53 protein-coding genes and 1 tRNA gene (1 of these 54 running past the window's edge) are annotated in these 56,054 nt (G+C 64.9%); 15 read left to right on the top strand and 39 right to left on the bottom strand.

The features are described 5' to 3' along the window. Positions 1-11: 11 nt before the first annotated feature. Together Q0082_RS09565 and Q0082_RS09570 are read right to left on the bottom strand one after the other, a co-directional pair. Positions 12-88, bottom strand: a tRNA-Arg gene (locus Q0082_RS09565). 43 nt (positions 89-131) lie between these two features. After that, positions 132-560 (bottom strand): (deoxy)nucleoside triphosphate pyrophosphohydrolase, encoded by a 429-nt coding sequence (locus Q0082_RS09570; RefSeq protein ID WP_298191909.1) that lies wholly within the window; start codon positions 558-560, stop codon positions 132-134. A 78-nt stretch (positions 561-638) separates the two neighbouring features. On the opposite strand from Q0082_RS09570, the gene Q0082_RS09575 reads away from it, so the two are divergent. The 3 genes from Q0082_RS09575 to Q0082_RS09585 all read left to right on the top strand — a co-directional run bounded on the left by Q0082_RS09575 (position 639) and on the right by Q0082_RS09585 (position 1,694). Then, positions 639-815, top strand: a complete 177-nt coding sequence (locus Q0082_RS09575; RefSeq protein WP_298191911.1) for a Flp family type IVb pilin — start codon at positions 639-641, stop codon at positions 813-815. A 211-nt stretch (positions 816-1,026) separates the two neighbouring features. Continuing rightward, a complete protein-coding gene (locus tag Q0082_RS09580) occupies positions 1,027-1,215 on the top strand; it encodes a Flp family type IVb pilin (protein ID WP_298191913.1) in 189 nt (62 codons plus the stop codon). Between the two features lie 290 nt (positions 1,216-1,505). Further along, positions 1,506-1,694, top strand: coding sequence for a Flp family type IVb pilin (locus Q0082_RS09585; RefSeq protein WP_298191915.1), 189 nt, complete (start codon positions 1,506-1,508; stop codon positions 1,692-1,694). Positions 1,695-1,775: 81 nt separating this feature from the next. Here Q0082_RS09585 and Q0082_RS09590 read toward each other — a convergent pair whose 3' ends face one another. From Q0082_RS09590 to Q0082_RS09605, 4 genes are all read right to left on the bottom strand, one after another. After that, a complete protein-coding gene (locus Q0082_RS09590; protein ID WP_298191916.1) occupies positions 1,776-3,251 on the bottom strand; it encodes a M48 family metalloprotease in 1,476 nt (491 codons plus the stop codon). A 127-nt stretch (positions 3,252-3,378) separates the two neighbouring features. Further along, positions 3,379-4,335, bottom strand: coding sequence for an acetyl-CoA carboxylase carboxyltransferase subunit alpha (locus tag Q0082_RS09595; protein ID WP_298191919.1), 957 nt, complete (start codon positions 4,333-4,335; stop codon positions 3,379-3,381). A 10-nt stretch (positions 4,336-4,345) separates the two neighbouring features. Next, on the bottom strand, positions 4,346-5,272 hold the full coding sequence (locus Q0082_RS09600; protein ID WP_298191921.1) for a tyrosine recombinase: 927 nt from the start codon (positions 5,270-5,272) through the stop codon (positions 4,346-4,348). Positions 5,273-5,277: 5 nt separating this feature from the next. Next, the gene (locus tag Q0082_RS09605) at positions 5,278-7,182 is read right to left on the bottom strand and encodes a hypothetical protein (protein ID WP_298191922.1); all 1,905 of its coding nucleotides are present in this window, start codon (positions 7,180-7,182) and stop codon (positions 5,278-5,280) included. Positions 7,183-7,445: 263 nt separating this feature from the next. Between Q0082_RS09605 and Q0082_RS09610 the strand changes: the two genes are divergently transcribed. Both Q0082_RS09610 and aroB read left to right on the top strand, forming a co-directional pair. Further along, positions 7,446-8,027 carry a shikimate kinase gene (locus Q0082_RS09610; RefSeq protein ID WP_298191924.1) on the top strand — a complete coding sequence of 194 codons (582 nt, stop codon included), beginning with the start codon at positions 7,446-7,448 and terminating at the stop codon, positions 8,025-8,027. Further along, positions 8,018-9,127 (top strand): 3-dehydroquinate synthase, encoded by a 1,110-nt coding sequence (gene aroB / locus Q0082_RS09615; RefSeq protein ID WP_298191926.1) that lies wholly within the window; start codon positions 8,018-8,020, stop codon positions 9,125-9,127. The genes Q0082_RS09610 and aroB overlap by 10 nt, the downstream gene beginning before the upstream one ends. Here aroB and Q0082_RS09620 read toward each other — a convergent pair. From Q0082_RS09620 to Q0082_RS09680, 13 genes are all read right to left on the bottom strand, one after another. After that, entirely contained in the window at positions 9,124-9,576 is a 453-nt protein-coding gene (locus Q0082_RS09620; RefSeq protein ID WP_298191927.1) for a DUF488 domain-containing protein, read from the bottom strand. The two genes, aroB and Q0082_RS09620, sit on opposite strands and share 4 nt — an antisense overlap. A 5-nt stretch (positions 9,577-9,581) precedes the next feature. After that, positions 9,582-9,953 (bottom strand): tRNA-binding protein, encoded by a 372-nt coding sequence (locus Q0082_RS09625; protein ID WP_298191930.1) that lies wholly within the window; start codon positions 9,951-9,953, stop codon positions 9,582-9,584. Next, complete coding sequence (locus Q0082_RS09630; protein WP_298191932.1) at positions 9,953-10,735, bottom strand: enoyl-CoA hydratase-related protein; 783 nt, start codon at positions 10,733-10,735, stop codon at positions 9,953-9,955. The genes Q0082_RS09625 and Q0082_RS09630 overlap by 1 nt, the downstream gene beginning before the upstream one ends. 108 nt (positions 10,736-10,843) lie before the next feature. Continuing rightward, positions 10,844-11,809 carry a glucokinase gene (locus Q0082_RS09635; RefSeq protein WP_298191934.1) on the bottom strand — a complete coding sequence of 322 codons (966 nt, stop codon included), beginning with the start codon at positions 11,807-11,809 and terminating at the stop codon, positions 10,844-10,846. Positions 11,810-11,858: 49 nt separating this feature from the next. Then, a complete protein-coding gene (gene edd / locus Q0082_RS09640) occupies positions 11,859-13,679 on the bottom strand; it encodes a phosphogluconate dehydratase (protein WP_298191936.1) in 1,821 nt (606 codons plus the stop codon). Then, positions 13,679-14,290, bottom strand: a complete 612-nt coding sequence (locus tag Q0082_RS09645; protein WP_298191939.1) for a 6-phosphogluconolactonase — start codon at positions 14,288-14,290, stop codon at positions 13,679-13,681. Before Q0082_RS09645 ends, edd begins: the two co-directional genes overlap by 1 nt. Next, positions 14,283-15,731: a glucose-6-phosphate dehydrogenase gene (gene zwf / locus Q0082_RS09650; protein WP_298191941.1), complete on the bottom strand. Its 1,449-nt coding sequence runs from the start codon at positions 15,729-15,731 to the stop codon at positions 14,283-14,285. Before zwf ends, Q0082_RS09645 begins: the two co-directional genes overlap by 8 nt. 111 nt (positions 15,732-15,842) lie before the next feature. Further along, positions 15,843-16,745 carry an alpha/beta hydrolase-fold protein gene (locus Q0082_RS09655; protein ID WP_298191943.1) on the bottom strand — a complete coding sequence of 301 codons (903 nt, stop codon included), beginning with the start codon at positions 16,743-16,745 and terminating at the stop codon, positions 15,843-15,845. A gap of 2 nt (positions 16,746-16,747) precedes the next feature. Continuing rightward, positions 16,748-18,811: a glycoside hydrolase family 97 protein gene (locus tag Q0082_RS09660; protein WP_298191945.1), complete on the bottom strand. Its 2,064-nt coding sequence runs from the start codon at positions 18,809-18,811 to the stop codon at positions 16,748-16,750. A gap of 8 nt (positions 18,812-18,819) precedes the next feature. Then, positions 18,820-20,448, bottom strand: a complete 1,629-nt coding sequence (locus Q0082_RS09665) for an alpha-glucosidase (RefSeq protein ID WP_298191947.1) — start codon at positions 20,446-20,448, stop codon at positions 18,820-18,822. Then, complete coding sequence (locus tag Q0082_RS09670) at positions 20,445-22,217, bottom strand: alpha-amylase family glycosyl hydrolase (protein WP_298192010.1); 1,773 nt, start codon at positions 22,215-22,217, stop codon at positions 20,445-20,447. Before Q0082_RS09670 ends, Q0082_RS09665 begins: the two co-directional genes overlap by 4 nt. Positions 22,218-22,288: 71 nt before the next feature. Beyond that, positions 22,289-23,854, bottom strand: coding sequence for a tryptophan halogenase family protein (locus tag Q0082_RS09675; protein WP_298191949.1), 1,566 nt, complete (start codon positions 23,852-23,854; stop codon positions 22,289-22,291). A 205-nt stretch (positions 23,855-24,059) separates the two neighbouring features. Beyond that, a complete protein-coding gene (locus Q0082_RS09680) occupies positions 24,060-26,891 on the bottom strand; it encodes a TonB-dependent receptor (protein ID WP_298191951.1) in 2,832 nt (943 codons plus the stop codon). A 312-nt stretch (positions 26,892-27,203) separates the two neighbouring features. Between Q0082_RS09680 and Q0082_RS09685 the strand changes: the two genes are divergently transcribed. Further along, entirely contained in the window at positions 27,204-28,238 is a 1,035-nt protein-coding gene (locus Q0082_RS09685) for a LacI family DNA-binding transcriptional regulator (RefSeq protein WP_298191954.1), read from the top strand. 141 nt (positions 28,239-28,379) lie between these two features. After that, positions 28,380-29,855 (top strand): MFS transporter, encoded by a 1,476-nt coding sequence (locus Q0082_RS09690; RefSeq protein ID WP_298191957.1) that lies wholly within the window; start codon positions 28,380-28,382, stop codon positions 29,853-29,855. Here the strand turns inward: Q0082_RS09690 and Q0082_RS09695 are convergent. The 18 genes from Q0082_RS09695 to Q0082_RS09780 all read right to left on the bottom strand — a co-directional run bounded on the left by Q0082_RS09695 (position 29,852) and on the right by Q0082_RS09780 (position 47,077). Then, a complete protein-coding gene (locus Q0082_RS09695; protein ID WP_298191959.1) occupies positions 29,852-30,688 on the bottom strand; it encodes an SDR family NAD(P)-dependent oxidoreductase in 837 nt (278 codons plus the stop codon). The two genes, Q0082_RS09690 and Q0082_RS09695, sit on opposite strands and share 4 nt — an antisense overlap. Positions 30,689-30,699: 11 nt before the next feature. Beyond that, positions 30,700-31,335, bottom strand: a complete 636-nt coding sequence (locus Q0082_RS09700) for a hypothetical protein (protein ID WP_298191961.1) — start codon at positions 31,333-31,335, stop codon at positions 30,700-30,702. A gap of 23 nt (positions 31,336-31,358) precedes the next feature. Next, positions 31,359-32,366 carry an alcohol dehydrogenase catalytic domain-containing protein gene (locus tag Q0082_RS09705; RefSeq protein ID WP_298191963.1) on the bottom strand — a complete coding sequence of 336 codons (1,008 nt, stop codon included), beginning with the start codon at positions 32,364-32,366 and terminating at the stop codon, positions 31,359-31,361. A 25-nt stretch (positions 32,367-32,391) separates the two neighbouring features. Next, entirely contained in the window at positions 32,392-33,150 is a 759-nt protein-coding gene (locus Q0082_RS09710; RefSeq protein WP_298191965.1) for a glucose 1-dehydrogenase, read from the bottom strand. After that, on the bottom strand, positions 33,138-34,025 hold the full coding sequence (locus tag Q0082_RS09715) for an MBL fold metallo-hydrolase (protein WP_298191966.1): 888 nt from the start codon (positions 34,023-34,025) through the stop codon (positions 33,138-33,140). The genes Q0082_RS09710 and Q0082_RS09715 overlap by 13 nt, the downstream gene beginning before the upstream one ends. Then, positions 34,022-35,641, bottom strand: coding sequence for an FAD-binding oxidoreductase (locus Q0082_RS09720; protein ID WP_298191967.1), 1,620 nt, complete (start codon positions 35,639-35,641; stop codon positions 34,022-34,024). The genes Q0082_RS09715 and Q0082_RS09720 overlap by 4 nt, the downstream gene beginning before the upstream one ends. Next, positions 35,638-35,955 (bottom strand): cytochrome c, encoded by a 318-nt coding sequence (locus Q0082_RS09725; RefSeq protein WP_298191969.1) that lies wholly within the window; start codon positions 35,953-35,955, stop codon positions 35,638-35,640. The genes Q0082_RS09720 and Q0082_RS09725 overlap by 4 nt, the downstream gene beginning before the upstream one ends. Beyond that, positions 35,952-36,791, bottom strand: coding sequence for an SDR family oxidoreductase (locus Q0082_RS09730; protein ID WP_298191971.1), 840 nt, complete (start codon positions 36,789-36,791; stop codon positions 35,952-35,954). Before Q0082_RS09730 ends, Q0082_RS09725 begins: the two co-directional genes overlap by 4 nt. Positions 36,792-36,823: 32 nt before the next feature. Further along, positions 36,824-37,894 carry an aromatic ring-hydroxylating dioxygenase subunit alpha gene (locus tag Q0082_RS09735; protein ID WP_298191974.1) on the bottom strand — a complete coding sequence of 357 codons (1,071 nt, stop codon included), beginning with the start codon at positions 37,892-37,894 and terminating at the stop codon, positions 36,824-36,826. A gap of 12 nt (positions 37,895-37,906) precedes the next feature. Continuing rightward, the gene (locus Q0082_RS09740) at positions 37,907-38,440 is read right to left on the bottom strand and encodes a 2,4'-dihydroxyacetophenone dioxygenase family protein (RefSeq protein ID WP_292941926.1); all 534 of its coding nucleotides are present in this window, start codon (positions 38,438-38,440) and stop codon (positions 37,907-37,909) included. Between the two features lie 12 nt (positions 38,441-38,452). After that, positions 38,453-38,989 carry a 2,4'-dihydroxyacetophenone dioxygenase family protein gene (locus Q0082_RS09745; RefSeq protein ID WP_292941928.1) on the bottom strand — a complete coding sequence of 179 codons (537 nt, stop codon included), beginning with the start codon at positions 38,987-38,989 and terminating at the stop codon, positions 38,453-38,455. Positions 38,990-39,003: 14 nt separating this feature from the next. Continuing rightward, positions 39,004-39,537: a 2,4'-dihydroxyacetophenone dioxygenase family protein gene (locus Q0082_RS09750; protein WP_298191978.1), complete on the bottom strand. Its 534-nt coding sequence runs from the start codon at positions 39,535-39,537 to the stop codon at positions 39,004-39,006. A 62-nt stretch (positions 39,538-39,599) separates the two neighbouring features. Next, on the bottom strand, positions 39,600-42,125 hold the full coding sequence (locus Q0082_RS09755; RefSeq protein ID WP_298191980.1) for a TonB-dependent receptor: 2,526 nt from the start codon (positions 42,123-42,125) through the stop codon (positions 39,600-39,602). Between the two features lie 153 nt (positions 42,126-42,278). Then, a complete protein-coding gene (locus Q0082_RS09760) occupies positions 42,279-43,211 on the bottom strand; it encodes a helix-turn-helix domain-containing protein (protein WP_298191981.1) in 933 nt (310 codons plus the stop codon). Positions 43,212-43,237: 26 nt separating this feature from the next. Next, positions 43,238-44,494, bottom strand: coding sequence for an MFS transporter (locus Q0082_RS09765; RefSeq protein ID WP_298191983.1), 1,257 nt, complete (start codon positions 44,492-44,494; stop codon positions 43,238-43,240). Beyond that, positions 44,491-45,039, bottom strand: a complete 549-nt coding sequence (locus Q0082_RS09770; protein WP_298191985.1) for a VOC family protein — start codon at positions 45,037-45,039, stop codon at positions 44,491-44,493. The genes Q0082_RS09765 and Q0082_RS09770 overlap by 4 nt, the downstream gene beginning before the upstream one ends. A gap of 76 nt (positions 45,040-45,115) precedes the next feature. Further along, a complete protein-coding gene (locus Q0082_RS09775; RefSeq protein ID WP_298191986.1) occupies positions 45,116-46,129 on the bottom strand; it encodes an NAD(P)-dependent alcohol dehydrogenase in 1,014 nt (337 codons plus the stop codon). Between the two features lie 120 nt (positions 46,130-46,249). Continuing rightward, positions 46,250-47,077 (bottom strand): IclR family transcriptional regulator C-terminal domain-containing protein, encoded by an 828-nt coding sequence (locus tag Q0082_RS09780; protein ID WP_298191988.1) that lies wholly within the window; start codon positions 47,075-47,077, stop codon positions 46,250-46,252. A gap of 143 nt (positions 47,078-47,220) precedes the next feature. Here Q0082_RS09780 and Q0082_RS09785 point away from each other — a divergent pair, with 143 nt between their 5' ends. The 5 genes from Q0082_RS09785 to Q0082_RS09805 are packed head-to-tail and all read left to right on the top strand — an operon-like array spanning position 47,221 to position 52,563. Further along, the gene (locus Q0082_RS09785) at positions 47,221-48,459 is read left to right on the top strand and encodes a Tm-1-like ATP-binding domain-containing protein (RefSeq protein ID WP_298191990.1); all 1,239 of its coding nucleotides are present in this window, start codon (positions 47,221-47,223) and stop codon (positions 48,457-48,459) included. Further along, entirely contained in the window at positions 48,456-48,902 is a 447-nt protein-coding gene (locus Q0082_RS09790; protein ID WP_298191992.1) for a biotin/lipoyl-containing protein, read from the top strand. Before Q0082_RS09785 ends, Q0082_RS09790 begins: the two co-directional genes overlap by 4 nt. Before the next feature lie 18 nt (positions 48,903-48,920). Then, positions 48,921-50,255, top strand: coding sequence for a biotin carboxylase N-terminal domain-containing protein (locus Q0082_RS09795; protein ID WP_298191993.1), 1,335 nt, complete (start codon positions 48,921-48,923; stop codon positions 50,253-50,255). Beyond that, positions 50,252-51,724 (top strand): biotin carboxyl carrier protein, encoded by a 1,473-nt coding sequence (locus Q0082_RS09800; RefSeq protein ID WP_298191995.1) that lies wholly within the window; start codon positions 50,252-50,254, stop codon positions 51,722-51,724. Before Q0082_RS09795 ends, Q0082_RS09800 begins: the two co-directional genes overlap by 4 nt. Continuing rightward, positions 51,721-52,563 (top strand): HAD hydrolase-like protein, encoded by an 843-nt coding sequence (locus tag Q0082_RS09805; RefSeq protein WP_298191997.1) that lies wholly within the window; start codon positions 51,721-51,723, stop codon positions 52,561-52,563. Before Q0082_RS09800 ends, Q0082_RS09805 begins: the two co-directional genes overlap by 4 nt. On the opposite strand, the gene Q0082_RS09810 is transcribed toward Q0082_RS09805, so the two are convergent. Next, positions 52,560-52,829, bottom strand: a complete 270-nt coding sequence (locus Q0082_RS09810) for an HNH endonuclease (RefSeq protein WP_298191999.1) — start codon at positions 52,827-52,829, stop codon at positions 52,560-52,562. The two genes, Q0082_RS09805 and Q0082_RS09810, sit on opposite strands and share 4 nt — an antisense overlap. A 2-nt stretch (positions 52,830-52,831) precedes the next feature. Continuing rightward, positions 52,832-53,734, bottom strand: a complete 903-nt coding sequence (locus Q0082_RS09815) for a DMT family transporter (protein WP_298192001.1) — start codon at positions 53,732-53,734, stop codon at positions 52,832-52,834. A gap of 173 nt (positions 53,735-53,907) precedes the next feature. On the opposite strand from Q0082_RS09815, the gene Q0082_RS09820 reads away from it, so the two are divergent. The 3 genes in view from Q0082_RS09820 to Q0082_RS09830 are tightly spaced (at most 55 nt apart) and all read left to right on the top strand, a layout consistent with a single transcriptional unit that may run on beyond the window. Continuing rightward, positions 53,908-54,948: a glycosyltransferase family 2 protein gene (locus Q0082_RS09820; RefSeq protein WP_298192003.1), complete on the top strand. Its 1,041-nt coding sequence runs from the start codon at positions 53,908-53,910 to the stop codon at positions 54,946-54,948. Further along, a complete protein-coding gene (locus Q0082_RS09825; RefSeq protein WP_298192004.1) occupies positions 54,941-55,651 on the top strand; it encodes a class I SAM-dependent methyltransferase in 711 nt (236 codons plus the stop codon). Before Q0082_RS09820 ends, Q0082_RS09825 begins: the two co-directional genes overlap by 8 nt. A 55-nt stretch (positions 55,652-55,706) precedes the next feature. Then, a protein-coding gene (locus Q0082_RS09830; RefSeq protein ID WP_298192006.1) for a hypothetical protein crosses the window boundary here: on the top strand, positions 55,707-56,054 show its beginning. It continues 1,209 nt past the right edge of the window; only the first 348 of its 1,557 coding nucleotides appear in the window; its start codon is at positions 55,707-55,709; its stop codon lies off the right edge, out of view.

The raw sequence follows: 56,054 nt of genomic DNA on the forward strand, positions 1-56,054 counted from the left end.
ATTTGGGGAAATGGCGCACCCGGAACGATTCGAACGTCCGACCCTCAGATTCGTAGTCTGATGCTCTATCCAGCTGAGCTACGGGTGCGTGGAAGCGCGCCTCTATAGCCGCCTTCCGGGCTTGGCAAGCCCTATTGCGGGTTTTTTGCGTCGCGCACGAGCGCGGCGGCAAGCGGCTCATCGAGCGGCGGCATCGAAAGCGCCCCGAGCGCTTCAGGTTGCAGCCATTGCAACTCGGCGCCGGGCTCGGGCACTGGCTCACCCTGCCAGCGCCGGCAAGTGTAGAGGAGAAGCACCAGCGGGCGCGCCGTGCCATCATGCGGGCTGGCCGCGAAAGTCAGCGGCGCAAGATCGGCCGCGTCGATGGTGATGGAGAGTTCCTCGGCAATCTCGCGCACCAGTGCGGCGGCGGGGCCCTCGCCCGGCTCCACCTTGCCGCCGGGAAACTCCCACAGCCCGCCATGCGTCCGCGCCGCCGGACGGCGCTGCATCAGCACGCGGCCTGCCCGATCCAACAGCGCCAGAGCGACCACAGTCAGCAATGTCGGCGGCGTTTGCATATCGTAGCATTCCATTTATGCTTTGTTAGCCCTGACGACCCTAGAATAAGCCCAGACACGGACAGGGGTATCCGATTGATGTTGGACTTTGTCCGCAAACCACTGGTGGACAATACGGGCGCCACCGCCATCGAGTATGGCTTGCTCATCGGTGTCATCGCAATGACGATGTTTTTCGGGATGAGCGCGTTCGTGAACTCGTTGTTCCTGATGTACAACACGATCGACGGCAACCTTACCCACGCCAAGAAGTGATCCGGCGCGTCTCTGCGTCCGCCCGCGATTGAGTTGCTGCGGGCCGTCGCCGATCTCGCGACCTGTGCAGGGCAGGTTAGGTTAGGCGGCACCTTTACGATTTATCAGGAAATGCCGGATAATTTGACACTCGCAATTTCGTGCGGCCGGGGGGTCGTAGTTGGCGAAAGAGCACGAGGCGGTGCGAGCCGCTAGGTGGAGGACCATTCGCATGACACTTATCAACAGGCTGCTTCGGGATGAAGAAGGCGCCACAGCTATCGAGTATGGCCTGATTGCCGCGCTGATTGCGGTTGCCGCGATCACCGCTATGGGCGCGCTCGGCAATTCGCTGTCGAACACGTTCACGCAGGTTTCGACCAAGATGAACAACGCGCAGGACGGCAAGGGTCCGTTCTAACACGCGGCGATTCGCACATGTTGACGCAGAGCGGGGGTGTGGTGTTCCACGCCCCCGTTTTGTTTTTGCGGCGCATGCGCGCGGGGATTGCCGGATATTCTTACAGCGCCGGGACGCGTCTGCACCGCGGTTAGCCCTCACATCACACATAGCGCAGCTGTTCGGCGCCCTCTTAAGTATTTCTCAGGAAGTGCCGGGTAATCTTACAGTCACTGGCCGGATGACCAGGGTGTCGTTGCGGCACGCTTCATCAATGCGTCGCTTGCCGCTGCCCTTGAGGATTTTTCGTAATGACCCTTCTCCGCAAACTCCTGGCCGACGAGAGCGGCGCAACCGCCATCGAATATGGTCTGATCGCTGCACTGGTCGCCACTGGCGCAGTTGTCGCGATGGGGGCGCTGGGCAATTCGCTGTCGAACACGTTCACCCAGATCTCGACCAAGATGAGCAACGCGCAGGACGGCAAGGGTCCGTTCTAAGCCGGCATAGCTGCTGCGCTGAAACGAGAAAGGGGGCGCCGGTTCAGGTGCCCCCTTTCTCGTGCGTGCCGGCCCGCTGAATCAATAGACGATCAGCTTGACCCTCGAGCCGGGAACGGGTTGGCTCGTCGATGCAAGTCCGTTGAGCACGAGGAACCGGTCGAGCGGCCGGTCGTCATAGGCCATGCGGCGCGCGAGCGACTGCAGCGTGTCGCCCTTCTTCACCGTCACCACCATAAGCCGCCGCGCACGCACCGCGCCGGCCTCGCCGATGGTTATCCGGCGCATCGACGAAAACATCGGATCAAACGCGTTCGCCTGTCCTGCGCTGCTGATCGTGGTGAAGTGGAATGCCTGGTTCGGCCCCCAAGCGTAGGCGAAAACGATGATGTCACGCGCGCCCTCGCTGGTGTTGGCGCGTGTCATGCCATAGGCTGCGGGAATGCCGTTCACCGTGGTCGTGCGGACTTCATCGGGCGCGATGCGCTGCTGGTCCGAGAGACCCGCGAAGACTGCGCGGACATAGGCATCAAGGTTGCCCGAATAGGGCGCCGTTGCCAGTTCGCCCTTCCCCGATTGCCCGCTGATCGAAACCGAGCGCGTACCATTGACGAGGTAGAAGCCCTGCGGCGCCTGGAAACTCATCCGGAAGCCGGGATGGATGAACTTGCGCCCATCGACCACGCCTTGCTTCGGATCATCGCCATAGGTGATGCCATCGACGCGGGTGAGAAAGGTGTCGCGATTGGTCATGCCCCGCGCGTTCGCACCGGCCAGCGCCAACGCGTTGGAGACGCGCGAGGCGGGATCGGGGTGGGTGCTTGCCCATTCCGGCACCTTGTCGGCCGTACCCGTAAGCTGTGCATCGAGCGCGGTCTGCGCGGCAAGGCTGCGCAACACAGTGCCCATCGCGCGCGGATCATAGCCGGCGCGCTTGAGGTAGGTGACGCCGAGCGAATCGGCCTCAGTCTCCTGCCCGCGCGAATATCTGAGCGTCAGGAGCTGGCTGCCGGTCGAGAAAATCTTCTGCCCGAGCTGGCCCAGCGCTGAATTGCCGAGCACCGCGCCAGCAAGGACCGAGCCGAGCACGCCGAGGATCGAGTTGCGGGTGGCCGCGCTCTCGCGCTTCTGCGAATGGCGCGCGGCGACATGGCCGACTTCGTGGCCGAGCACGCCTGCAAGTTCTGCCTCATTGTTCATCAGCGCCACGAGCTGGCGCGTGACGTAGACATAGCCGCCAGGGATGGCGAAGGCATTGTTCACGGGCGAATTGAGCAGCGTGACGGTGAAATCGCTGCGTGCGTTGCCGAGGCCGGACTGGAACGCGATCGTCTTGCCGACGCCTTCGACATAGGTCGCCTGCGGCCCGGTGACGCCGCCGCCGAATTCCGCGAGGAGCTGCGGATGGGCCTTGGCGCCTTGCGCCTTGTCCGCCGCGCTGATCGTGGAGACGGTGCCTTGTGCGCCCGCAGCAGACTGCGGCACGGTGGGGCCAGCGAGCACGAGGGCACCGGCACCGGCAGCAAGCAGGACAGCGCGAAACGGGCGATTGGTCATGGTCTCTCCCCTATTCCTGCCATCCACTGGGCATCAGGCCCGGCACCGACAGTAACGTGACGACACTCTAGCCAAGCCGGTGGCGGCAAGGCCAGAGGGCATTTGGTCCGTTAGGGGCAATAAGCGATCAGGCGCCGATGCGCAGAAACCGCTCAGCGCGCAGCGCGCGAAGTGTATCGGCGGGCTTCCCGGCAAGGGCCGAAAGTTCCTCCGCGATTGCCTTGCCCAGCGCGACCGCAGCGCCTGCACCATCGCGGTGCGCGCCGCCGACGGGTTCGGGCACGATGCGATCGATGACCCCGAGCGCAAGCAGGTCCTGCGCAGTCATGCGCATGGCCTCGGCGGCTTCAGGCGCCTTTTCGGCGGTGCGCCAGAGAATTGAGGCACAGCCTTCGGGCGAAATCACCGAGTAAACCGCATGTTCGAACATCAGCACGCGTTCGGCGCTGGCGAGCGCAACCGCGCCGCCCGAGCCGCCCTCGCCCACGATCGCGGCAACCATTGGCACGCCGAGCGCAAGGCAGGCTTCTGTGCTGCGTGCAATCGCCTCGGCCTGCCCGCGCTCTTCTGCCTCGACGCCCGGGAACGCGCCCGACGTATCAACGAGCGTGACGACCGGCAGGCCATAACGGCTTGCCATTTCCATCAGGCGCACAGCCTTGCGGTACCCCTCGGGCTTGCCCATGCCGAAGTTGTGGCGGATGCGGCTCTGCGTATCGTGGCCCTTCTCATGACCGATCAGCATGACCGCGCGCCCTTCGAGCGTTGCGAACCCGCCGACGATCGCGTGGTCTTCGCCGAACTTGCGGTCACCACCCAGCGGCATGAAATCGGTGAAGGCCTTGCTCACATAGTCGCGGAAATGCGGGCGCGCGGGATGGCGGGCGACTTGCGTCTTCTGCCACGGCGTCAGCGAGCGGTAGGTGCTGGCGAGCAGCTCGGCAGACTTGGACTCGAGGCGGCGGATCTCGGACGTGATGTCGAGCGCGCCGCCCTGCCCATGCATCTGGGCGGTCTCACGCAGTTCGGCGATGCGCGCCTCCAGCGCGGCGATCGGCTTTTCGAATTCGAGATAGGAAATCATCCGCGCCGCGCTAGGGCTGGCTCGCCGCGAGGTCAACCTCTGGCGCCGGGTTTTGCGCCCTGTCGCCAAGCGGATGGCGGGCATTCACGAGCGCGACAAGCCGCGCGGCATCGACGTGGGTGTAGATCTGGGTCGTCGCGATATCGGCATGGCCGAGCAAGGTCTGCAGCACGCGCAGGTCCGCACCTCCCTCGAGCAGATGCGTCGCAAAGGCATGGCGCAGGACATGGGGGCTGACCTTCTCGGGGTCGAGTCCGGCGCGCAATGCCAGATCGCGCAGCAGCTGAAAGAGCCGCACCCGCGTCAAGTGCCCGCCGCGTGGGCTGGGAAACACCCAGCGCCCGCCTTTCGGGCGCAAGTTGAGCCAGGCGGAGAGCGCAGCGCTCGCCCGCGCGCTCACAGGCACCATGCGCTGCTGGCCGCCCTTGCCGGTGATCATCAGGAACGGCGCATCACGCGGAACAGCGGCCAGCGGTAGCGAGACGAGTTCGGTGGCGCGCAGGCCCGAGCCATAAAGCAGTTCAAGCAGTGCAAGCATGCGGGCGCCCTCCCCCGCTTCGGCCTCGCTCTCCGCCAGCGCGAACAGCGCAGCAATCTCCCCGTGGCCAAGCAGGCGCGGCAACGGGCGGCGAATGCGCGGGCGCGGCAGCGCGGCGGAGGGATCGTCGCTGCGCAGCCCTTCATCGGCCAGAAAGCCATAGAACTGGCGCAGCGCAGACGCCTTGCGCGCGAGGCTCGAGGGCGCAAGCTCGCGCCAGACTTCGGTAAGGCGGGCGATAGCCTCGCTGTCTGCCTTGACCAGATCGCCGATCTCTTCGCGCGCGGCACGCAAATCACGGCCATAGGCCGCCAGCGTGTTGGCTGCAGCCCCCCGCTCAGCGGCAAGCATGGCCAGGAATGCAGCAATCGGATCATCAAGGACAGCCGCTGGCGCCATGCCCGTCAGACCCGCGCCACGGCCTCCGCTGCAATCATCCGCGCCTCGCCTTCAAGCCCTGCACGGCGCAGCGCGGCGACGATGTGGTAGAGGTGCAGCGGGGTCATCTTGTCCCACCCGCTGCCCTGCATGCCAAACCCCGCCAGCAGGGCGACGAGCACCGGGTTCTCCGAGGCGGCGGCGGCATCGATGGCGCGAGTCCAGCGCGTTTCGCGCGCGAGATCGAGCTTGAGATCATCGGAAACGCGGCGTGCAGTTGCGGGATCGACGCGGCCAAGCCCCATGAGCCCGGCGAGAAGGAAGCGCGAGCGCAGGCCACCCGTACTGGTATCGCCTGACTGGAATGTGCCCAGTGTGTCGGCGCTGATTGCGGTGGACTTGGCGGGCGCAGCAAGCGCGATCAGCCCCCAGGCCTCGCTACCGGCCGGCACCACGCTCGCCCAGCGGGCAGCGTTGCGATCGAGCCCGGCGGTGAGCATCGAGGCAATCAGGCCCTTGGCGTCTCCGGAGAGATCGGCACTCGGCGTGATCCGCGCGGCGGCATAAGCGGTGAGGACAAGCCGCGAATAGGCGCGGTCAGGATCGCTGCCATCGCCCCACAGGCTGCGGATCGCAGAAAGCCGATCCGCCACTTCGGCAGCCAGATAGGCGCTGCGCAGCGTATCAGCGAGCGGCCCCCAGGTTCCGTCCGGCTCATCGAGCGCGTGGATCTCGCTGTAGAGATCGACCATCGCCGTCGCGGACAGGATGCCGCGCTCGGCTGCCACATCGGCAGCTTCGGCGCGGGCGGCGAGCGGGAGCATCGGCGCTCGCACTGCGAGCACTGCATAGGCCGCGCCCGCTTGCTTGCGCAGCGCCTCGGGGGGTTCGAGCCCGGTGGCAAGCGCTAGGCCGGTGCGCCACGGGGTAAGATTGCCCACCCCGGTCCATTCGATCTTGACTGCGCGGTGCCCTTGACTGGCCGCTCCGGCGAACTTCTGGGCCAGCAGAATGTCGATCTTCGCAGCGACGCCCTTGCGCATCGCGTTGTCGAGCACGGCAAGCGCAGGCGCGCCCTCTCCGCCTGTGAAGGCCGTGCAGATTGCCTTCGCAAGCGTCCAGTCCGGTCCCGAGCGCCCGGCGGCAGTGAGTGCGGTAATCGGGCAAAGGCCGACCGGATCGGCGGTAGCGAGGAAGCTCCCCATCGCCGCGTTTTCCAGGGTCTTCGTGTAGAAGCCGCTGTCAACTTCCTGCACCATGGCGCGCGCGGCGTCGGCTTCGCCCATGCGCAGCAGCACCTCCGCGCGCAGCGCCGCCCAATCCGCACCGTTCATGCCTACGGGGGTGTCAAGGCGGCTTGCAAGCGCCCGGCGCAGCAAGATGTGCCCCCATCGCGAGACGAGATCGCCGCGTATGCTGGACAGGAGCCCCGCAACGAACGGGCCGTTGAGGTAGTGGCTGGAGACCGCCGGGAAACCACCGTCTGCCTGATCGAAGAAGCCTACGCGCGAGAGGCTGCGCTGTGCCTGCGGGGGTATGTCGGCGCGCGGCTTGGCGCTGGCGATGAGCTGGTCGATTAGCGCGGGGTCGATATCGCCAAGGCCATTGGCGACAGCAACCGGCGCTGCGGCAACTGGTGCGGTTGCAGGCGTGCCGGGGAGCGGCTGCACCGTCGGCACCGCAACCGCTTGCGCAGTGGGTGAAGAGGCCGGGCGCTGCACGTTGACAACGGCAGCGGCGCCAGGCCGCGTCGGTGCTGGGGTACTCGAAGCCGCCGGCCGCGGAGGCGCCTGCGGCTTGCGCACAGGTGCGGCCGGCTTGTCGTCGAAGCCCGGCGGCAGCAACGACTCTTGCGCGGTAACGGCAAGCGCCGAGAGCGCGCCAGCCGCAGCGCATGCCAGCAAGGCAAGGCGCAGGTGCACGCGTCTCATGAACCCGCCTGTGCGCTCGGGGCTGCCACGGGCATCTCGATCCAGCGGGTTGGCTGTGTATCCCCCATGATCCATGCGAAAGCCAATATCGCCACCACCACCAACAACAAGAGGACGCCCACAATCCCAATGCGATAACGGGCCAGAATTCGAGCTTTCACCAAAACGCTCCCGCGGCCGTTCCTGCCGTGCGGCGACGGCTCTTGTACGATCCCTGCTCAACCCTTGCACTCGCCCCTAGCGCAACTATAGGCGGCGCGGCAATGGAGCACGACGAACACGCCTTTTCAGCGGCTGCGATCCAGCGGCTCGCCGCCCGGCTTGACCGGCCGATCGTGCTGGTAGGCATGATGGGTGTTGGCAAGACAACGGTCGGCCGCCGGATTGCCGCGATGCTGAACGTGCCCTTCTGCGACGCCGACGAGGAGATCGAGAAAGCGGCGCAGATGTCGATCCCGGAGATCTTTGCGCAGTTTGGCGAACCCTATTTCCGCGGCGGCGAGCGCCGCGTGATCGCAAGGCTTGTGGGCGAAGATGGCGTGCCGGTGCGCCGCGTGCTCGCCACAGGCGGCGGCGCCTTCGTCGATCCGGAGACGCGGGCGCTCATCCTGCGCCGCGCAATAGCGGTCTGGCTTGACAGCGATGTCGATACGCTGGTCGCGCGCGTGGGGCGCAAAGGCAATCGCCCGCTACTGAAGAACGGCAACCCGCGGGAGATTCTGGCCAAGCTCAAGGCCGAACGCGGCCCCGCCTATGCCGAGGCGCCGATCCACGTGAAAAGCGGCAACCAGCCTCACCAGGCGACCGCGCTCACCATCCTGAAGGCAATTGACGCATGGCTGTGATCCCCGTCAACATCGCCGGTGCGCCCTATGAGGTGCGGATCGAGACCGGATTGCTGGCGGCCGCGGGCCGGAACTGCCGGCCGTTCATTCGCGGCGGCAAGGTGGCGGTGGTGACAGACGAGCGCGTCGCGGCCGCCTGGCGCGAGACGGTCGCGGGCTCGCTCCTTGCCGAAGGGATCGCCAGCGAGTGGCTGGTATTGCCGGCGGGCGAGACGACGAAGAGCTGGGAATACCTCGCCCGCACGGCTGACTGGCTGCTCGAACAGGGAGTCGAACGCAAGGACAGCGTCATCGCGCTTGGCGGCGGGGTGATCGGCGACCTGACGGGCTTTGCCGCCTCGATGGTCAAGCGCGGCTGCGGGTTTATCCAGATGCCCACGACGCTCCTTGCGCAGGTCGATTCGAGCGTGGGCGGGAAGACAGCAATCAACACCGCGGCAGGCAAGAACCTTGTGGGTGCGTTCCATCAGCCGGTGCTGGTGCTGGCCGATCCGCTGGCGCTCGATACGCTGCCGCCACGCGAGACGCGCGCAGGTTATGCCGAGGTCGTGAAGTACGGCCTGATCGACGATGCCGAGTTCTTCCACTGGTGCGAGGCCAATGGCCCGGCACTGCTGGCTGGCGATGCCAAGGCGCGTGAGCATGCGATTGCAAAGAGCGTTGCGGCCAAGGCGCGGATCGTCGCGGCGGACGAGAAGGAAACGCTGGGCGTGCGCGCGCTGCTCAACCTCGGCCATACCTTCGGCCATGCGCTGGAGGCCGAGACGGGCTTTTCGGACCGGCTGCTCCACGGCGAGGGGGTCGCGCTAGGCATGGTCTTGGCGGCGCGCTATTCGGCGCGGATCGGCCTGATGAACGGGCAGGATGCGGAACGAGTGGCGGCGCATATCGGTGCGGCCGGGCTGCCCTCATCGCTAGCCGCACTGGGTCTCGCCTGCGATGGCGCGCGGCTCAAGGCGCATATGCTCCATGACAAGAAGATGGATGCAGGCACCCTGCCCTTCCTGCTGATGCGAGGGATCGGGCAGACGTTTCTGGCGAAGGACGTCGATCTCGCCGATGTGGCCACTTTCCTCGATGCAGAGCTGACGCGCGGCTAAGCCGGGTCGTCCGGCAGCAGATCGACCGCTTCGAAGCCCGGCAGCACAGCCTCACGCAGCAAGGTGCGATGGCATTCTGCCGCAGCGCGCTCGTAGCACAGCAGCGCGACCTTGCGCTCGCACGCCAGTCCGGCAAGCACCGCACCAGCAGCCATGGCCTCGGGCAATTCCAGTTGAGCTGCGTAAATGGCGGAAAGGGCCGTGTGATCGCCGCGCCGCGCCGCCGCCCGGCCATCCGCCGGCGTGCCCAGCTCCTTGAAGTGGCGATACTCGATCCCAGCCTCCTTCGCAGCGCCGGCAAGCGCGGTCTTGGAGAAACCCGGCCGCCGGGAGAGCGGCAGTGCCCGCACATCGGCGAGCACCTCAACGCCCGCGCGGGAAAGCGCGGCCATCACCCCTGCTACAGTCGCCTGCTCATAGCCAATGGTCCAGATGGTCGGGCCGGCCATGCCGTTCAGAACAGGCGGGCGCCGTTGGGCACCTTGCCATCCGGCGCGAAGAGCACGACGCGGCCCTCCTCGTCGGGAAAGCCGACCGTCAGCACTTCGGACATGAACTTCCCGATCTGGCGCGGTGGGAAATTGACCACCGCCGCGACCTGCCGGCCGACGAGTTCGTCGGGCGAGTAGAGCGCGGCAATCTGTGCGCTCGAACGCTTCACGCCGATGCCCTCCCCGAAGTCGATCGCCAGTTTTAGGCTGGGCTTGCGCGCTTCGGGATAGGGTTCCGCACTCACGATCGTGCCCATTCGGATATCAACCTTGAGGAAATCGTCAAAGCCGATGAGGTCTGCCGCAGGGGCTGCAGGATCGTGTTCGAGATGCATTATTGGCCCTTAAACTGTGCTTTCCGCTTTTCGAGAAAGGCCTTGATGCCCTCGGCAGCATCGGCGCTATCGCCGGCTTTCCACTGGCCTTCCGCTTCGATCAGTAGCGCGGCAGGGAGATCGGTTTCAAGCGCGCGGGCGACATTCTGGCGCATCACGCCGAGCGCAACGGTCGGGCCGTTGGCGAGGCGTTCGGCCAGCGCCATGGCTTCCCCGGCAAGTGCCGCGTCGTCGACCGCCTTGTAGATCATACCCCATTCCTCGGCCTTTTCGGCGCCGACGCGTTCGCCCAGCATCATCATCTGCAGCGCGCGCGACTTACCGATGAGGCGCGGCAGCACCCAGCTGGCGCCGCCATCAGGCACGAGGCCGATGTTGACGAAAGCCTGCAGGAAATAGGCGCTCTTCGCCGCAAGCACGAAATCGCCCATCAGCGCGATCGAGCAGCCAACGCCAGCGGCGGGGCCGTTGACCGCAGTGACCAGCGGCACGCCGAGGCGAGAGAGCTTGGCGATCATCGGGTTGTAATGCTCGGTCAGCGCCTTGTAGCTGCCCGCGCCGCCAGCAACGCTGCGCTTTCCGGTCGCGGCGAGATCGGCGCCCGAGCAGAACGCCCGGCCCTCACCCGTGATGACGACGGCGCGCGCGCCTTCAAGGTCATAGAGCGCATCGCCGATCTCGACCGCCATGTTGGGCGGGCAGGCATTGAGCCGCTCCGGCCGGTTGAGCACGATGCGGCGGACAAGGCCGACATTTTCGACGCGGATCGTTTCGTAGGACATCGCTCTTTCCCTTAATCGCTCGGTTAAGGGCATGGCTAAGCCAGCGATGCGGGCTTGGCAAGCCGGTTCAGCCGGTCCTCACAAAAGCGCCAAGGTTCAGCCCAGGTGTCAGGAATGCGCCTGCGCGAAGGCCGCCGCCGCGCCGAACAGGCCGGGCTGCGGGTGGGTGATCAGCTTGACCGGCATCGCCGCCATGAGGCTTTCGAACCGGCCCTTCGAGGTGAAACGTTCGGCAAAGCCTGAGCGCACGAGTGTATCCTTGATACGCAGGCCCAGCCCGCCCGCCATGACAAGCGCGCCGGCTCCATGTGCGAGTGCGAGATCGCCCGCCACGCTGCCGAGCGAGAGACAGAAGCGGTCGACCGCAGCAGCAGCGAGGCTGTCCTCGCCGCTGGTGCCGAGCGCCCAGAGCTCCTTGTCGGTAAGCGAGGTAATCGCGCGGCCTTTTATGCTGGCTAGGGTCTCGTAGATATCGACGATCCCGGGCCCCGCTACCACGCGCTCGGCCGAAACGCGGCGGTGCCGCCCGCGCAAGCGCGCAAGGATGGCGTCCTCGATCTTGTCGAGCGGGGCGTAATCAATGTGGCCGCCCTCGGTGGGCTGGACATGATAGGTGCCGCGCTGGCGCCAGAGCTGCGCGACACCGAGTCCGGTACCGGGCCCGACAACGCTGATCGTGCCTTCTTCCGGCAACGGCACTTCGGGTCCGCAAAGGTGCAGGAAGTGCGCATCGTCCGCCTGCGCGACCGCATGCGCCACGGCAGCAAAGTCGTTGACGACAACATAGTCCGGCGCGCCGAGCTTCTCGGGGATCAGCGCAGGACGAATGATCCAGGGGTTGTTCGTGAAGCGAATGATCTCGCCGCCGACCGGCCCTGCCACGGCAATCGCAACGGCAGCGGGCAGCGTCCCCCCGGAGAGACGAGCAAACTCTTCCCATGCGAGCTGGAAACTCGGGTGATCGGCAGTCTTGAGCGTTACGGCCTCGCCCAGCGAGACGACACGCCCGGCCTCTACCTCGGCCAGCGCAAAGCGGGCGTGTGTTCCGCCGATATCGACCGCGACAAGTTGCATGCCTCTCTCCCCCCTCGTGCGCTGCTCTATGGCAACGCCTGCTTATGCCTCAAAGCCCGCCGAGCGCCAGCATTGCCGAGCCGCCGCGTTCGGCTGGGTCGGCAAATTGGCGCATCATGGCGAAGAGTTCGCGGCCGACGCCGACCGCCTCTTCCGGTGCCTGCGCCGGAGTACGGCTAGCCCATTCCGCCTCGTCCACCAGTGCCACGAGTTCGCCGCTCTCGGCGCAGACGCGCACCACATCGCCATCCTTGAGCAGCGCGAGCGCGCCGCCCTTCTTGGCTTCCGGCGAGACGTGGATGGCCGCAGGAACCTTGCCCGAGGCGCCCGACATGCGCCCGTCGGTGACGAGCGCAACGCGAAAACCGCGGTCTTGCAGGACGCCAAGCGAAGGGGTCAGCTTGTGCAGTTCGGGCATGCCGTTGGCAGCTGGCCCCTGGAAGCGCACGACGACGACGACATCGCGTTCGAGTTCGCCCGCCTTGAACGCTTTCAGCACATCGTTCTGATCGGAGAACACGCGGCACGGCGCCTCGATCGTCCAGCGGCTGCGATCGACCGCACTCACCTTTATCGTGCCGCGGCCAAGGTTGCCATGGACCAGGCGCAAGCCGCCCTCGGGCTGGAACGGTTCGGCCACCGGGCGCAGCATCGCGGGGTTCAGGCTTTCGCGGGGCGCAGGGTTCCAGCGCAGCGCATCGCCGTCCAGAACGGGCTGCTGCGCGCCATCGAGCAGAGATGTGCCGTAGACCGTGCGGATATCGCCATGGGCAAGGCCCGCCTCGACCAATTCGCGGATCACGTAGGGCATGCCGCCCGCGTCCGCGAAGCCGTTCACGTCGCCCGAGCCGTTGGGATAGATGCTCGCGATGAGCGGGACGGCGCGGGAGAGCTCATCCATGTCGTCCCAGTCGATCTGTACACCGGCAGCGCGCGCGATGGCGGGGAGATGGATGACGTGGTTGGTTGAGCCGCCGGTGGCGAGCAAGCCGACGATGGCGTTGACGATCGCCTTTTCATCGACACAGTGGCCAAGCGGGCGGTAATCATCGCCATCCCAGGTGATCTGCGTAACGCGATGGACGGCGGCGCGGGTCAGTTCCTGGCGCAGCTTGGTTCCGGGATTGACAAAGCTGGCGCCGGGCATGTGAAGCCCCATCATTTCCATCATCATCTGGTTGGAATTGGCGGTGCCATAGAAGGTGCACGTGCCGGCGCTGTGGTAGCTTGCACTTTCGCTTTCGAGGAGTTCCTCCCGCGTCGCCTTGCCTTCGGCATAGAGCTGGCGGATGCGCTGCTTTTCCTTGTTGGCGAGGCCCGTCTGCATCTGGCCCGCGGGCACGAGGATCGTCGGCAGGTGGCCAAAGCGTAGGCTGCCGATGAGCAGGCCGGGCACGATCTTGTCGCAGATGCCGAGCAAGAGCGCCGCCTCGTACATGCCGTGGCTGAGGCCGACCGCAGTGCCCATTGCGATGTTGTCGCGGCTGAACAGCGAAAGCTCCATCGAGGCCTGACCCTGCGTCACGCCATCACACATCGCCGGAACACCGCCTGCAACCTGCGCAGTCGCGCCAACCTCGCGGGCGAAAATCTTGATCTGCTCCGGGTAGCGGCCATAGGGCTGATGCGCCGAAAGCATGTCGTTGTAGGCGGTGATAACGCCGATGTTGGTGCTCTTGCCCGTGCGCAGTGCAATCTTGTCGTCGCCCGCCGCCGCAAAGCCGTGTGCGAGGTTGCCGCAGGAGAGCACATCGCGGTTTACGCCCGCATCGCGGGCACGGGCGATGAGATCGAGATAGGCAGCGCGGCTCTGCGCCGAGCGGGCGATAATCCGGTCGGTGACTTTGGCAACAACAGGGTTCAGGGGCATCATTCGCTCCAGTAGATCGTGACAGGCGGTCCGTAGCCGCGCAGGAAATCGGAGACGGGATAGGCGTCGGACCCGGCGAGCCCGGTTTCGATTAGCGCCTTCTTGGACGCGCCGGTGACGACGAGGATAATCTCTTTCGTGGCCTTGAGCGCGCGCTTGTTGAGCGTGAGCCGGTCGAACGGCGCTTCGGGCGGCAGCGGGATCGGGGTCGTCGCGATCACAGTCGGGCCGGGCCGCACCAGCGCGTGCATGTGCGGGAAGAGCGAGGCGACATGGCCGTCCTCACCCATGCCGAGCCAGACGAGATCGAAGGGTTCGACGGGAACACCCTCTTCCAGACGCTCGAACACTGCGCCAGTTCTAGCAAGCGCAGCGTGGAGCTTGCCGAAGTTGCTCGCGGGGTGATCATCCGGCACGCGCCGATCGTCGGTTAGCGCGATGGTGGCGCAGGTCCAATCCAGATCCTGCTGGGCCAGCAGCGCGAAGACCTTGAGCGGGGTCGAGCCGCCTGTGAACGCGAGCCGCTTGGGCCCGGGCTTTGCGAGCACGCGGGCAATGTGCGCGGCAACTGCAGCGGCGTCGCCCGGGTTAGCCCATGTGACGTCAGTCATGCCAGCTGCGCCCGTCGCGCTCGGTGAGCGCAATGCCGGCGTTTGGCCCCCAGCTGCCAGCGGCATAAGGCCTTACTTCCATCTTGGTTTCGGCCCAGACGCGGCGGATTGCATCGACCCAGGTCCACTGGGCCTCGACCTCATCACGCCGGACGAACAGGGTCTGCTCGCCTTCGATCAGATCAAGCAGTAGCCGTTCATAGGCAATGCGCCGGCGGGCCTTGGCAAACGCGGTGGTGAGCGAGAGATCGAGGTTCACTTCGCGCAGCACCACGCCGCCCCGGTCGAGCCCCGGCTCCTTGGCCATGACCTGCAGCCGCACATACTCCTCGGGCTGGAGGCGGATCACGAGGCGATTGGCCGCCAGCTTGCCGCCGCGCTGCGAGAAGATGTTGTGCGGCACCCCCTTGAACTGGACGACGATCTCGCTGCGCCGCTCGGCAAGGCGTTTACCGTGCCGCAAGTAGAACGGCACGCCCTGCCAGCGCCAGTTATCGACGTGTGCCTTGATCGCGACGTAAGTCTCGGTGTCGGAAGCCGCGCCAAGATCGTCGAGATAACCGGTGACCGCGCTGCCACCCACGGCGCCTGCGCCATATTGTCCGCGCACCATTTCCTCGGCCTTTACCGGGCGCAGCGCGCGCAGGACCTTGACCTTCTCGTCGCGGATTGAGGTGGCGTCGAACTCGACCGGGGGCTCCATCGCGGTGAGCGCGACGAGCTGAAGCATGTGGTTCTGCACCATGTCGCGCAGCGCGCCGGTGTCGTCGTAGAACCCCTTGCGGCCTTCGAGACCGACCGTTTCGCTGACGGTGATCTGCACGTGATCGATGCCCGCGCTGTTCCACAGCGGCTCGAACATCATGTTGGCAAAACGCAGCGCGAGGAGGTTCTGGACCGTTTCCTTGCCGAGATAGTGATCGATGCGGAAGATCTGCTTCTCCGCAAAACCGGCGGCGACAGCATCGTTGATGCGGCGGCTGGAGGCAAGATCGTTGCCGAGCGGCTTTTCCAGGCCGATGCGCACGCCTTCATGGGCGAGGCCCGCAAGCCGGAGGCCTTCGATGGTCGGCTCGAACAGGGCGGGCGCGGTCGAGAGGAAGATCGAAAGGCCGCACGAGGTGTCGCCAAGCTTTTCGGCAAGCCCCGCAAAGCCTTCGGGCTTCGAGGCGTCGAGAGTCTGATATTCGAGGCGCTCGAGGAAGCTTACGAGCTTGGTATCATCGCGGCGATCGGCGGGGAGGAACTCCTCCAGCGCAGCGCGCGCCATCTCGCGGAATTCGGTATCATCATGCACCGAACGCGCGGTGCCGACGATGCGCAATGTGGGGTCGATCAGGCCATCCTCGTGCAGCGCGTAGAGCGAGGGCAGCAGCATGCGCCGCGACAGATCGCCGGTCGCGCCGAACAGGAGCAGGGCGGAACAGCTGGTGGCGGCCATGGGCGGCATACTCCTTAACCGGGCAGCTGCACGAGAGCGCCCGAAGGCTCCCTAGACCCGAATGCCTTGGGCTTCAGCACGCATAAGTATGCGAGTTGGAATGGACAAGCCTCAGCGCCGGAAGAGCCATTCGAAGATTTCCGGCAGGCGCGCGGCCCAGGCGTTCTCTTCGTGCTCTGCGCCCGGGTAGATGCGGCTCTCGAAATCGCTACCGCGCCGCCAGCCAAGCTTTGCGAATTCGGCGTCGATCGGTTCCTGATAGGGCGCGTAAAAGGCATCGAGCGTGGCTGTGCCATGGTCCATCCAGATGCGCCGGCCGGCGGGAGCGCCCATCGTGCGATCGAAGAAGCCGGTCCAGAGCGCCAGCGTTTCGGAGTTGAAGCCCTTGATCGTATCGGGGCCGATGGCGGGCCAGTGCGAACTGATGCAGGCGGCCTGCCCGTAGCCATCGGGGCGCGCGGCGATGGCGTAGCAGCTCATCAGGCCGCCCATGCTGGAGCCCGCGATGGCGGTATCCTCCCGGCCCGGTCGGGTGCGGAACGAAGCATCGACCCAGGTCTTGAGCGGCCCGGCGAGCCAAGCGAGATAAGCATCCGAGATCACCGGCGCGGCGGCGATCGCGTCCATCTTTGCTTTCAGCGCAGGCGGCGCGGCATCATAGGCGGGGCGCGGCAGGTACTGGCGGAACCGGTCCTCGCCGGGGGCCCAGATGCCGACAATGATGCGCGGCTCGATCCCCTGCCCCATTACCGTGAGCATGGCCTTGTCGGCCGCCCAGATCTTGTTGAAATTGCTGTTCTTCAGATCGAACAGATTGTGCCCGTCGTGCATGTAAAGCACAGGATAACGCTTGCCCGAAGTGTCGTAGCCCGGCGGCAGCCAGATCGTGAAGCGCTGGGGCGGGAGACCCGCCGCCCGCACCTCGGTGTATTCGATGCGCCGCCCGGTGTCCTCCTGGGCGGCGGCCAGCCCCGGCAAGAGCAGCGCGGCGAGGAGGAGGAGCAAGCGCCACATGGTCACTTGCCCGGATGGAGCCTGATCGCAGCGCCGCCACCAGGGGCGAGCCAGAGCGGGATCTTGTCGCCCTTCTTCACAGTCAGCGTCGCATAGGCGATCTTGTGGCGGGCTTCAGTGGCATAAGTCGCCCCTTCCCCGTCCTTCCAGATCGTCGCGGTATAGGTCTTGCCCGCGTCGAGGAAATCCATCGCGAGCGTGACATCGCGCGCAGTGGCGTCGTTCACGCCGCCGACGAACCAGTCCTCGCTGTTGCGGTCCTTGCGCGCGAAGATTGCGTAATCACCTACTGCACCCGCGATCAGGTGGCTCTCCGACCAGTCTGCGGGAACTGCGCGAATGAACTCCAGTTCTTTCGGATGCGCAGCAAGGCTCTCGATGAAATCCGATGCCATCTGGATCGGCGAATAGATTGCGAGATAGAGCCCGAGCTGCTTGGCAAGCGTCGAGGCCAGCGGCACGTGGTTCGCCCCTTCCAGGCTGAGCATGCCGGGGGTGAAATCCATCGGACCCGAAAGCATGCGGGTGTAGACCAGCGTCGGCTCATGGTCCGGCCCGTTGGCGAACTCACCCCAGGCGTTATACTCCATGCCGCGCGCGCCTTCGCGGTCGATCCAGTTTGGGTATGTGCGGCGGAGCCCGGTGTCCTTGACCGGCTCGTGCGCATCAATCGCCACCTGATACTTTGCCGCCGTTTCGACGACCTTCATGTGGTGCTGCACGTTGCGCTGGCCTTCATGCCATTCCATGCGGACTTCGCCGGGCTTGTCGCCGGGGGCGATGATCCCGCCAGCGTCCGCGACATAGCCGGTCTTGACCGAATGCATGCCGAGCGACTGATACAGCTTCATCGCCGGTTCGAGCTGGGCCTCGTAGTTGGCGATGTTGCCGCCTGTCTCGTTGTGGCCAATCAACTGGACCTTCTTCTTCGCGGCATAGGCGGTGACGGCCTTGAGATCGAAATCCGGCACCGCCTCGGTAAAGCTGAAGTCCTGCCCGTGGCCGAACCAGTCACCATTCCAGCCCTTGTCCCATCCTTCGACGAGAAGCCCGCCGAAGCCGTTCTTCGCAGCGAAATCGATGTACTGCTTGGCGCGCTCGGTGGTTGCGCCGTGGCGCGGACCTTCGGCCCAGGTCCAGTCGCCGCGGATCATGCCCCACCAGATGCCGATGTACTTCATCGGCTTGAACCACGAGACATCGCCGATCTTGTTCGGCTCGTTGAGATTGAGCTCGAGATCGTTCTCGACAAGGCCCGCCGCGCTGTCGGCAATGCGGATCGTGCGCCAGGGGGTGTTGAACGGCAGGTCGCGGATCACGGCGGAGCCGCGCGAGGATGGCGCTAGAGTCGTGCGGAACAACTGCCGCTCGGCGCGCTTGAAGTACATCGCCGAATAATCGACCAGTGCGGCCTCATGGAACGCGAGGTGCGTGCCGTCCTCAAGCCACATGGTGATCGGTGTCTGCGCGGTGGCGACCGCATCGATCGGCGTGCGCTGGTAGATCTGTTCCTCGCGGTTCCATTCAAGGCCAGCTACCCAGAATGCGGTGCCGGGCTGCGCGATGTCGAACTCGGTCCACTCGTCACCGATCTTCAGCGTCTTTAGGCCGGGCTGCTCGGGCAGTTCATAGCGAAAGCCGAAGCCATCATTGAACAGGCGGAAGCGCACGTTCATCCGGCGGCCGGCGTAGTCGGCATTCTGTTCGAAGCGGACGAGCACTTCGTTGTGATGATCGCGCACGAAGCGCCGCTCGCCCCAGGGCTGTTCCCACGTGCTGTCTGCGCTCGCGGCTTCCGAACCAGTGATGCGGAAGCCACGCACCAGATTAAGCCCGTCCGTCAGCGTAAAGCCGAGCTTGGAGGCGCCAATCAGCAGCTTGCCCTTGCGCGAGAGCGAGTAGACCGGGCGGTCGCTGCCATCAGTGGTGACGGTGAGGACGAGGCTGCCATCGGGCGATGCGGCGGTAACGACGGCCTTCTGCGGCGCGGTCTGAGCGAAAGCGGCATTGGGCAGCAGCGCGGCGGCCAGCGCCATGAGGGCGGCCTTGCGGTTCAGGCGGAGCATGGTTTTGGTCATTCCTCGATCAGCAGGGCGCCGAAGGGCGGCAGGGTGCCGGGAGCGGCACCGTTGACGGCGTTCAACACGCTGCCTGCGGGCGACGCGGCGGCGGGCCACGGCGCGGCGTGGTGGCCGATGTTGAACACACCGACCACGCGCGAGCCGACCGCGCTGCGGCGGAAGGCCAGTACGTTGCCACTCGCATGCAGCACGGTGAAATCCCCGGTGCGCAGCGCCGGATTTTGCCTGCGCAAGTTGAGCAGTGCGCGCGTGAGGTTCAGCAGTGAGGCCGGATCGGCTTCCTGCAGATCGATCGCGCGGGCATGATTGGCATCGCCGAGCGGCAGCCAGGGCTGGCCGGTGGTGAACCCGCCCTGCTCGCTCTGCGCCAGCCACGGTAGCGGCGTGCGCGCACCATCGCGCGAAAGCGTCAGCGGCCAATTGGCGATCGCTTCGGGGTCCTGGATCTGCTCGAAGGGAATATCGACCTGCGTGAGGCCAAGTTCCTCGCCCTGATAGACAATGATATTGCCGCGCAGCGAGGCGAGCAGCATGGCCTTCATCCGCCCGAAAGCCTCGACATCCTGCGGCGCGCACCAGCGCGACAATGCACGCGGCGCGTCGTGGTTCTCGAAGGCCCAGCTCGGCCAGCCCTTGCCCGGCCTATCGGGCCACTTGGCCTGCGTGTCGGCGACAAGCTGCGGCGTCAGGCGATCGGCGTAGAGGAAATCGAAGCCATAGGCGCTGTTGAGGCGTTCATCGCCCGCGGTGAATTCCTGCATCTCCGTCTCGGCCAGATCGCCCCCGACTTCTGCCAGCGTGAAAACCGCACCGTAGCGGTTGCAGAGGCTGCGCAGACGCTCGATGAAGCGCACGATATCGGGGTGCGACTGGTTGTAGATCTTGAGCTGATAGTCGAACGGGCGCGTGCGGCGACGCCCGTCGTAGGGCGCGGGTGGATTGTTGCGCAGGCCCGGGTCGTGCATGAGGAAATTGAGCGCATCGATCCGGAAGCCGTCGACGCCCCGGTCCAGCCAGAACTGCATCACGCCGAGCAACGCCTCCTGCACCGCCGGATTGTGAGCGTTGATCTGCGGCTGGCTGCTCAGGAAATTGTGCAGGTAATACTGGCAGCGGCGCGCATCCCAGGTCCACGCCGGACCGCCGAAGACCGATTGCCAGTTCGACGGCGGGGAGCCGTCTTCCTGCGGATCGGCCCAGACATACCAGTCCGCGCGCAGGTTATCCCGGCTCTGTCGGCTCTCCTCGAACCATGGATGCTGGTCCGAGGTATGGGCATAAACCTGATCGATCGTGACTTTGAGACCGAGTTCGTGCGCGCGCTCGACCATGCGGTCGAAATCCGCCAGCGTGCCAAAAATCGGATCGACATCGCAGTAATCCGCCACGTCATAGCCGAAATCGCGCATTGGCGAAGTGAAGAAGGGCGACACCCAGATCGCATCGACACCCAGCGAGGCGACATGATCGAGCCGCGCGGTGATCCCCGGCAGATCGCCGATCCCGTCACCGTTCGCGTCGCAGAAACTGCGCGGATAGATCTGATAGATCGCCGCGCCGCGCCACCACGGAAGTTCTTGGGCGGCGGGAACAGGGTGGGCCTTTGCAGTCGCTTTGGTCATTTGGTAGTCTGAGTCCCTGGGGAGGAAGGGATGAGGCGGCAAACAGCGCTGCCAAACGCCGGCAGATCGAGCGAGATGCTACCAGACGCGGAGACGCGGGCAGGGCAAGTGCCGAACAGGGTTTCAAGCTTTTCGGCCGAAGTGCCAACAACGCTCGCCGCATGGATCGGCGCGTCGGAGGTGTTGAAGGCGATGAGGTACTCGGCGCCCGAATCGGGGTCGAAGCGTGAGACGCTGAAAAGACCGGGCTTTTCCTCATAGCCGCGCACGACCTGGCGCCCGCGCGCAAGAGCCGGGTGGGCGGCGCGCAAGGCGGCGAGATCGCGGATCAAGCGGTAGAACGGGTGCGCAGGATCGAAATGGTCGGAAGCCGCGGGCCGGGCTGCGTCCATCACCGGATTGTCGAGATAGCTTGCCGTCTTGCTTGCGAACATGTCCTCGCGCGCATCGGTGTCGTTGCCATCGCCCACATAACCCTGCTCGTCGCCATAGTAGATCACTGGCGCGCCGCGCAGAGTGAGCAGCATGACATGGGCGAGGCGCACCCGTGCTTCGAGTTCGGCCGCACTGATGCCCGGGCGATCATGCCGGATCAGCGTGGAAAATCGGCCCATGTCGTGGTTGCCCAGGAACGTCGGCATCGCGAGCGCGGCCTTTTCGCCGCCTTCATAGAGCACATCGCCGTCGAACAGTTCGGCCAGCACGCTGGTGCCCTTGCCCGCCCCCAGCGCGGCGCGGACCGAACCCTGGAATGCGAAATCCAGCACCGCCGGATAGCCGTCGCGCCGGGTGTACTGCGCGATGTAGCCATTGCCCGGCTCCTCCCGCGCGACTTCGCCGAAGATCGTGAAGTTCGGAATGCCTTTGGCCTTGGCAGCTTCAAGCATGGGCGGAATGAATGCCTGCCAGAAGCCGGGGTCGACATGCCGAGCCGTGTCGATGCGGTAACCGTCGATGCCGAAATCCTCGATCCATTGCCGATAGATAGCGATCATGCCTGCGCGCACGCGCGGGTGTTCGGTGAACAGATCATCCAGACCGACGAAATCACCAAAGCGGCTGCTCTCGCCGGTGAAGGTGGTGTTGCCACGATTGTGATAGTACGCGGGATCGTTAAGCCACTCGGGTACTTTGACGTGCTCTTCGCCTGCCGGGACATAGGGCGTGTAGGCGAAGGTGGGATCGGTGAGCTTCGCGAAGTTGGCGGCCGAAGAGTCCTCGTCACTCGCAAATCCGGGATTGATAGCCGGACCGTTCACCCCGCCTTTGCGCGCATAGGGATAATCTGCGCGGGAACGATAGGCATAGGGAACTGGCCCGCCCTGCTCGCGGTACTGGATCACGTCCGCCGTATGGTTGGCGATGATGTCCATGTAGACCTTGAGACCGCGCGCATGGGCGGCCTCGACGAGCGCCTTGAAATCGGCGTTGGTGCCGAAGTGCGGATCGACGCGGGTGAAATCGGTGATCCAGTAGCCGTGATAGCCGGCGCTTTCCTGCCCGGGGCTGCCCTGCACCGGCTTGTTCTTGAACACCGGCCCGACCCAGACAGCGGTGGCGCCGAGGCCCTTGATATAATCGAGCCGCTGGATCAGCCCCTTGAGATCGCCGCCGTGATAGAAGCTTTTCGCGGCAGGATCGAAGCCGGTCTTGAGCCGGTCACCCTTCAGGCCGCCGCGGTCGTTGGCGGTATCGCCGTTCTCGAACCGGTCGGGAAGCAGAAAGTAGATGACCTCGCCTGCCGCTGGACGCGCACGCACGGCGTCCAGCGGGACATCGGCGCGGACCGGCGCGCTCGTCGCTGCCAGCGCGGCCAGCAAGGCAAGACAGGCCAAGGTCTTCACGCGGCGGCGCCGAGATTGAGCGGTGGCGCGGCGCAATTGCGTGCGATGAACTCGGCGTGGCTCGGATAGCGCTCGACCTCGCGGCGGTAGAGCGCGTTGAGTGTCTCAAGGTAGCCCTTGAGATCGGCCTCATCGATCGTCTCGGCCAGCGCATGGCTACGCTCGGGCACGATCCCCTGCCCCGCCATGACTTGAAACCAGCCCACTTCGCTGAAAAGCTCGTCGCCGTGCCGGAAGATGTGGCCATTGGCGCGGAAAAGCTCGATCCGCTCCGAAAGACTGTCCGGCAGCGCCATATCGCGCACTGCCTGCCAGAATGGTTCGGGCCGCTGGTTCACATGGTAGTGCAGCACGATGAAATCGCGGATGCGCTCCATCTCGAAGGTGAATTGCCGGTTGTACTCGTCGCGCGCGGCTTGGGTCTGGTCTTTGCCGGGCAGGAACTTGAGGATGCGCGAAATCGCTGACTGGATGAGATGGATGCTGGTCGATTCCAGCGGCTCAAGAAACCCGCTCGAAAGTCCGACTGCGATCACGTTGCCGCGCCACGCTTCGGTGCGGCGGCCAGTGGTGAAACGGATCGGGCGCGGATCGGCGAGCGCAGGCGCATCGAGGTGCGCGAGCAGGCTTGCCGCCGCCTCATCATCCGAGGTGAAGGCGCTGCAATAGACGCGGCCGTTGCCGGTGCGATGCTGCAGCGGAATCCGCCATTGCCAGCCCGCTGCATGCGCCGTCGCGCGGGTATAGGGCGAGAAATCCTCGACCCGACCACTCGGCACGGCAAGCGCGCGGTCGCACGGAAGCCAGTGTGTCCAGTCGACATAGCCAGCGCCCATGGTGCCGCCGATCAGGAGCCCGCGAAAACCGGTGCAATCGATGAAGAGATCGCCGGCAATCTCTTCGCCAGAGGCCAGGACGAGCGAGGTGATGTTGCCGCTAAGCGGATCCTGCCGGACTTCGGCGATCCTCCCCTCGCGCCGCGTGACGCCGCGGGCTTCGCCAAACTGGCGCAGGAAGGCGGCATAGAGCCCGGCGTCGAAGTGGAACGCGTGGGGCATTTCAGGGATGTTGCGGCTGGTTAGTGGAGCACCGCGGTGCATGCGGCCAGAGCGCGCAGCAACATCGTTGATCGCATAATCACCCACAGGCCCGGCAAGGCCAAGGCGGCGCCCGCGCGACCAGTAATGATGAAACGCGCATAGCCCCACATCGCGACCGACATCGCCGAAGGCATGCATGTAGCGTTGACCGGGCGCTCCCCAGCCCACGAATTCGATCGCCAGCTTGAAGGTTGCCTGCGTGGCACGGATGAAGGCATCCTCGTCGATCCCGAGCGCCTGATTGAACATGCGGATCTGGGGGATCGTCGCTTCACCAACGCCGACGGTTCCGATCTCCTCGGATTCGACGAGCGTGACGGTGAAGCCGGTATCAAGGAAATGACCGAAGGCGGCAGCGGCCATCCATCCGGCGGTCCCGCCGCCAGCGACGACGATCCGGACCGGGCCGCTTGTCGGGCCGGATCGGGCGCCTGCGTTGCCGCTGGTGTCAGTGCTGCTCATCGCAGGCTCCCTGTGGTCCGGAGGGTGGGCCGGAAGGTGGTATCCAGTTCATGTGCCGCCACGTGGATGGCAGACACCCGCGCTTCCGGCACGGCGATCCGCACTGCGGACGACCTGCCAGAGCTGGGCCAAGATTTCAGGCATCGGTCAAAGGTACCGGGCGGATGGACTTGCAGCAAGCCATCCGCCCGGCCCGCATACGACTTCAGAACTTGTAGCTGACCGCCACGTAGAAGTCCCGACCATAGCGCTGGTAGTCGATCACCTGACGCGGATCGTTGTTCTGGTATGTAATGAACGGACGATCGGTGAGATTGCGCGCCTGGAACAGGATCGAAAGGCCTTCGAGCGCCGAACCGGGCTGGAAGTCATATCCGATCTGAGCATCGAGAATGCCTTCCGCCTTGGCCGTGCGGTAGGTCGGGTTGGCCGAAAGACCAGCGACCTCGGCGAGGAACTTCGAGCGATAGCGGTACGAAGCGCGCAGCTGGAGGCCGTGCTTCTCGTAGTAGATCGAGGCATTGCCCACCCAGTCCGACAGACCCGGCAACGTGATCGGGTTCGCCGGATCGCTGTTCAGCGTGATCTTGCTGTCGGTGTAGGAACCGCTGCCGTAGAAGCCGAAGCCGTCAAGCGAAGGCGTGAGCAGCGAGAACGGCAGCGAAAGCGTGAGTTCCGCACCCTTGAGCGAGCCGCCACCATCGTTGAGCGGCTGCGAGACGACGCCCTGCGTTGTCTTGAGCTTGTCGCGGATCGCCGCCGGGAGCGCTGCCGCCACCGCCGAGAAGTCGAACGGAAGGTTCTGCTGCGGGTTCACGAAGTCGGTCAGCTTCTTGTAATAGCCGGCCAGCGAGACGTAGCCGCCCTTCGGGAAGTAATGCTCGACCGACAAGTCGACATTAGCCGAGCGGTAGGGCCGCAGCTGGGCATTGCCGCCCTTGGACTGGAAGAAGGGCCGGAGCGGATCGTTCGCTTCGAGGTTCTGGAAGTTGAAGCTCAGTTCCTGGTTCACACGCTCCTGATCGAGGCGCGGGCGCACCATGCTCAGCGAACCGGCCAGCTTCACGTAAGTGGCGTTCGCCACTTCGAGCGCAAAGTTCGCACTCGGCAACACGCGCCAGAACTTGTCGCCGCCCGTGGCCGGCACGACCAGCACTGTGCCGGTGGTCGAGTCAAACCGCGAGATCGAGCCGGTCGAGCTCTGGTCGGTGTAGACCGCCTGCACACCGATCGACCCGGTGAGCTTCTTGCCACCGACATCGCCGTCAAGCTTGATCATGCCGTAGGCGGTGTAGACCTTTTCCGTCACGGTGTTGTCGCGCACCAGCGATTCCGGACGATTGTCGTAGACCGAGGCGAGCGAGTTGTTGACGAGGTAGACCGGATCGAGCGCCAGCATCTGCGGCACGCCGAGGTAGGCCAGCGGAACCGAGCCGATGATGGCCGCTTCCGGAATGGGCGCGAACTTGGTCGTGCCGCTATCCACCGAGCAGTTGCTGCCGGCGCCCTTGGGGCAGAGGAAGAACGAAGTGAACGCCGAGGTCTTCTTGCGGCGGGTGAAGTTGCCACCAAACTGCCAACCGGCGATCGGACCCGCGCCTTCGATCGCGCCATCAAGATCGGCGCGCAGCGAAAGCAGCTCGTCCTTGAACTTGGGACGGTTGAGGAAGCCTGCCTGAACCACTGCCTTGGTGCCGTTGTAACCCCAGCCACGCGGGTCGGTCAGCCCAAACACCTTGCTGTCGGCATAGTTGAGCGTCGGCACGATATCGAAGGTGCCGTTGGGGTTTGCAGTGACCTTCACGGTGTCGGACGCGCCGCTCAGCCCATAGCCGGTGCCGGTGTAGGTTTCGAGCAGATCGTCGGTGCGCTTGGCAAAGCTGTAGGCCGCGTCAAGGTTCAGGTGGACCTTGTCGCTGAGGCCGATCTGGTTGTTCCAGCCCACCGAGAAGTTGTCCGCGTCGCGCTTGTTGCGGTCGTTGCGCTGCACGGCATGGACACCCGAGAAGGTCGCCTCCGTGACGAAGCCGTTGGACGCCTTCAGGCCCGAGGCGACCGTCCCGCCATCACCCCAGCCCAGCGGGAATTCGATGCCGCGCAGGATCTGGGTTTCCTTGAACTTCGAATAGAGAATGTCGAGCGTCGAATGGAAGTTGTCGCTCGGCTGGTACTCGAGCGTGGCGACAGCGCCGTACCGCTCCAGCTTGTTGGACTGAACGTAGGGCTTCGCACCGCCGAGGATGAGGTCGGTATCCTTGGTCTTGACCGGAACGCTCGCACCGGTCTGGTTCAGCTGCGGGAAGCCCCAGGCGTTGTAGCGCTCGTTCTGCGAAGGCGCGCTCGTCGCCGAGAAACCGATGGCGATACCAAAGGTGTCATCGGCGAACTTGTCGACATAGGCGGCCGAGGCGCGGTAGCCGAAGCGCGTGCCATCGGGGTTGAGCTTCTTCTGGCCGTTCATCTGGCCGCGGACCTGCAGCGCGATGATGCGGTCCTTCTGCGACAGCGGGCGCAGCATGCGCAGATCGACGGTGCCGGCGATACCGGCGGCGACCAGCGACGGGGTCGGGGCCTTGTAGACGACGACGTTCTTGAAGAATTCGGCCGGGTACTGGTCGTACTCGACGCCGCGGTTGTCGCCGACGGTGACCTGCTCGCGGCCGTTCAGCAGCGTGGTGCCGAAATCGGGGCCGAGGCCGCGGATCGAGAGGCGCTGGTCGCGGCCTTCGAGGCGCTGCGAAGTGACGCCGGGCAGGCGGGCGAGCGAGTCCGCGATCGACACGTCGGGCAGCTTGCCGATGTCTTCAGCCGAAAGCGCTTCGACGATTGTCGGCGCGCCGCGCTTGATCGAGGCCGAAGCATTCAGCGAGGCGCGGTAGCCGGTAACGACGATGGCGGCCTCATCGGCAGCGGGCGCATCAGCAGCGGCCTGTGCGGCTTGCGGCGCAGCATCCTGCGCAAACGCCGGCGCAGCAAGCGCGGCAGCGGTCAGCGCAATCGCCGAACTGCCGAGGGCAAAAAGGGTGTGCTTAGCCATGGAAATCATATCTCCCCCATGCGGCCAGATCGTGGCCTCAACATTGTCGGAACGCGGTTTTTCCGGGTCCAGTACGATGTGCTGGGTAGAACCGGAGTGGATGGGAACGAATATGGCATACGTATACCATCGCGATTCCGGGGGTTTAGCGCGTGGTGGTGAGGCTGAATTGTCACGCTCCGCCCCCGCAAACCCTGCTCATATCGCCGAGTCCTAGGGGGCAATTGCTTCCATGCATTTTCATGCGTAAGTTGCACTTCTTGCTGATCAGTCAGGGCAAACCTGCGGCGGCACGGGAGGAGGTTGCACGCGATGGGCCGCAGGCCGTCCAACAAGCCGACCAGTTTCGATATCGCCTATCTGGCGGGCGTTTCGCAGCCAACGGTGAGCCGGGCGCTGCGCGGCAGCAAGTCGGTCAGCCTCGCCACGCGCCAGAAGATCGAGGCGATTGCCCGCCAACTTGGCTACACGGTCGACAAGAACGCTTCTTCGCTGCGTTCGCAGCGCTCGAACACGCTGGCGCTGCTGTTTTTCGAGGACCCGACGCCAGACGAGTCCGGGATCAACCCGTTCTTCCTCGCCATGCTCGGCTCGATCACCCGGCACTGCGCGGCGCGCGGGCTTGATCTGCTGATCTCGTTCCAGCGGCTCGATGATGATTGGCACAAGCGGTATCAGGACAGCCACCGTGCCGACGGACTCATCCTGCTCGGCTATGGCGACTACACGCTCTACGAAAGCCGCCTGCGCCAATTGGTGCGCAGCGGCGCGCATTTCGTACGCTGGGGTGCAGTAGAGCCCGATACTATCGGTGCCACGGTCGGTTCGGACAATTTCGGCGCGGGCCGCCTTGCAGGAGAGCACCTCCTGGCGCGCGGACGGCGCAGTATCGCGTTTCTGGGCCAGGCGGACAGCCACTATCCCGAGTTCAAGAACCGCTATGAGGGACTTGTCCGCGCGGTCGAGACGGCGGGGCTGACGCATGATCCCGAGCTTGTCGTGCCGGCGATCTCCTCTGAAGAACTGGGCTATCAGGCCGCGCGCAAGCTCATGCAGGGCGGCAAGGCGTTCGATGCCATCTTTGCGGCCAGCGATCTTATCGCCATCGGGGCGATGCGCGCGCTGGCGGAGGCGGGGCTCAGCGTTCCCAGTGATGTCGCCGTCGTTGGCTTCGACGATATCCCGGCTGCCAGCCTGACCTCGCCGCCGCTCACCACGGTGATGCAGGACATGCGCCATGCCGGGGTCGCGCTGGTGGAAACGGTGATGGCGCAAGTCGAGGACAAACCGCCGCCCTCGCCATTCCTGCCCACCCGCCTTGTCGTGCGCGGCAGTACGGGCGGGTAGTTCGGCCCTGCATATTAATGCAGGCATATGGATAACATTCGTATGCATTGCTGCTCACGTGGCAACGCTCGCCTAGGGACAAGGCAGAGATAACAAAGCAGATGACCCGGCTATCCGGGCGCATCGGGGGAGCCGAACCGCGTGACCACTCGCCAGAAACCGCAGCAGTCCTTCTGGGGGCTGTGGAACGTGAGCTTCGGCTTCTTCGGCATCCAGCTCGCCTTCGGGCTGCAGAACGCCAATGTCAGCCGCATCTTCCAGTCGCTTGGCAGCAGTGTCGACGACCTCGCGTTTCTCTGGATCGCCGGGCCGGTGACCGGCCTTATCGTGCAGCCGCTGATCGGGCACTATTCGGACCGCACGTGGGGCCGCTTCGGGCGGCGGCGGCCCTATTTCGTGGCAGGCGCAGTGCTTTCGGCGCTGGCGCTGCTGGGCCTGCCACAGACGGGTGTGCTTCTGCTCGCGGCGGGCTTCCTCTGGTTGCTCGATGCCTCGCTCAATATCGCGATGGAGCCCTTCCGCGCCTTCGTGGGCGACATGACGCCTGATGACCAGCGCGCACAAGGGTTTGCGCTACAAACCTGGTTCATCGGTGCGGGCGCAGTGATCGGCAGCGTGCTGCCGGCGGTGTTCACCCACTTCGGCATTGCCAACACGGCGCCGGAGGGCGTCATCCCGGATTCCGTGCGGTTGAGCTTCTATATCGGTGCGGCAGCGATGGTGCTGGCGGTCGCGTGGACCGCCTTCAACGTTCAAGAGTACGGCCCTGAAGAAATGGCGGCGTTCAATGGCGACCGGAGCCATGCCGCAGAGCAAGCACAAGCACTTGTCTATTCGCCGCGCGGGCCGATGTGGCTGGTGATTGGCGCGGCTCTGCTCGCGGCGGTGAACGAACTGGGACTCGACAAGCAGCTCTATGTGCTGGGCGGCGGGCTCGCTCTCTTTGGCTTCGCACAGATCGTGCTGCGCGCCACCAAGGCCAAAGGCGCGCTGGCAGAAATCATGAGCGACCTGGCGCAGATGCCCGCGCAGATGCGGCAATTGGCGGTAGCCCAGTTCTTCACCTGGACCGGCCTGTTCATCCTGTGGATCTACACGACGCCGGTCGTCACAAAGTATGCCTTCGGGGCGACGGACACGACGGGCGCGGCCTATAATGCCGGCGCCGACTGGGTGGGCGTGATGTTCGCGTTCTACAACGGCGTGGCGGCGTTCGCGGCGTTCCTGCTGCCGTTGCTGGCAAAGCGCATCGGCAATGCGCAAACGCATGCGCTCTGCCTGCTTGGCGGCGGTTCGGGCCTTCTGATGTTGCTCGTCGTGCGCGATCCGTGGCTGCTGTTGCTGCCGATGGTCTTCGTCGGCGTGGCCTGGGCCTCGATCCTCGCGATGCCTTACGTGATCCTCACGCGGGTGCTGCCGCCGCACAAGTTCGGCATCTACATCGGCGTGTTCAACGTGTTCATCGTCGTGCCGCAGCTCATGGTCGCGACGATCATGGGCGGGGTGATCCGCAGTTTCTTCCCCACCGAACCCAAGTGGACCATGCTCGTGGGCGCGGTGGTGCTGGCCGCTGCCGCGTTCGCAATGCTGCGCGTGCGCGAGGAAAAGGCGGCCTAATACTGAAAGGCGGCTTGCGGGACTGCGTCCATCAAGGCTTCATTGCGCTCGCGCATCTTGTCGCGGAACTCACCGTGGGTGACGATATGGAGCCGGCCCGCAAGAATGCCTTCGGCGACGATTTCACCGACGGTTTCCGGGTCCATCCAGTCATTCCCGGGCGGGCGTTCCAGCAGCGATGCCTCGCTATTGGCAAAACCGCTGCCTTCGCGCAGGTGCGCCGGGCGGTTGAGGGCGGCCTCATGAATATTGGATCGCACGAACGCCGGGCAGAGCACCGACATGCCGATCCCCTTCCCCGCCAGTTCCTCTCGCATGTTCTCCGAGAGGTTCAGCACTGCGGCCTTGCCCGCCGCATAGATCGCGAAATTGGCGGGCATCCGCACCGCTGCGGCAAGCGAGGAAACGTTGACCACATGCCCGCCGCGCCCATGCGCGATCATGCGCGGAAGAAAGCTTTGGAGGCCATTGACCACGCCGCCCAGATTGACGCCGAGGCCATAATCCCAATCGGCATAGCCCGCTTCGAGCACCGGGCCTTCGACGCCGACACCGGCATTGTTGACAAGAATGTCTATCCCGCCGAGTTCGATATCCATACGCTCAGCGACAGCCGCGAACGCGGCGCGATCGGTAACGTCGAGGGTCAGCGCAGCCACCGTATTGGCAAGGCCGGCCTCGCGGATTTCCACCAGCGCACGGTCGATGTGATCGGGCCTGAGATCCGCAATCACCACGAAGGCGCCGCGCTTCGCCAGCGCCTTGACGATACCGAGACCGATCCCGCTCGCCCCGCCGGTGACGAAAACCCGCTTGTTGTGGAAACTGCGCATGGGCCCTCTCTTCAGCCCTGATAGACCCAGTAGCGCGGACCGAAGCGGGCTTCGAGTTCGGCCAGCTTGGCCTTGTGGATGGCTTGAATGGCAGCCGGTGTCGTCGCCTCATCCGCTGGCACTTCCTCTAGCCGGATGCTGGTCGGATCTTCATAAAGGTGTTCGCCTGCGAGCCGCGCCCTGTCGTCGTAGGGCCAGATAAAGGCCTGACGGCTCGACACGTGGTAGAGCGCGTCGGCTTTGGGTGCATCATAGCCCATGGCGGCAAGGTCCGCGCCCTTGGCGAGCTGGTGGAAAGTGATCTCGTCGCAGATGCCCCAGTCATTCACCGCAAGGCGGTCGTCCGAGTGCCAGAGCACCGCCTGCCCGACGCTGTTGTAGAAGCCCTTCACACCATCCTTGCCCTCGATCACGGCGGGGTTTGCGCCCCAGGTGACGCGATAGACCGGGTGGTCGACCATCATGTCGCTGGCGGTGATGTCATCGAACAGCCCTGCCCCTTCGAGGTGCACGTGGCGCCAGAAGTTGAGGAGGATCGCGCGGTGCAGCGGGTTCGTGGTCGCATCGAAGAGCGCCTCGGTTGGGTTCATGCATTCGAATACCGCACGTTCGATCGCGTTTGTCGGCAGGGTCGTCGCGATGTTCATCGGCCTCTCCTTGTGTGTTTTTTTCACGTTCCCGGCGCGATCAGCACCTTGCACTGTTCGGTGCGGCGGCGGAGCGCCTCGAACACGGTGGGGGTGCTATCGAGCGGGATGGTTTCGGTAACGAGGAGGCGCGGTTCGGCGGCGCCCCTATCCAGCGCATCGAGTGCGGCCTGGTATTCGTGCGTGGTGAAGAAGGCCGAGGTGATCAGGCGCACTTCCTTCGAGAGCATGGCAAAGCTGTTGAAGGTATCGGGAACGGTGCATAGGCCAAGCAGCACGATGCAGCCGCGCGGCCGCACCTGCTCCACCGCCTGTGCAATGAGGCCCGGAACGCCAACGCATTCGAATACCACGTCTGCCTTGCCGCCCAGTGCCCGCTCTGCGGCGCCAATGGGATCGATCCGGTCGGCGATGAAATCATGTGCCCCCATGCTGAGCGCACGTTCCTGCTGCCAGGTGGCGACATCCTGCATGACGACCCGCCCTGCCCCCATGCGGCGCGCCCAGAAGGCGGTGGCAAGGCCAATGGGTCCCGCGCCGAGGATCAGCACCTTGTCGCCGATCCGCATGCCCGCCATGGCCACGCCGTGGAGCGCGACGGCGAGCGGTTCGATGATTGCACCATCGGCAAGGCTGGCGGATCTCGGCAGCTTCACGCACTGATTTGGCATGGTGAGCGCATACTCGGCATAGCCGCCACCCTGCAGGCCAAATCTGTCGCACCACGAGACATTGCCGGCGAGGCAAGCCGGGCAGCTGCCGCAGCTCTTGAGCGGGCTGACTGCGACGAGGTCCCCCTTGGCGAGCCCTTCAACACCTTTGCCAAGCTCGATGACTTCGCCCGCAAACTCATGTCCGAGGATCGAGCCCGCGCCCTGCCCGTAGGCCGGGTCCTCGGTCATGTGCAAGTCGGAGCCGCAAATGCCGCAGCGGCCGATCTTTACCATAACTTCGCCCGCACCAGGCACGGGATCGGGCACCGTCTCGACCGTGAGCGGCTTGTGCAGGCCCTGCATAACGGCAGCGCGCATGTATCTTGCTCCTCAGTGCGCCGGCTTAATGCGCGGTTTGGCCGCCATCGATGGCGATGGTAGCGCCATTGATGAAGCTCGCTGCATCAGAGCAGAGGTGCAACACCGTACCGGCGATCTCCTCGGGCTGTGCGGCGCGTCCGCTCACATTTCCGGCGAAGAAGGCTGCACGAAAGTTCGGGTCGTCGGCCCAATGCTGCGTCATCGGGGTGACGACAAAGCCGGGGGCGATGGCGTTCACGCGGATGTTCGCTTGCGCATACTCCACCGCCGCCGCCTTGGTCAGGCCCGAAACGGCGTGCTTCATGGCGCAATAGACGCTCATGTTCGGGTCCGCGATCAGCGCGCCGACCGATGCCGTGTTGACGATGGCCCCGCCGCCGACTTTCAGGAAATGGCGGATTTCGGCCTGCATCGCAAAGAACACGCCCTTGAAATCAACGTCGATGGCGAGGTTCATTTCCTCCACGGTCACTTCGTGGATCGGGCGCTGAGGCGGTAGGACTCCGGCGTTGTTGAAGGCCGCATCCATCCGGCCATAGCGCTGGATGCAGGCCGCGACGAGGGCGTCCATCGCGGCGGCATCGGTGACGTTGGCATGCTGGAACGAAGCCTCGCCGCCGGCCTGCTTGATGATCGCGACCGTTTCCTCGGCGCGCGAATCGATATCGCCGATGATCACCTTGGCACCCTTGCTGGCAAAAGCGACACAAGCGGCGCGGCCGATGCCTGTGGCTCCGCCGGTGACGAGGACCGCTTTGTCCGCGAACGTCATTCCGTCCATGCCGCCTGCTCCCCCTTGGCGACGCGCGAGGAATTGCCGAGCAGGAAATCGCCCAGCACGTCCACCGCATCCGGAAATGCCTTCTTCACCCGCGCGGCCAGATCGGCGCTGTCTTTCGACGCGGCGACCAGCTTCGGCCATTCAGCAATATAGCGACGCGTGAACTCAAGGCCCGAAGCATCGTTCGGCGTGCCTGGCTTGTCGTGTCCGGCGACAACAATTTCGGGCTTCAGGGCAATGAACCCGTCATTCGCCTTGCCCCAGGCGGCGATAGCCGCGGCATCATGCTCGCCCATCCACAGGAACATCTGGTTGTAGACGAGGTCGCCCGGGAAAAGCGCCTTGATCGAAGGCGCCCAGAGCGCCGTGGCGTGGACGTGATCGCCCTGCACCGGCCCAAGGACCTTGAGTTCCTTGCCCTCGAGCATGATCGTATCGCCTTCCATCGCGGCGGGCGCGGTGGGATGGCGCGGCGAATTGACGCCCAACACCGGATACCAGCGCTTCACCTTGAAGGGCAGCGAGCGCCAGATATCGGCGGCGACCACCGGATGCGCAACGATCTTCGCATCCGGGAAAGCATCCTGCAGCACTTCCATCGCGAAGAAGTGATCGGGATGGTCGTGCGTGATGAAGATCGTGGTGAGGTGCTTGCCGCTATCAAGCACCATCGCGACGACACGGTGGGCATCGGCGCGGGTGAACGGCGCGTCTACCAGCACGGCGTCCTTATCGCCTTTGATCAGCGCGATGTTCGCGAAGAGCGAGCCGCCGCTGGTGCGCAGGGTTTCGACCGTGAGCGGCTTTTCCTGCGCGTGTGCTGTGGTGGAAAGCAGCACGGCGGCGAGCGCCAGAAGGGTTTTCCTGATCATCATGCGATCCCTGATTTGCCGGGGGCGAGGATATGGTTGGGGTCGAGAGCGTCCTTGAGCTTCGCGTTGAAGGCGCGGTTCACGGTGCCAAATTGCTGCGCAACAAGGTCCATCGCATGAACGCCGGTGCGGTAGCTTGCCCAACCGCGCTCGCCGAAACCCGTCACCAGTTCGCGGTAACAATCGTCGGCGCGCTTTTCTTCTGCCGGGTCCGACTTGTCGTAAAGCAGCGCGATGATGTGGTGCAGTTCGCGGCTGCCGATGGCGAAGGCGGCGGTATAATCGAAGCCGTGCTTGCCCAGGATCTGCTTGGCAAGTTCGACCTGACCCTGGGTCTCGCTGCCCTTGGCGGGGGCAACGGGCGCGAACCAGGCAAGCCCGCCTCCGTTCCCACGCCAGCGCGCGAGGCCGATTTCGTCAAGGTTGAGGCCGCCCTGCATGAGAGTGGCGTGGTGGTGGAACCACGAGTTGTCGCCCATCTCGGCTTCGGTGAGGACCTCGCCATCGATCGCGGCGAAGGCGGCGCGGATGATCTTCTCGCTCTCGGCGATCATCCCTTCCGTGCCGTAAAGCGCGATGTAGGTGTTCCACATGCCGAGGTTGTTGGCCTGCGCCGCCTTGGCAACCGCTTCGTCGGTAATCGGGCCAGCGCCGTCCCAAACCTCGCCGCGGCGCTTGAACATGGCGAGCTGGTATGCCCCGCCCATCATCAGCACAACGTTGGGCACGATATTGGCAATGCGCAGCGGGCGCATCGCCTCGACGATGCGGGCGACGTCTTCCATCTTTTTGTGGCGGATGACGAAGGGCTTGTAGACCGGCGGTGCGGGCATCAGCCACATGCCCATCTTGGTCACCACGCCGAAGTTCGACTGGGTAAACAGGCCGTCGAGATAGGGCCCGTAGCCCCACTTGAACGCCTGCCAGGCGGAAGGATTCTTCGTCGAGCCCATGCCTGTGCGCAAAATTTCACCATCCGCGAGGACGACTTCCATGCCGCACTGAACCATGAAGTGCTCGCCATAAGGCGTGTAGCCGACGCCGCGGTCGAGCGTGTTGCCAACCGGGCTGGCGATGGGGCCGACGGTAGGCACGTCGATCCACAAAGGCAGGTTGTTCTCGACCAGATAGTCCTTGAGCTGGCGATAGGTCACGCCAGGCTCGACCAGCGCCGTGCACAGCTCGGGATCGACCGAGATGATGCGGTTCATCCGCTTCAGATCGAGGATCATCTGCCCCGGCATGGCAGTGGTCGTCATGCCGTAGCCCATGTTCTTGCCGGTGGAGACCGGCCAGATCGGCTGCCGGAACTCGTTGGCGATCTTCACGATCGCCTGGACCTGCTCCACGGTCTCCGGGCAGACCGCGCCGACGGGGACGTGCTTGCCATAGGGATCGGGCGTGTACGATTTCTTCCACGGCGCCACGGCTTCGGGATCGGCAAAGACCCAATCATCGCCGACGACCTTGCGCATGGCGGCGACGGCGCTCTTGAAATCGGCCTTCTTCAGGCCGGGCGCGAGGACGGCTTTCGCCTTGGCACCGGTGCCGAGGCCCACGGCGGCGGCCGAAGCGGCGCCCGCGCCAAGCAGCGAGCGGCGATCGAGATTGACGGTCATTGGCCGTGCTCCTTGGGGTCGGCAGTGCTGGACTGGACCCAGGCGGCCAGGGCCTTGAGCTCGGCGGGCGTGATTTCGGTGGGACGGAATGCGGGCATGGCGTTCTGGCCGTGGCGGACCATGTAGGCGACGGTTTCCGCCGGTAGGCCCCTTCCCCGGATCACCGGGCCGACGTTCTTGCCGTGGCAATAGCCGCAGACTGCCGCATAGACCTGTTCGGGGCTGCGCTGTGCCTGCACTTCGCCCAGTTTCTGCGCGGCCTGTGCCGTTCCGGCCAGCGCGATGCCCGCTGCGAGAACCAGCGCGCGCTTCATTGGTATTTCCCCAGCATCATGCCGCCGTCGATGACGATATGGCTGCCAGTCATGTAGTCCGAAGCATCTGAGGCGAGCAGCAGCGCGAGCGGTTTGAGCTGGTCAGTCTCCGCCACCGACCCCAGCGGCACGATGGCATCCCACGCCTTGCGCGCGACGGGGTCCTTCTTGAGCCAGCCCCCGCCGATATTGGTGACAAAGGGCCCCGGCGCGATCGCGTTGATGCGGATGCGGAACTCGGCGAGTTCAAGGCCCAGCGCGCGGACCATGTGGAGCACACCAGCTTTCGCGGGCATGTAGGGCAAGCCGACGATGGGCTCCGTCACAAGACCTGCGTTGGACGCGGTGCAGATGATCGATCCGCCGCTGCGGCCATTGGCGCGGCCGGCCTGCTTCATGATCCGCACGGCATTGCTCACGGTGTAGAACACGCCCGAGAGATTGATCGAGATCGACTTGTCCCATCGCTTGGGGTCATAGGTATCGACCTGACCGTCGGGATTGCGGTGCCCGGCGGGGTTCCAGAAACCGGCGCCAGTATCGATCCCGGCGTTGGCAAAGGCGATATCGAGCCCGCCGTAGGCCTTGGCGTGCGCATCGAAGGCAGCGGCGACGGCATCGCTGTCCGACACATCGAGTTGGTCGGCGCGAGCTTCGTAACCGGCATCGCGCAAGCGGGCGGCTTCGCGCTCGGCGCCTTCACCATCAATGTCGGTGAGGGAAACAGCGGCGCCTGCTTCTGCCATGGCTTCGGCATAGGCAAGGCCGATGCCCGAGGCTGCACCGGTAACGAGCGCAGTTCGCCCCTTGATGTCAAAGCGGTCAAGAATTGCCATTGTCGTTGTTGTCCTCTCCTTCCGCCGCGGCCTTATTCGGCCGCTTGCGGTTGTCGTTCGCGGTCTATCAGGCGCTGGAGCATCCGCCGCGCGCGCACGCCGCCGCCGTCGCCGTTCAGGATCACCGGGCGCAGATCCCAGAAATCAGACCCGCGCATCAGGCGGTGGCTGTCGCGGATCAGCGGCATGTCTTCCTGCTCGAAGGCGAATTCGAGCGCTGCGCGCATGCCGGCAGTGAACTCGGCATCACCCAGCGCAAAATCCCGTGCGGTCGCCCAGAAATAGTGCGTGGTATCGGGTGTTTCGGGCGTGAAGGCGTGCAGCGATGGAAGCAGCGTGCACTCCTCTCGCGGCGTGTCCGGAGGTCCGGCACGGAAATCGAAGTAAAGCACGGCGGGGGCGTGCCAGACGACCCAGCCATAGAAATCCTGCTTCACCCCGATCCGCCCCAGCATCCCGCCGATGCCTTCGGAAAGGTAGTCGTCGAGCCGGACGTATTCCGAGTGGACCGTCTCGCCGTCCTGCCAGAACTTGCGCTCGCCTTCGGTGAAGGCGGCCGCGACCAGCGCCGGGTGCACGAAGTTGGCGTGACTGAGATCGAGGATGTTGTCGCTGTAAAGTTCGTAATGCCCCTCGGCCACAGTCGCGCCGCGCACCGCTTCCCACCGGGGATCGGACAGCCAGCTGAAATCGGGGATCAAAGCAGGATCGGCCTGCTCCGCATCGCCCATCCAGATCCACAGCAGGGCATGGCGTTCGACCAGCGGATAAACTTGCAGCCTGTTTTCGGGGAGCTGGCCGCCGGGATGCGGATTGTGGACACAGGCGCCCGTGCCATCAAAGCGCAGGCCGTGGTAGGGGCACATGAGCGCACCCTCCACCACCTTGCCCTGCCCCAGAGGCGCCCAGCGGTGCGGGCAGCGGCCGGAGACGGCATTGGCCTTGCCGTCTGCATCGCGGAACAGCGCCACGGGTTCTTCGAGGAAGACGCGCTGCTGCGGAGCGTCGCCAAGATCAGCAGCCCAGCCTGCGACGTACCAGCAATTGCGCAAGTACGTGCCGACTGGCTCCGGACCGAGTTTGGGAACCCCTGCAGCGTTCATGTCAGCCTCTCCTCAGAGATAGAGCTGCTTGTTGATCGGGATGTTGTGCTCGCGGCAATAGGTCTCATAGTGGTTCATGAACCACCACACATCGAGCGTTTCGACGTGGTTGCCGTGCTCGTCGAAGAACTCGTTGGCGCCCTGCATGTGGAACAGCGCCTTCATGCCGTTCGGATCATCGGTGACGAGCGTGTGCGCTGTGCCCGGCGTCTCGGTGATGAACTCGCCTGGCTTGCACACCCAATCGTACTCGAGGTAGCGGAACGAGCCTTCGAGCCCAATCGCCCAGACCCGGCCTCGATGCTTGTGCGTGCCGATGACGCCCGGACCCTTGATCCAAAGGATGTTGACGTAGACGTTATCGCGCACGTCGAAGGCGAGGTGGCGGATCGCGGCGTTATCGCCGAAAGGAACCCACGGGCTCTCGGCTTCCGAAGCGCCGACGTAGGTGCCTTCGACGCCCTTGGACTTGATGAGCGCGCCGTAAAGCTCGGGCACATCGACGATCTTGTAGGCCCCGGACGGCGGGGCGGTCATGGTGGCCATCTGGCGCTCCCTTTAGAGGTAGAGCTTGGGGTTGATGGGAATGTCGTTTTCCCGGCAATAGGTCTCGTAGTGGTTGATGAACCACCAGACGTCCGAGGTATCGACGTACTTGCCGTTCTCGTCGAAGAATTCGATCGGGCCCTGCATCCACCCGAACAGCTTCACGCCTTCCGGGTGCTCGGTCACCAGCGTGTGGCTCTCGCCGGGCACTTCAAGGATCAGCCCGCCGGGCGAGGCGACCCAGTCATACTCCAGATAACGCACGCTTCCCTCGAGGCAGACCATCACGATCGTGCCGCGATGCAGGTGTGTCCCGATCGTGCCGGGGCTCTTGACCCAGAGGATGTTGGAGAAAATGCCCTGCCGCACATCAAAGGCAAGGTGCTTGATCGCGGCATTGTCGCCGAAGGGAACCCAGGGGCTGTCGACGTCGGTCTGCGCATCGATATAGCGCCCGCCGGGGCTCAACCGGGCGACGAGGTCGCGGTGGGCGAAACCGACATCGACGATTTCCTTCTTGCTCGACGGCGGTGCAGTCATGGCATTCATGAGAAGCGCTCCTCTTAGCGGATTAGCGTATCGACATAGTCGGCACCGATGCCGACCCGGTCGTAATGCTCGCGCGCGTTCTTGATGTAGTCAAATACATCGAAGTGACCGGTCGTGTTGCCCTCATCATCCAGCCACATCAGCGGGCCGGAGACGACGAAGAACACTTTCATCGGGTCTTCGTGTTCGTAGCAGACGAGCGTATGGCTCTCGCCCGGCGTCTCGTAAACGAAATCGCCCGCAGTCGCCGTCCATTCATGCTCGAGGTAGGCCCACTTGCCGCTGATCGTGTAGGCCCAGATCGGATGCGGGTGATAGTGGCGGTTCACGAGGCCCGCCGATTTCGACATGAGCACGTCGGCCCACATGTTCTTGGAGGGGCTGATCCAGACGGGCTTGGAGCTTACAGTCTCGCTGATCGGCACCCAATACCGTTCGTCGCCTTCGGCGATCTTCGAGAGGTAGACTTCGGGAAGGCCGCCTTCCCGGAACACTTTCTCGACCGGCTTGATGCCTTTCCAGAATTCGGAATGGGCGGTTTCAGGCATTTCTGTCTCCTTTTGCAGGAAGGGCGGACACCTTGCAGCGCCCGCCCCCGGTCATGCTTGGCTCAGAACCGCAGCCCGAGCTTGGCGTACCACTCACGCGGACGGCTGTAGGTGCCGTAGATCTGGCCGCCGGCAATCTGTGCCTGACCGGTCACGAGATAGCGCGTATCGGTCAGGTTGGTCCCGCCGATGGTCAGGTCCCAATGATCGCCCGGTTCCTTGTAGGTGATCGAGCCGTTGAGGATGTCCACGCCGGGACGCTGCAGCAGGTATGCGCGTTCGGTATCGTTCCACAGCGACGACGAGTGCGTGTAGTCGGCGATGAAGATCAGTCGGCCACCGTTCTGGAACTTGGTCTCGTAGCGCGGCGAGATGTTGAACTTCCACTTCGGCGTCTTGGGCAGATCGGCGCCCGGGAACACGCCGGCCTGGAACGGGTTGGCCGCAACCTGCGCGGGCCCGAGGACCGATGTGTACTTGGCATCGAGGTGGCCGATCGACGCGTTGATGGTGAGGCCATCGACCGGCGCCGCCGTCAATTCAACCTCGAAGCCCTTGATCTTGGCATCGCCCGCGTTCTGAATGGTCGGCGAGACGCCCTGCTGGAAGTTCAGCTGGATGCCCTTGTAGTCGGTCTGGAAGACGGCCGCGTTGATCTGGAGGCGGCGGTCGATCAGGGTCGACTTGACCCCCAGTTCATAGGTCGTGGCCTTTTCCTCGCCGAATCCAGGCGCATAGGGCAGCGGGTTGGAAAGACGGGTGGTCCAGCCACCGGTCTTGTAGCCCTTCGACCAGCTGGCATAGACCATCACGTCGTCGTTGGGGTGGAACTGCACGCCAACCTTCGGCGCGAAGTTGTTGAACTTCTTGTTCTGCGTGCCCGCAACGTAATAGCGCAGTGGCTGGCCTGCGTTCGGGAACCCGGCAGCAACACGGCAATCATCGCTGATCGGGTTGATGTTGGCGCAGGCTGGCGGGCCGGCTCCAATCCCGGCGAGGAAGTTGAGGATCTTGTAGGTGAGGCCGTTGGCATCCGACTGGAAGCCCTCGAACTCCTTGTCCTCATGCGTGTAGCGGCCACCGACGGTGATGCCGAACATGTCGCTGAACTTGTAGTCGACCTGACCGAAGAACGCGTAGTTCTTGGTCGCCAGATCGTTCGGACCATCGACTTGCAGCAGGCCCTCGGCGAAGGTCACGTAGTCGTGCAGATTGCCCGCTTCCTTGAAGTAGTAGGCGCCCAGCACGTAGTTCAGCTTCTTGTCCATGGCATTGCCGAGGAGCTGGAGCTCCTGGCTGAACTGCCACTGTTCGGTGGTGAAGCTGGTGTGCAGGAAGTTGAGCGGTGACCCGTCGAGGTCGGTACCCACGTTCCAGTGCAGCTCACGGTAGCCGGTGATCGACTTCAGCGTCACGGTGTCCGAGAGATCGTAGGCCATCGTCAGCGAGCCGCCGTACGACTTCAGCTTCGAGTAGTTGTTGCCGTTGGCATAGCTCGTGTCGATGTCACCGGTAACGAAGCGGTTGTCATAGGGCAGCCGGTTGTTGCGCGGATCGGCATCAACGTTCACGCCGTAAACAGTCGGGTTGTCGAAGATCGAATTGAGGCCGCCGATCCCGCCGATATAGGCGAATGCGGGCGGGCCGCCACCGCAATCGGTGCTCGAAGCCGCAATCGCGCAGTTGTAGGTGCCGGCGAAGACCGCTGGGGTCGTCGTGATCAGCGTGTTGGCGATCTGGCTCTGGTCGACATTGGTGTAGTCGGCCGAAAGCGTCGCGGTGAACGCGCCCCGGTCGAACTTCAGCTTGCCGCGCAGGTTCCAGTTGTTGTCGCCGCCTTCGGTCCCGAGACCGATGTTGTTGTAACCGGCGGCCTTGTAGTTCTGGATGTTGGTCGAGGCGAAATTGCCCGCACCCGGAAACGCGATGCGCTTGAGGTAGCCGGTGCGGTTCTTGGTCGAGAAGCTGACCGAGGCACCGAGCCCGTCGGTGATCGGCAGGTCGACCGTGCCGCGCGTCTGCACGAGGCTGAAGCGGCCGACGGTGACATCACCGACGAAGCGGAATTCCTTGCCCGGATCGTGCGTGACGATCGAGATCGCGCCGCCGATGGTGTTTCGGCCAAACAGGGTGCCCTGCGGGCCCTTGAGCACTTCGATACGCTCGACGTCTGGCAGGTCCTGGTTCGCACCGACCGAGCGCGCGAGGTACACGCCGTCGAGATAGATGCCCACGCCCGGATCGATGTTGAACGCGAAGTCGTTGGCGCCAATGCCGCGGATATAGGCCGAAAGCACGGCAGTCGAACCCGAGAACGGCGTGCCGGCGTCAAGCGTCACGTTGGGGGCGATGTTAGAAAGCGCCGCAACGCTCGTCACCGAGCGCTCTTGCAGCGTGTCCGCCGTAAAGGCCGAGATTGCGATCGGCACGTCCTGCACGTTTTCCGAGCGCTTCTGCGCGGTCACGACGATTTCGGCGATGCCGCCCTCGGGTGCGGCTTCGGTCTGGGCTTGCGGTGCACTCTGCGCGAAAGCCGGTGCGGCCATGGCGGCGGCGAGCACGGCAAGCGATACCGTTGTTCGTCTCATGTTGCTCTCCCTCTGGAATTGTCACTGCCCGGTTCCCCAGCTGGCCGTCTCGCCCTCTGGTTGCCGAACATGCGCATTCGAATTCATAAGCCGTTTCGGACGCATCCGCTTGGACTGGAGCGCAGCGGATCAGGACTGAAGCGCAAGCCCCCTCTATTTCCGTCGCCATTCACGTGGTGAAACACCGAAGCGCTGGCGGAACGCCCGCGCGAAGTACGCGCTGTCGTTGAAACCGAGCTCGAATGCGATCTCGGTAATGCTCGCGTCCGGCGCGGCGCCAAGCCGTTCGGCCGCGCGTGCGAGGCGGCGTTCGAGAATGTAAGCGCTGGGCGTTGTGCCCATTGCGGCAAACAGGTTCTGGATCGTGCGGACCGATGCGCCGCACGCTGCGGCCAGCCCCAGCGTGCGCAACCCCGGATCGGCCAGCTGGGCCTCGACCATGGCGAGCACGCGGCGGCGCAGCGCGCTGTCGGCGGCGGGCACAGCGGCATCGGGCCGCGCAGCGCCGCGCAGCGCCAGCGCGACAAGATCGTAAAAAACCTGGCTCACGCCGTCCTGCCAGTCGGGATCGGAAAAGCCCTGCTGGCTCTGCCGCCAGAGCGAAAGGAGGAAATCGTGGAACACCCGCGCGCCCGGTGTCGCGCCGCTCATCCGCTGGCGCAGGGCATCGTCGAGACCTGCGAAACGCTCGGCCAGCGGCGCGCGGGGAAATTCAACCACGAGCAGTTCATGCGCGGCAAGATCGATGGCATAGGCCTCATGCGGCGAGGCGATCACGAAATCCCCTGTGCCGAGCGCGGTTTCGGTCCTGCTCTGGCGGTGGAGGCTGGAACCTCGGCACTGCAGATGCAGGATCAGCCGCTCCTCCGCCGTGTAGCTCGGATCGCGGCCCACGAATGAGGCGGTCGAGCGCGGGCGGATCATCGCAAGATCGCCGACCTGCCAGGTCCACATCTCGCCGGTAAAGTCTTCGGTGGCACTCTTGACGTACGTGCCGCTGTAAACGCGGTCGACCAGCGCGTTCCAGAACGCGAGGCGCTCTGGCGGAGCGATCCCTTCGGTGGCGAACTTTTGCACTGCGGTCATGGCGGAGGTCCTTGTTGCAGTGAGGATCAGGCGGGGGCGAGCTCGCGGCGGGCCACTACACGTGGAGCGGATTCGACGAGGCCGAGCGCGCAGATCCCGGCGAGGATGCACAGCGCGAGCATCAGCCAGAGCGCGGCGGAGAGGCCGTAGACATCGGCAAGCGCGCCCGCGAGGAACGGACTGAGCACCCCGCCAAGCACTTCACCGGTGCCCATGACGACGCCGGTCAAAGTTGCCGTCAGGCGCGGATCGACCGATTCCGATGGGATCGTTGCCATGAACATCGGGAACAGGCCGTTGAGCCCCCACCCGAAGAAGAAGATTGCCGCAAGCAGCCAGGTCGAGCCCGTGTAGTAGAGCCCGCCCAGCGGCAGGATCACGCCAAGGAACGCGAAGCCGATCATCACCGGGCGCCGGCCGATCGCATCCGAGATAGCCGGCACCACGAAGCTGCCGAGACCTGCGGAGAGGCCCAGCGTTGCCATCAGCCATCCCATTGTCTCGGGCGCGAAGCCGCGAACTTTGGTGAGATAGAGCGGCATGAACGCCCAGCACACCACAAGATAGGAAACGAGGAGAACCGAGATGACCGCGCAGAGCACGACATTGCGGTGGCGGAAGGCTTCGCTCAGCGGCACCTTGGGCTGAGCTGCATCGTGCACTTCGGCTGGCGGCTCGCGCAAGGTGAACCAGATCAGGACCGCGGTGATAAGGCCTGGCGCAGCAGCCAGATAGAACCCCTCGCGCCAGCCATAGGCAGCGGCGACCGGCACCAGCAGCAACGGCGCAAGACCCGAACCGAGCAGGTTCGAGCCGAGGTTCTGCGCGACGCCCATCGCCATGCCGCGCCGCTCGGGGGCGACTTCGCTGACGATCATCGAGTGGCTGACGGGCATGACGCCGCCTTCCGCCGCACCCATGAGGAGGCGCGCGCCCAGCAGCATGAAGAACGAGGAGGCAAGGCCCGAGGCAAACGAGCACAGGCAGAAGGCGATGGTCGCGACGACCACCACCGGTTTGCGTGAGCCGAGCTTGTCAGAAATGCGCCCTACCGCGAGGCCGGACAGCGCCCAGGTGAGCGACAGCGCCGAGCTGAACATGCCCACCTGCGTGTTCGACAAGTGCAGGTCTGGCTGCACATAGGGCATCAGGAAGTTGAGCGCGTTGCGGTCGAAGAACAGGATCCCGAAATTGAGGCTGAGCAGTCCGACAACCCAGGCCTGATAGCGACCACTGCTTCGCTGCGAGGCGTCCACGCTGGACGAAAGGTGCGCGCCGCTCACAGGAAGGGCCTCACGGGATCGGTCTTGCCATCCCAGTCCTGCGCTGCCTGCCACTGCGCGGTGAACAGCGTATTCATGCCCTCGGTGGCGGGGATCAACTCGAGAAAGCCCGGCGCTGCGGGATCGGCGCTTTCGAGATAGGAGACCGAGCCGCCCGTCGGCACGGGCGCACGGAACGCCAGCGAGTGCCCCCGCGCGAGATAGTCCGGCAGCGCGGCATCGACATCGGTGAAGGCAATGCCGAAGTGGTGGAAGCCATGACCGCGCGCCGCGATGGTTTCGCGGTACACGGAAGGGTGCTCATCCAGCGGCTGGATCAGTTCGATCTGCATGTGCCCGGCAAAGCCCATTGCAATGGCTACATCAGCCTGCGACGGTTCGCCGCGATAGACCTGTCCCTCGCCCAGAAAGTGGTCGAGCAGGAAAAAGGGCCCTGCCCCGCAGTCGCGCTGGAAGTGGGAGATTGCGGCATGGATATCAGCCACGACGAACGCGGTCTGCACCACGCCCCCGATGCGCTGTCCAAAGCCCAGTGCCTGCACCATCCCGCGTAGTTCCCTTCCCTTGCGCCCGCCGCTTGTCCGACTGGGCTGTTTTTGCGCGAGCCTCCCGGACCGGCCATCAAAGCGTGATCACGACCTTGCCGAACAACGCGCTCGAAGACTGGTAGCGATAGGCATCAAGCGCCTGTTCCATCCCGAACGTCCGGTCGATGACAGGCTTGATCCCGTGCGCATCGATGAAGGCATTGAGGCGGCTCGCCATTCCGCGCGAACCCACGAAGATGCCGCGGATCGAACCGCCCTTGAACATCAGCGGGTGCGGATTGGTATCACCCTCGCGGGTCAGCACGCCGATTAGTGCGATCTCGCCGCCAAAGCCGACCGCTGTGATGCTCTGCTTGAGCGTGCCGGCGCCGCCGACTTCGACGACATGATCGACCCCGCCACCCGAGAGATCGGCTGCCGCAACGCCCCAGGCCGGCACTTCGCGGTAGTTGATGGTCTTGTCGGCCCCAAGTGCTGCCACGCGGGCGAGCTTTTCATGCGACGAGCTGGTTGCGATGACCTGCGCGCCCGCTGCCTTGGCGATCTGCAGCGCGAGGAGCGAGACGCCGCCAGTGCCGAGCACAAGCACGCTTTCCCCGGCGCGGACCGGGTGCGGTCCTTCCATCAGCGCGTTCCACGCGGTCACGCCGGCGCAGGGCAGGCAGGCGGCTTCCTCGAACGATAGGCTTGCGGCCAGCGGTACGACGCCGTGTTCGGGCAGCACAACAAGGTCTTGCAGCATACCGGCTGCCGGCGGCGCGCCCAGCGCAGGGCCGGCCCCCGGGTTCGGCGGGCCATCGATCCAGTTCTGGAAGAAGGTTCCCGCAACGCGGTCACCCGGTTTCACCGAAGTGACGCCCGCGCCCACCGCCACGACCTCGCCCGCGCCATCGGACAGCGGCACGGTATCCACGGCCACGGTACCGCCCATGTAGAGGCCCTGCGGAATGATTTGATCGCGGAAGTTGAGCGAGCAGGCGCGCACGTGCACCACCACTTCGCCGGGGCCTGCTTGAGGCTCGGGCACATCGCGCAGCACCATGTCGTCCAGCGACGCAGCGCCTGCCCGGATTACCCACTGCCGCATCCCATGTGCCTCCCTCTTTTCTTGACGGGATAGTCGCACAGGCAGCCGCTGATTTAATCAGCAAGACAAACAGATTTCACCTGGTGCAATTGTGGCGCAAGGCGGCGGTCAAGTGCCGGATCAGGCGGGATTTCCTGGAGAGGCTATACCCGCAGATTGAGCGGCAACCGCTTGGCCGATCGCCTGCGCCGTCTGGTGCAACGCATCGAGGTGGCGGTGCATCACCCCTTCGTCCGTACCGCGCTTGGCCGGCCAGGTGAGGTTGATCGTCGCGATCGGCGCGCCGCCTGCCACGATCGGAACTGCCATCGAGCGGCGTCCGTCGCGCAGCACCAGTTGTTTCGAGCGGTCAGGCCAGGGGTGCAGCGGTTCGCGCAAGGCATAGCCGCGTTCACGCGTTTCCTTGAGGATCGCGCGCAGGTCGTCCTCGCTGCCGGGCGCGGCATCCTTTGGACGCAGGCGCGCGATGATCGCGTCGCGCTCCTGTTCGTCGCAAGCAGAGAGATAGGCACGGCCGGTTGCGGTGTGGATGTAGGAAAGTTTGACCCCTACGGGTCCGAGAATGGCGGAATCGAGCCGGAACAGCGGGCTGTTCGTCTCCAGGATCTCCATGTGATCGAGCCGAGGAACGCCCAGTACCGAAGGCCAGGCCACCTTCGTCGAGAGCGCCTTCATATAGGGCGAGGCAATCTCGGCGATGTGCTCGACGGCGCTTCCCGTGCCGCGCGCAGCAGCGCCCAGATGCGGCAGATAAGCGCCATCGGCAAGGCGCTGCCAGACAAGGCCCTTGCGCCCGAGCGTAAGCAGCATTCGCAGCAAGGTGGCCTTGGGAAGCTTCAGTGCCTGATGGAGTTCATGCAGGCTCACCGCGCGGCGCGCTTGCACTTCCAGCAGCACGTCGAGCCCGCGCTCCAGCGCGCGTACAGTCTTGACCTTGCGTTCCAGCATCGTCTCTTCCCGGTGCTTCGTGCGCTGTCCGGCGCCGCCAGGCCCGTCAGCGTGTTTCACCTTATGCAACGCGCACTTCGCATACCGTGGTGCAAAGTCAACCGCGATGTCGCACTCTCGGGACAGGGAGACGAGGGATAGCCATGGCAGAGACCACACTTACGTCCACAGGCCCGAGCGTCATGCTCATCGTGACGCAGGATACCAAGGAAGAAGAAGCACGCTTCGTTCGCGGCGTTCTGGAAGCGGCAGGCGTGCGCGTCGTCCACCTCGATCCCAGCGTGCGGCGCACCGTGGGCGGCGCGGAAATTTCGCCCGAGGATGTCGCCGCAGCAGCAGGAATGACCATCGAGGAGGTCCGCGCGCTGGGCCACGAAGGCAAGTGCCAGGACGCGATGATCCGCGGCGCCATTGCGGCCGCCCACGCCTGGAACGCCAGGGACCCGATCTCCGGCATTCTCGCGGTTGGCGGTTCGATGGGCTCGGCGCTGGCCGGCGCGCTCATGCAGAGCTTTCCTTACGGCTTGCCGCGCATGATCGTCTCGACGATGGCCTCCGGGTTCACCAAGCCGTACATGGGCGTGCAGGACATCGCGATGATGAACGCGGTGACTGACATTTCCGGGCTCAATTCGATCAGCCGGGACGTGTTCCGCAATGCTGCCAATGCTGTTGCGGGCATGGCAAAGGGCTATGATCCCAAGGCCGCAGCGGAAAAGCCGCTTGTCCTGATCACCACGCTCGGCACCACCGAGGCGAGCGTCAAGCGCATCCGCGAGGCGCTGGAGGCCGATGGCTGCGAGGTTATGGTGTTCCACTCCTCGGGCGCGGGCGGGCCGACGCTCGACGGGCTCGCGGCTGGCAAGGATGTCGCGCTGGTCCTCGATCTCTCGCAGACCGAGATCATCGACCATATCTTCGGCGGCCTCGCCGATACCGGGCCCGACCGGGGCCGCGCGGCGCTGCTCAAGGGCATCCCGACGATCCTCGCGCCGGGCAATGCGGACTTCATCATTGGCGGCCCGATCGAAGCCTCGCGCGCGCAGTTTCCCGGCCGGCGCTATCACGAGCACAACCCGCAGCTGACCGCCGTGCGCACGACGTTCGAGGACCTCAAGAAGCTTGCCGACCACCTCGCCGCCAATGTGCGCGACGCCAAGGGTCCGGTCCGCGTATTCACCCCGCTTCACGGCTTCTCCAACCACGACAGCCCGGCAGGGCACCTGATGGACCCGAGCGTGCCGCCGCCCTTTGCCGAATACCTGCGGCAGGTCATGCCCGCAGAAGTGCCGGTCACTGCGGTCGACGCGCACTTCAATGATACCGCGTTCTCCGACGCCATCATCGCCGCCGCGCGCGACTTGCTGGCAGCCCGCGCATGAACGAGGACCTGCCCCTGACAGCCGAGGACATCGCCGAGATCGCAGCAATCATCGAGGCATCGCCTTACCGCGAACTCGACCTCTCCACCCGCCGTTTCCGCCTGCACCTCGCGCGCGGCGATGGTTCGGAAACCGGACTGACCCAGGAATGGCAATGGGCCGGAAGCGCCCCTGAGGCGGCCGCTGCTGAAGCCGAGCAGGCCGCCGATCCCGACGCCATTTCGGCCCCGCTCCCCGGCACGTTCTATCATGCGCCGCAGCCCGGTGCCCCGCCATTCGTTGCAGTCGGCGATCAGGTCGGGCCGGAAACGGTCGTCGGCATCGTCGAGACGATGAAGCTGATGAACCCCGTGCATGCCGGACGCGCGGGGCGGGTTGCCGAAGTGATCGTCCCCAACGCCACCATGGTCGCCAAGGGCCAGCCCCTCATCCGGCTCGCCTGAGCGCAGAGGCAGACACACATGATCCGCCGACTGTTCATAGCCAATCGCGGCGAAATTGCTCTGCGCGTGATCCGCACCGCAAAAGCCATGGGGATCACAACGGTGCTCGGCGTCTCCAGCGCCGATGCGGCGTCGCTGCCCGCGCTTATGGCGGACGAGACGGTTCTTCTCGGCCCCGGGCCATCCTCGCAAAGCTACCTCGCGATAGACAAGGTCGTCGCGGCAATGGTCTCGGCAGATTGCGATGCAGTCCATCCAGGATATGGCTTCCTGTCCGAGAACGCGACCTTCGCCAAGGCCGTTGCGCAAGCGGGCATCCGCTTTGTCGGCCCTGACATCTCGACCCTGGAAGGCATGGGCGACAAACTCGCCGCCCGCGCGCTGGCGCTCGAAGCGGGCCTGCCCGTCCTCCCCGGCGGAGAAGCTACAACCCGCGAAGCCGTCCACACCCGCGCAGCTGAAACGGGCTATCCGCTGCTGCTCAAGGCCGTCGCTGGTGGCGGCGGCAAGGGCATGCGGCGGGTCGACCGCGCAGAGGTTCTCGATACCGCGCTTGATATGGCGCAGGCCGAAGCGCAAGCGGCGTTCGGCAACAGCGCCGTCTATGTCGAACGGTTCGTTGCGAGGGGCCGCCACGTCGAAGTGCAACTCCTCGGCGATGGCACCCGCGCCATCCATCTCGGCACGCGCGATTGCTCGATCCAGCGCCGCTTCCAGAAGCTCGTCGAGGAGGCCCCTGCCCCCGCCATGCCCGAAGCTGCCCGTGCCGGAATCGAGGAAGCGGCGGTCCGGCTTGCCCGCCACATCGGCTATCGCGGCGCGGGTACGGCGGAATTCCTCGTCGATGCGACCGACTTCTCATACTATTTCCTTGAGCTCAACGCGCGCATCCAGGTCGAGCATCCGGTGACCGAGGCGATCACCGGGGTCGATCTCGTCGAACAGCAACTGCTGGTCGCGTCCGGCAAGCCCCTCACGCTTACACAGGCGATGGTGCGCCCGTTCGGCCACGCCATCGAAGTGCGTATCAACGCCGAAGATCCCGAGGCCGATTTCCGTCCTGCACCGGGCCGGATCACCCGTGCTGCTTGGCCCGCCGGTCCTGGCGTCCGCATCGACACGCATATCGCGGCGGGCGGCGAAGTGCCCCCATTCTATGATTCCCTCCTCGGCAAACTGATCGTCCACGGCGCGAGCCGCGAGGAGGCCGTTGCCAGGCTGCAAGCGGCGCTGGCGCGCATCCGCATCGAAGGCGTGCCGACCACCGCCGGGCTCCACGCCCGCATTGCCGCCGATCCGCGCTTTGCGGCTGGCGGGGTCGACACCGGATTTCTGACAGGACTGGCCCAATGACGACCTTGAAACTGGTCGACGTGACCATGCGCGATGGCAACCAGAGCCTGTGGGGTGCCACCGGGCTCAACACCGCGCACATGCTCCAGGCTGCGGCGCTTACCGAGGCCTGCGGGTTCCGCGCGATCGACTTCACCTCCTCGAGCCACATGGCCGTCGCGGTGCGCTACTTCCAGAACAACCCATGGGAGCGGCTGCGGCGCATGGCAGCCGCGATGCCGACCACGCCGCTTCAGTTCATCACCACCGGCCTGCGTTTCATTGCTTGGCAGCAAGCAGACCCGGAGTTCATGCGGCTCGTCTACCGCGCACTGCAGGTGAACGGCGTCGGCCGCTTCGTGCTGCTCGATCCGATGCACGAGGTGCCTGCGGTGATCGAGGCGGCACGCCTCGTCAAGGAAGAGGGCAGCGCCGAGGTGATGTGTGCCCTCACCTTCACCCTCTCCGAATTCCACACCGACCAGTTCTACGCCGATTTCGCGCGCGCCGTCGGGCAGAGCTCGGATATCGACCTGTTCTATATCAAGGACCCCTCGGGGCTCCTGTCGCTGGACCGGGTGCGCACGCTGGTGCCCGCGGTCAAGGCCGCGATCGGCAATCGCCCGCTGGAGATTCACGCGCACACCACGATCGGCCAGGGGATGCTGTCGAGCCTCGAAGCCGCCAAGCTCGGGATTTCGGCAATCCATGTCGGCATCGGCGCGGCAGGTGACGGCTCCTCGCTTCCTGAAGCGAACCGCATGCTCGCCAATCTCGACGAGGCCGGCCACACAGTCGAGATCGACCGCGCGGCGTTGGCGAAGCTGACCTCCTACTGGAATCGGCTGGCGCTTGCCGAAAACCTGCCCTTCGGTCAGCCGCAGAACTTCGACGCGAGCTTCCTGCGCCATCAGATCGCGGGCGGCGTGATGACCACGACCGCGCGCCAGCTTTCCGAACTCGGCCTGTCGGACCGCTTGCCTGCGGTGATCGCGGAGACCGAGCAGGTCCGCGCCGAGCTTGGCTATCCGATCATGGTCACGCCCTTCCCGCAGATGGTCATGAGCCAGGCGCTGTTCAACGTAATCGGCGAACGACGCTACGCGCAGGTCTCCGATCAGGTCATCCGCTACTGCCTCGGCAAGTTCGGCAAGCCTACCTCGCCCATCGACAAGAGCGTGCTCGCCGCGATCATGGATCGCCCGCGCGCGCGCGAACTGGAAAACGAACCCACCTTCCCCGCGCTCGGCGATCTCAGGCGCCAGTTCGGCCACGCCATGCCCGACGAGGAATTCCTCCTGCGCGCGGTGATGCCGCCCGAACAGGTCGATGCGATGCTGGCGGCGGGCCCCTCGCGCGCAACCTACACGCCCGAAGCCGCTCCGGTGATCGCGCTCCTCCGCAAGCTCGCGGCCAAGCCCAGCGCGCGCGACCTTGTCATCGAGCGCGGTTCGTTCCGCCTTGCCCTTCACGCCGGAGCCGGTCTTTGAGCATTATCCCTGAATTGGCCGCACGGCTGAAAGACGCCGCCGGCTTCATCTTCGATATGGACGGCACGATTGCGCTGGGTGACGCGCAGAGCGGCGGGCACAATGCCTTGCCCCATGCTGTCGCGTTGCTGGAAGCGCTGAAAGCGCGCGGCACGCCCTATGTTGTGTTCACCAATGGCACGGCCAAGCCCCCTGCAGCCTATGCCGCCTCGCTTCGCAAGGCAGGGTTTCCGGTCGAAGACGGGCAGATGCTCACGCCCTCCTCGTCAACGGCCGACTGGCTGAAGCGCACCGGAATCGGCAAAGTGCGCGTGCTCGGCAACCCCGGCTGCCGGGCGCCGCTTGATGATGCCGGGCTCGACGTTGTCGGGCCTTCCGACGAGGCTGACGGCGTCGAGGCAGTCTATACCGGATGGTTTCGCGAGTTCGACTTCCCCGCCTTGGAAGCCGCCTGCGATTCGCTGTGGAAGGGCGCGAAACTGCTCACCGCGAGCAATGTTCCGTTCTTCGCCACCGCCAATGGCCGCGCCATCGGGGCGAGCTATCCGATCAACGCGATGCTGACGGCGATGACCGGCAAGCGGCCGCGCATCCTTGGCAAACCCTCGCGGGTCGCGTTCGATACCGCGCGCCTGCTGATGGGCCTGCCGCGCAGTGCGGCAAAGCAGATGGTCGTCGTCGGCGATGATCCCGCGCTCGAAATGCGCATGGCCAATGCCGTCGGCGCACTATCGGTCGGCATGGCGACCGGGATCATGGCCAAGAGCGCCGAGCTTCCCGAGCGCGACCGGCCTGCGGTGCTGCTCGACAGCCTCAAGCCGCTGCTCGATCTGCTCTAACGCCGTTTGGCCGTCGGTGCATGAAAGTCGGGCGGCTTGCTTGCCACCCAGGTGACGAACTTCGCGATCACCGGATCGGCTCGCAGCCGCTCCGGATCAGCCCCGATCCGTGCCAATTCACCATTGCTGAACTGCGCGTGCAGCGTGCGGTGGCAGATCGGATGGAGCGCAACCTTCTCTCGCCCGCCCCGGCTTTTCGGAACCGGGTGATGCCACTCCACTCTGCGGCCCAGCGGGCGCTCGCAAAGCCAGCACGAATGCGTCATGGCTATTCGGTGCCCTGAGGTTCATCTTTCATCTGACCAGCGCGCCAGAGGTAGAGCCCTGCACCGATGATGACCGCCGCACCGAACTGCGCGGTCGTATCCGGATGCTCATGGAAGAGCAGCCAGCCATAGAACCCGGCCATGAGAAGCTGGAAATATGTCATCGGCGCCACAGTGCCTGCGCCAATCCGCGAGGTTGCCAGATAGATGAGCGCGTGTGCGCTGCTGCCTGTCACGGCGATCATCGCGCTCTTGCCAATGACACTCCAGGGCGGCGTGCCGACATGCAGCAAGGCAATCCCGCTGAAATGACCGATCGCGGTGAACAGGAGCAGGAACAGTGTCGCAAAGATCGCAACATTGACCTGCATGGCAAGCGCGGAACCACGCCCGAGCACGGCCCGATTACCGATGATCAGCAGCGCCATGCCAAAGGCGGCAAACAGCGGCAACACTGCCGCCGGGCCGATCGCGGCAAAATTGGGCCGCAGCACGATGAGCACGCCGGCAAAGGCGACGAGGCTGGCGATCCATGTCTCGCGCCGCATCGGCTCGCCGATCAGCGCGGCGGCGAGTAGCGCCGTCACCATGGGGCTGGTGAAGGAAATCGCGGTTGCCTCGGCAATCGGCATGATCTGGACGGCGGTGAAGAACGTGGTGGCCGAGAACGCCACGCCGAAGCCGCGCGCCGCGTGCCAGCCCGGGCGGTCCATGCGAAAGCCAGCCCACCCTTCACGCAGCAGAAGGATCGCGCCAAGGCCGATGGTGCCAATTATGTAGCGCAGCGCCGCAATGGCCGGCCCCGGCCAGAGCCCGGCCATCGATTTGACCAGTGTGTCGCCGGTCGAAAGCAGCGCAAAACCGCCAAGGGCCAGCAGCAGTCCGTCCCTAGTCCGATTGCGCAATTGCCCCTCCTGTGGGGTGCCTCATTGCGGTTGTTCTGCCGGGGTGCAACCCTCGATACTGGTCATGTTGCATTATCGGTGCCATGGAGTTGCACCGCAGTCCCGTTAAGGCTTCTTTACGTGTTGTTCACCAAGCTTTGCGTAAGGATCTGTGCATTGCAGGAGGCGTTGTGATGGTGGATCAGCCCGCGCGGGATACCGCGACCGCGCTGCCCGGGGCGGCGGCGCCTGCGCTATCTGTCGTCGTGCCCTGCTACAATGAGGCCGATGGCCTGCACGAACTGCATCGGCGGCTCGTCGCTGCGATCGAGCCCCATTTCGCCCAGGATTTCGAGATCGTGCTCGTCAACGACGGCTCGCGCGATGCCACCTGGGCCGGAATGGTCGCGCTCTCGGACGCCGATCCGCGCGTCCTTTGCGTCAATCTCGCGCGCAATCACGGCCACCAGCTTGCGCTGACCGCCGGCCTCGCGCAGGCGGTGGGCGAGCTCATTTTCATTCTCGACGCCGATCTGCAGGATCCTCCCGAGCTCATTGGTCCGATGCTCGAACTGATCCGCGCCGGCAACGATGTCGTCTACGGCCAGCGCCGCAAGCGCAGTGGCGAGACCGCGTTCAAGCGCGTTACCGCAGCGGTCTTTTACCGCCTGCTCGACCGCATGGTCGATGTCGATATCCCGCGTGATACCGGCGATTTCCGCCTGATGACGCGCCGTGTGCTCAATGTTCTACAGGCCATGCCCGAGCGCTACCGTTTCGTGCGCGGCATGGTCAGCTGGGTCGGTTTCAAGCAGGTTGCCCTGCCCTACGACCGCGACGCGCGCTTTGCCGGCGAGACAAAGTATCCGCTCCACAAGATGATCTCTTTCGCGATCGATGCGATCACCAGCTTCTCGGTCGCTCCCTTGCGCATAGCCTCGTGGATGGGGGTCTGCGCCGGGCTCGGCGCCATGCTTATGCTGGCCTACGTACTGGGCGCCTGGGTCATGGGCTACGCGATCAGCGGCTGGACTTCGACGCTCGCGATCATCCTCGTGCTCGGCTCGACGCAGTTGATGATCCTCGGGATCATGGGCGAGTACCTCGGCCGCATGTACATGGAAGCCAAGCGCCGACCGCTCTACATCATCGAGGAAGTGCACGGGGTCCGCGCCGCGCGGGGCCATGCTGTCCACCAGCTTCGCGAAAGCGGCCGGGAACGCAGCCATGGGTGAAACCCTTCCGCTTGGCACCGAGGCCGAGTTCGACCGTGTCGCGCAGGATTACCGCGCGCAGCACGCACAATCGACCGGCGTTTCCGAAGACGCGCTCGATTACTTCGCCCGCTACAAGATCGAGTACGTCCAGCAGCTCTGGCGCGAGAAGGGCCGGTCCCCGCGCGTCATCATGGATTTCGGCGCAGGGATCGGCAACGCGCTTGCCCCCATCCATGACGCTTTCCCCGAGGCCGAGATCATTGCCCTCGACGTCTCGCGTGCCAGCCTTGATCTCGTCGATGCGCAGGCAATCTCGAAGGTACGCACGCTGGCCTATGACGGCCTCAAGGTGCCGCTTCCCGACGCCAGCCTCGACTGCGTGTTCATCGCCTGCGTATTTCACCACATTCCCGCCGAACACCATGTCGCGTTGCTAAGGGAGTTGCGGCGCGTGCTGCGGCCGGACGGCGTGCTCGTGCTGTTCGAGCACAATCCGCTCAATCCGCTCACCCGCCTTGCCGTCGCCCGCTGCGAATTTGACCGCGATGCTGTGCTCATCGGCGCGACCGAGATGCGCCGACGGCTCCGCGCTGGCGGCTTCGAGCGCGCTGATCGCCGCTTCTGTCTCTTCTTCCCGCCTGCGCTGGCAATGCTGCGCCCGCTGGAACGCTTTCTCGGCTGGCTGCCGCTCGGCGCGCAGTATCACCTCGTCGGAAGCTGAGCGAGCAACCCTCGCGTTAACCATACCTTGAGGGGTGCTGCGTATCCTAGCAGGGATGCTGAAGCCACCCTTGCCCGTTTCCGGTGCCGAGGCACCTGCCCCGCTGATCCGCGCGCACAGCGTCCTGCTGGAAACGCGCACTTTGGCGCTCGGCCTCCTCGGCTTCCTGCTGTTCGATCAGGTCCTGCTGCTTGCCATGCTCGGCTTTGCGCCGCTGCTTATTGCGGCGGCGAGCCTGCTATCGCTCGCGTTGTGTGCCGCATTATGGAGGCTGCGCGGCTGGGCCCCGGGCGCGGCGGTGCAGCCGCGCACATTCGCGGCCCTGTTTGCGGGCGCGCTCGTGCTGTTCATCCTCGGGGGTGAAGGCCGCTTCTTCTATGCCAACACCGATTGGCAGGTCCGC

Source organism: Novosphingobium sp. (assembly GCF_027489515.1).
In the GTDB taxonomy this organism is placed as follows: Bacteria; Pseudomonadota; Alphaproteobacteria; order Sphingomonadales; family Sphingomonadaceae; genus Novosphingobium.

Bases quoted from the DNA above. Each gene is read 5' to 3' on its own strand.
- Q0082_RS09795 (WP_298191993.1), top strand. From the start codon at position 48,921: ATGATCCGCCGACTGTTCATAGCCAATCGCGGCGAAATTGCTCTGCGC.
- Q0082_RS09660 (WP_298191945.1), bottom strand. From the start codon at position 18,811: ATGCTCCGCCTGAACCGCAAGGCCGCCCTCATGGCGCTGGCCGCCGCG.
- Q0082_RS09775 (WP_298191986.1), bottom strand. From the start codon at position 46,129: ATGCGGCAGTGGGTAATCCGGGCAGGCGCTGCGTCGCTGGACGACATG.
- Q0082_RS09590 (WP_298191916.1), bottom strand. From the start codon at position 3,251: ATGACCAATCGCCCGTTTCGCGCTGTCCTGCTTGCTGCCGGTGCCGGT.
- Q0082_RS09760 (WP_298191981.1), bottom strand. From the start codon at position 43,211: ATGACCGCAGTGCAAAAGTTCGCCACCGAAGGGATCGCTCCGCCAGAG.
- Q0082_RS09580 (WP_298191913.1), top strand. From the start codon at position 1,027: ATGACACTTATCAACAGGCTGCTTCGGGATGAAGAAGGCGCCACAGCT.
- Q0082_RS09595 (WP_298191919.1), bottom strand. From the start codon at position 4,335: ATGATTTCCTATCTCGAATTCGAAAAGCCGATCGCCGCGCTGGAGGCG.
- Q0082_RS09745 (WP_292941928.1), bottom strand. From the start codon at position 38,989: ATGAATGCCATGACTGCACCGCCGTCGAGCAAGAAGGAAATCGTCGAT.
- Q0082_RS09695 (WP_298191959.1), bottom strand. From the start codon at position 30,688: ATGCGCAGTTTCCACAACAAGCGGGTTTTCGTCACCGGCGGGGCGAGC.
- Q0082_RS09620 (WP_298191927.1), bottom strand. From the start codon at position 9,576: ATGGCCGGCCCGACCATCTGGACCATTGGCTATGAGCAGGCGACTGTA.
- Q0082_RS09585 (WP_298191915.1), top strand. From the start codon at position 1,506: ATGACCCTTCTCCGCAAACTCCTGGCCGACGAGAGCGGCGCAACCGCC.
- Q0082_RS09570 (WP_298191909.1), bottom strand. From the start codon at position 560: ATGCAAACGCCGCCGACATTGCTGACTGTGGTCGCTCTGGCGCTGTTG.
- Q0082_RS09800 (WP_298191995.1), top strand. From the start codon at position 50,252: ATGACGACCTTGAAACTGGTCGACGTGACCATGCGCGATGGCAACCAG.
- Q0082_RS09675 (WP_298191949.1), bottom strand. From the start codon at position 23,854: ATGAGCAGCACTGACACCAGCGGCAACGCAGGCGCCCGATCCGGCCCG.
- Q0082_RS09655 (WP_298191943.1), bottom strand. From the start codon at position 16,745: ATGTGGCGCTTGCTCCTCCTCCTCGCCGCGCTGCTCTTGCCGGGGCTG.
- Q0082_RS09630 (WP_298191932.1), bottom strand. From the start codon at position 10,735: ATGTCCTACGAAACGATCCGCGTCGAAAATGTCGGCCTTGTCCGCCGC.
- edd (WP_298191936.1), bottom strand. From the start codon at position 13,679: ATGCCCCTGAACCCTGTTGTTGCCAAAGTCACCGACCGGATTATCGCC.
- Q0082_RS09705 (WP_298191963.1), bottom strand. From the start codon at position 32,366: ATGCGCGCTGCCGTTATGCAGGGCCTGCACAAGCCGCTCACGGTCGAG.
- Q0082_RS09685 (WP_298191954.1), top strand. From the start codon at position 27,204: ATGGGCCGCAGGCCGTCCAACAAGCCGACCAGTTTCGATATCGCCTAT.
- Q0082_RS09725 (WP_298191969.1), bottom strand. From the start codon at position 35,955: ATGAAGCGCGCGCTGGTTCTCGCAGCGGGCATCGCGCTGGCCGGAACG.
- Q0082_RS09780 (WP_298191988.1), bottom strand. From the start codon at position 47,077: ATGCTGGAACGCAAGGTCAAGACTGTACGCGCGCTGGAGCGCGGGCTC.
- Q0082_RS09575 (WP_298191911.1), top strand. From the start codon at position 639: ATGTTGGACTTTGTCCGCAAACCACTGGTGGACAATACGGGCGCCACC.
- Q0082_RS09600 (WP_298191921.1), bottom strand. From the start codon at position 5,272: ATGGCGCCAGCGGCTGTCCTTGATGATCCGATTGCTGCATTCCTGGCC.
- Q0082_RS09735 (WP_298191974.1), bottom strand. From the start codon at position 37,894: ATGAACGCTGCAGGGGTTCCCAAACTCGGTCCGGAGCCAGTCGGCACG.
- Q0082_RS09770 (WP_298191985.1), bottom strand. From the start codon at position 45,039: ATGGTGCAGGCACTGGGCTTTGGACAGCGCATCGGGGGCGTGGTGCAG.
- Q0082_RS09665 (WP_298191947.1), bottom strand. From the start codon at position 20,448: ATGACCAAAGCGACTGCAAAGGCCCACCCTGTTCCCGCCGCCCAAGAA.
- Q0082_RS09645 (WP_298191939.1), bottom strand. From the start codon at position 14,290: ATGACTGACGTCACATGGGCTAACCCGGGCGACGCCGCTGCAGTTGCC.
- Q0082_RS09635 (WP_298191934.1), bottom strand. From the start codon at position 11,809: ATGCAACTTGTCGCGGTCGATATCGGCGGAACACACGCCCGCTTTGCG.
- Q0082_RS09755 (WP_298191980.1), bottom strand. From the start codon at position 42,125: ATGAGACGAACAACGGTATCGCTTGCCGTGCTCGCCGCCGCCATGGCC.
- Q0082_RS09700 (WP_298191961.1), bottom strand. From the start codon at position 31,335: ATGAACATCGCGACGACCCTGCCGACAAACGCGATCGAACGTGCGGTA.
- Q0082_RS09605 (WP_298191922.1), bottom strand. From the start codon at position 7,182: ATGAGACGCGTGCACCTGCGCCTTGCCTTGCTGGCATGCGCTGCGGCT.
- Q0082_RS09820 (WP_298192003.1), top strand. From the start codon at position 53,908: ATGGTGGATCAGCCCGCGCGGGATACCGCGACCGCGCTGCCCGGGGCG.
- Q0082_RS09715 (WP_298191966.1), bottom strand. From the start codon at position 34,025: ATGATGATCAGGAAAACCCTTCTGGCGCTCGCCGCCGTGCTGCTTTCC.
- aroB (WP_298191926.1), top strand. From the start codon at position 8,018: ATGGCTGTGATCCCCGTCAACATCGCCGGTGCGCCCTATGAGGTGCGG.
- Q0082_RS09625 (WP_298191930.1), bottom strand. From the start codon at position 9,953: ATGCATCTCGAACACGATCCTGCAGCCCCTGCGGCAGACCTCATCGGC.
- Q0082_RS09825 (WP_298192004.1), top strand. From the start codon at position 54,941: ATGGGTGAAACCCTTCCGCTTGGCACCGAGGCCGAGTTCGACCGTGTC.
- Q0082_RS09740 (WP_292941926.1), bottom strand. From the start codon at position 38,440: ATGGCCACCATGACCGCCCCGCCGTCCGGGGCCTACAAGATCGTCGAT.
- Q0082_RS09720 (WP_298191967.1), bottom strand. From the start codon at position 35,641: ATGACCGTCAATCTCGATCGCCGCTCGCTGCTTGGCGCGGGCGCCGCT.
- Q0082_RS09790 (WP_298191992.1), top strand. From the start codon at position 48,456: ATGAACGAGGACCTGCCCCTGACAGCCGAGGACATCGCCGAGATCGCA.
- Q0082_RS09680 (WP_298191951.1), bottom strand. From the start codon at position 26,891: ATGGCTAAGCACACCCTTTTTGCCCTCGGCAGTTCGGCGATTGCGCTG.
- Q0082_RS09750 (WP_298191978.1), bottom strand. From the start codon at position 39,537: ATGCCTGAAACCGCCCATTCCGAATTCTGGAAAGGCATCAAGCCGGTC.
- Q0082_RS09785 (WP_298191990.1), top strand. From the start codon at position 47,221: ATGGCAGAGACCACACTTACGTCCACAGGCCCGAGCGTCATGCTCATC.
- Q0082_RS09730 (WP_298191971.1), bottom strand. From the start codon at position 36,791: ATGGCAATTCTTGACCGCTTTGACATCAAGGGGCGAACTGCGCTCGTT.
- Q0082_RS09710 (WP_298191965.1), bottom strand. From the start codon at position 33,150: ATGGACGGAATGACGTTCGCGGACAAAGCGGTCCTCGTCACCGGCGGA.
- Q0082_RS09810 (WP_298191999.1), bottom strand. From the start codon at position 52,829: ATGACGCATTCGTGCTGGCTTTGCGAGCGCCCGCTGGGCCGCAGAGTG.
- Q0082_RS09610 (WP_298191924.1), top strand. From the start codon at position 7,446: ATGGAGCACGACGAACACGCCTTTTCAGCGGCTGCGATCCAGCGGCTC.
- zwf (WP_298191941.1), bottom strand. From the start codon at position 15,731: ATGGCCGCCACCAGCTGTTCCGCCCTGCTCCTGTTCGGCGCGACCGGC.